Here is a 54473-nt window from a genome sequence, read left to right as displayed (position 1 = left end):
GTCTGCGGGAGCATCGTTCGGAGATCGTGCCTGTCTGGCGCTGGCCCAGGAGCGTGGCCTTCCGGTGCTCACGGCCGATCGCGCCTGGGCGGCTCTCGATCTCGGCATCGAGATACAGGTCATCCGCTAAGCCTCCGGCGTCCAACCGGACTGGCTCTGCATCTGTTCCCAGCCCTTGAGGCAGAACGCCGACCAGCTCTCCATCGCCGGCGCCCGTTCTCCGCGCAGTTCGGCCACGGGTGCAAACCGCCCGGCGGCGATCTTGCTCTCCCGCGCGCGCACTGCCGGTGCCGCGAGCTCGAGCAGATGCACCAGGCCGATGTGCACCCGCCCCACCTCGGTCGCGTCGTCATTGATCAGGCCCACCAGCCGCTCGCTCGCGACGGCTGCGCCCAACTCCACCTCTTCCCGCAATTCGCGCCGCAGCGCCTCCCGGTAGGCGGCCCAACCGGGCGCCGCGAACAGACTGTCATCGCTATGGCGGATATGCCCGCCCAGGCCAACCGAATGCAGCGCGCGCAGCCGCGCCTCGGTCGACCGCTGTCCTCGGCGGTAACAGAAGACCGCCTCGCCGCAGGAGAGGATGACGTAGGGGATTACCTGCTTCCAGCCGGGGTCGGATTCTGCCTGCGCGCGCGGCAGGAAGCGGCTGTGCCTGGGCTCAAAAACATATTCCAGCCATGCCTTGCCCCCCACCTGCAATCCCTGAAACCGGCCGCGCTCCCAGAGCCCCGCTGCGGGCACGGCCATTACCAGTTCATCCATCATCTACGGCCTACTACGCTACACTGACAACTGAAAACTGACAACTGAAGACTGCTTTATGATCCTCGGACTTACCGGTACCAACGGCAGCGGCAAAACCACACTGGCGGACTTGCTCAAATCCGCCGGCTTCTACTACCTTTCGCTGTCGGATGAAATCCGCGCCGAACTCGAACGCGCGAGCCTGCCTCCGACGCGCGAAAATCTGATTGCCTGCGGCAACCGCTTGCGCCGCGAGTTTGGCCGCGACGTGTTGGCGGTGCGCACCCGCGCCCGTGTGAGTCCGGAGCGCAACTATATTATTGACTCCATCCGCCACCCGGACGAAGTCCGCGCCCTGCGCGCCCTGCCCGACTTCCACCTCATCGCCGTCGAGGCGCCGCTGGAGCTGCGCTATCAGCGTGCCCGGGATCGCGGCGATGCGCGCGTGCCCGCCAGTTTCGAGCAGTTTGTCGCGCTGGAGCAGCAAGAGCTTGCCGGCGTCGACCCCGAGGCGCAAAATCTACGTGCCTGCGCCGCTCTCGCCGACGCGGTGATCGTCAATGACGGCTCGCTCGAAGCGTTCCGCCAGCGCGCCGAAGCCGTCATTCGCGGCTGGCTGGAGGCGCAGGCGGCGAGCGATCCCCGGCCCGGCTGGGACGAGTACTTCATGCGCATCGCCCGCATCGTGGCGCTGCGCAGTAACTGCGTGAAACGCAAGGTGGCCTCCATCATTGTGCGCGACCGCCGCATTATCTCCACCGGCTATAACGGCACCCCGCGCGGCGTGCGCAACTGCAATCAGGGCGGCTGCCCACGCTGCAACTCCCTGGCCCCGAGCGGCACCCGGCTGGATGAGTGCGTCTGCAGCCACGGCGAGGAAAACGCCATCGTCCAGGCCGCCTACCACGGCATCGCCATCAAGGATGCGGTGCTCTACACGACCCTGTCGCCCTGCCTGCAATGCACCAAAATGATCATCAACGCCGGCATCCGGGAGGTCGTCTACAACGCCCAGTATCCGCTCGGCGAAGCCGCCCGCCGCATCCTCGCCGAGGCCGGCGTCGTCTGCCGCCAGCTTGATCTTCCCTGATCCCTGACCGCTGACCTCTGGCCCCTTTTTTCGTGTAAGCTAAATTCGCGCCGGACTTTTTGCAGGCGGCGCAGGAGAAAACGTTTGAAAAGTATTTTTGTCGGCAATCTGCCGTTCAGTGCCACGGAAGATGAGCTGCGCGAGCTGTTCAGCCCTTATGGAGCCGTGGCACGCGTAAGTATCATGATGGACCGGGAAACCGGGCGCTCCCGCGGCTTTGCCTTTATTGAAATGACCAATGACGAAGAGGCTGAATCCGCCATCTCCGGCGTGAATGGCAGTTCGCTCGGCGGCCGCTCGCTCAACGTCAATGAAGCCCGCCCCCGCGGCGAGCGTCCTGCCGGCGGCTCCGGCCGCGGACCCAGCGGTCCGCGCTCCCCTCGCGGCGGAGGCGGCGGGACCGATGACTACCGCGGCCACGTGCGCCAGCCACGCGAGCCCCGCTGGTAACCCTCGCCCGGCACCTCAGGAGATACACGGGGATGCCCGAAGGCCACCAAAACTTTCTTGACTTGGCGGGCAAAAACTTTTAGTCTCGAATGTTGCTGGCAAGCACTGGATGAGTCTGAGGGGAACGGCGCCAAGCCATCATTCGCGGTTTCATTCGCTGGTGTAGTTTTTGGCTCTTCATTCCTAAATTCATTCCCATCCGCTCGCTCCGCTGCCTTGGCTCGCGGACGCCCCTCCACCCAATGCGCCAGCTCGGGTGCTCTTTATGCACCCTTGCGTTACGCGACTGGCTGTCGGCCAGCGGCTCGCCGCTGACTGCTGACCGCTGACCGCGCACAGCTTACTTTAGGCTCGCACCATGAGACAACATTGGCGGATCACGACCATTGTAGTCGTGTTGATCCTGTTCGGCTGCTGGAAGCTGCTGGACGTAGGCTACAACGTGGGCTATTCGCCCGAACAGCCTCTCCCTTTCAGCCATAAGCTCCACGCCGGCATCAACCATATTCCCTGCCAGTACTGCCACGCCGGCGTCGACCGTTCGCGGTTGTCGATCATGCCGCCGCTGAACGTCTGCATGGGTTGCCACGCGGTAGTGGCCTCCAATACCGCGCCCATCCAGAAGCTGAAGGCCGCCTACGAGGCCAACAAGCCGATCCAGTGGGTCCGCGTCTACAACTTGCCCGAATTTGTCTATTTCCAGCACCGCTGGCACATCGCCGCCGGCATTTCCTGCCAGACCTGCCATGGCCCGGTGCAGCAGATGGATCAGGTCAAGCAGGAGTATCAGTGGACGATGGGCGAGTGTCTGAACTGCCATCGCAACGACAACCTGCTGCATGAAGTGGGCGATTCCGGCTTCCACCGCGATCCGGCCACGTTCCATAACCGCAAGGCCAACGCACAACAAGACTGTGACGTGTGCCATAACTAGCCATGAGTAAACGCTACTGGACAACCTTGTGGGATTGGAAGGACGATCCCACCGTCGACAAGCGGCGGAACGAAGAGTTTGCCTCCAAGCCGCAGGAGTATTTTGAGGCGGAGGCCAAGGGCGGCCTCCAATTTGGCCGCCGCGACTTCATGAAGTGGTCGACGGGCGCGCTGGCGCTGGCCTCGACCGCCTGCAGCCGCAAACCCACGCAGCAAATCATTCCCTACGTCAACCAGCCGCCCGAGGTGATGCCGGGCAATCCCGACTATTACGCTACGACCTGCCGTGAGTGCTCGGCCGCTTGTGGTCTCGTGCTCACTACGCACGAAGGCCGGCCGACCAAGGTTGAGGGCAATCCGCTGCATCCATTGAACAAAGGCACCGCCTGCGCGCGCGGGCAGGCTTCGCTGTTCAATCTCTACGATCCCGACCGCCTGAAGTCCCCGGTCGCCCTGGAGCGTGTCCACAGCCTCAAGGGGCTGGTGGGCAGCGCACCGCAGGTCGATTACAACCTGGTGTTTCCGACCGCCCTCTGGCACGAGGGTTGGAACCTGCGCAAGAATATTCATCCCATCCAGCGCACGCTGAAGAAGGTCACCTGGGAACAGGCCAACCAGCAAGTGGGCCGGCTGTTGCAGCGGGCGGGCACGCGCGGCGTGCTGCTGACCGGCACCATCCACGGGCGGGCACGCACGGCGCTGCTGGCGGATTTTCTGACCGTCTTTCCGCTGCGCCATGTGGTGTATGACTCGCTCAACCCGGATGCCCTGGTGGGCGCCCAGCAGGCGGCGTATGGCAAGCCGGTGGTACCGCGCTATTTCTACGACAAGGCGGAGATGGTCGTCACCTTCGGCGATGACCCCATCGGTGCGGGCATCTCGCGCCAGGAATATTCCGTGGGCTTTGGCCGCCAGCGCAAAATCCGCGGCAGCAAGGGCCATTTCCAGATGTCGCGCGTGGTCTCGTTCGAGCCCGCGATGTCGCTGGTGGGCGTCAATGCCGACTCGCGCTATCTCGTGCCCCCCTCGCAGTTGCTGAGCGTGGCCATGGGGCTGGCGCATCAGTTGGTGGTGATCGACAAGCGTTCTTCGTTTGCCGGCAACGCGGCCGTAGCGGCTGCGCTCGCCGCCTACGAGCCGGGCGCGGTCGAGTCGGCCGCGGGCCTGCCCCAGGGCCTGCTCGGGCGTCTGGCCGCCGAGTTGTGGCGGCAGCGCGGCAAGAGCATCATCGTCGGCGGCGGAATCGCCGGTGGCACCGCCAACCAGCAGGATCTGGACGTGGCTGCGGCCTTCCTGAATTCCGTTCTGGGCAACGAAGGCGCCACGATTGATGGCACCCGCAGTCCCAGCCTGCAGGCGCAGGGCAGCAACGCCGCCATGCTGGCGCTGGTGGACGACATGAACGCCGGCAAGGTGGACACCCTGCTGGTGTGCGGCTCCAATCCTGCCTATACTCTGCCGGAAGCGGCGGGCTTCCTCGACGCCCTGGCGAAGGTGCCGCATGTGGTGGTCATCGCCGACCGGCTCGACGAGACCGCGCAGCTCGGCGATCTCGTGCTGCCGCTGTTGCACGGCATGGAGAGCTGGGGTGACGCCGAGCCGCAGGTTGGCCTGCTCAGCCTGCAGCAACCGACGATCAATCCTCTGCTCGACGGCCGCAGCCTGGAAGACGCCCTGATTGGCTTTGCCTATACCACGCCTGCGGGCCGCGCCAAGTTTACGGCGCCGCCGCCCCTGCCGGCGCCGATTCCACCGCCGGCGCCCGTCGCCGGGGGCGCGCCCACCGCCGCCGAAGGCACTGCGACCGCTGCCGGCGCCGCCGCCGCAGCTACTGCGGCGCCGAAAATGGCCGCGAAGCAGGCGCCTGCGGCTAAGGGTGCTGCGGCGCCCGCTGCGGCAGCAGCGCCGCCGCCTCCGCCGAAGACGGTGATCAGTTTCTATAAGTACCTGAAGCAGTACTGGCAGACGGCCGTCTACGCGAAGAGCAACCTGCCGGCCAGCTTCGACGATTTCTGGGTCGGCGCGCTGCGCGCCGGCGTGTTCGATCCCGATCCCGCCCGGTTGCAGCCCGGCCCGGCCCGCACCTTCAACCCTGCGGCGCTGGCTTTCGGCAAGCAGGCGGCGGCGCCAGGCGCTCCCGCGCTGGGCACGGATGAGCTCGAGCTGGCGCTTTCGGTCAACTGCATGATGGGGGATGGCTGGTGGGCCAACAACGCGCACCTGCAGGAGATCCCGGAGATCGTCAGCAAGAACTGCTGGGACAACTTCTTTACCGTCTCGCCGGCCACGGCCAAGCGCCTGGGCCTGGAACCCAACGACAAGCGGCAATACGTCATTGCCGAAGTCGATGTTGATGGCCACAAGCTGCAGGCGCCGGTTTTTGTGCAAGTGGGCGTGCACCCGAAGGTCACGACCATTGCCCTGGGCTATGGCCGCGCTTCCTGCGGCGAAATCGGCACCGACATCGGCCACAACGCCTACACCGTCGCGCAGATCGCCAAAAACAATGCCGGCTTGATCTATGCCGGCGCGCGGGTGAAGTTCCGCAAGGTCACCGGCCCCAGTTATCTGATCGCCAGCCCGCAGGACAATAACTACATCAATTTCACCGAAGACAAACAGACGCCGGAGGGCGAAGGCCGCGGCCCGATGATCGTCCGCGAAGCCACGCTGGTGCAGTTGCAAGCCAACCCGCGCGCCGGCAACCCGGAGCAGGAGAAGGCGCTGAGTCTGTGGGATAACGGCGGGCCCAGCGAGCACACGTTCCCCGACTATCACTGGGGCATGACCATCGACATGAACGCCTGCATCGGCTGCAGCGCCTGCATCGCCGCCTGCTACAACGAGAACAACGTGCCCGTGGTGGGCAAGGATCAGGTCTGGCGCGGCCGCGACATGGCCTGGCTGCGGATTGACCGCTACCTCAGCGGGGATTTCGAAAATCCCGATGTCACCCGCCAGCCCATGATGTGCCAGCAGTGCGAGAACGCCGGCTGCGAAAGCGTCTGCCCGGTCATCGCCACCATCACCGACGCCGAAGGCATCAACGTGCAGGTTTATAACCGCTGCGTCGGCACCCGGTTCTGCTCCAACAACTGCATCTACAAGGTGCGCAAGTTCAACTTCTTCAACTACGGCAAGGTACGCGCCTCTCCGCTGGAGCTGGCGCTCAACCCCATGGTCACCGTCCGCAGCAAGGGCGTCATGGAGAAGTGCAACTACTGCGTGCAGCGCATTCACGAGGGCCATTACCGCGCCAAAGAGCGGGGCGTGCCGGTGCGTGACGGCGACATTCAGACGGCTTGCCAGCAGACCTGCCCCAGCCAGGCGATCTACTTCGGCAACATGAACGATCCGCATTCCAAGATGATGCAAGCCCGCAATGAGCGCGGCTACAAGGTCCTGGAGGACATGAACTACAAACCCTCTACGGTCTACCTGACGAAAATCCGCAATCTCGGCGCCGAACCCGCCCTGGCGCAGTTACAGCCGGGCGGGGAATCGGCCGCCGAAAAGGATAGCCAGGCATGAGCGACACCATCGAGCTCGTACCGCACGTCGATAACCCGACGGCCTGGGTGGACGGGGTCCCGCTGTACCGCGCCGACCTCACCATCTCCCAGGTCAACCGGGATCTGACGGCGGCCATCTTCCGCAAGCCCAACAAGTTCTGGCTGCTGGGCATGGCGATTGCCCATCTCTGCCTGTTCGTGGGCATTTACGTGGTCTGGGTGCAGTTGCACGTCGGCATGGGCGTGCTCGGTCTGAAGCGGCCGGGCATGTGGGGCACCTACATCGTCGACTTCGTTTTCTGGGTTGGTATTGCCCACGCCGGCACGCTGATCTCCGCCATTCTGTATCTGTTCCGGCAGCGCTGGCGCACGGCCATCAACCGCTCCGCCGAAGCGATGACGATTTTTGCAGTCATGTGCGCCGGCCTGTTCCCGCTGCTGCATATTGGCCGCACGCTGATCGCCTACTGGCTGATACCGTACCCCAACCCGCGCCACTTGTGGGTGAACTTCCGCTCGCCGCTCGTCTGGGACGTGTTCGCGGTCTCGACCTACACCATCATCTCGATTCTGTTCTGGTATCAGGGCATGATCCCCGATCTGGCGACGGTGCGCGACATGCACCCCAACCAGTGGGGCCGCAAGTTCTACGGCGTCATTGCCCAGCGCTGGAAGGGCACGGCGAAGGACTGGCATCATTACGAATCCGCCTACGGCATGTTCGCGGCTATCGCCACGCCGCTGGTGCTGTCGGTGCACAGCGTGGTCTCCAGCGATTTCGCGGTGAGCTCGATTCCGGGCTGGCACGACACCATCTTCCCGCCCTACTTTGTGGCCGGCGCCATCTTCAGCGGCTTCGCCATGGTGATCACGGTGCTCACCGTGGTGCGCAAGGCCTTCAACCTGGAAGACTACATCACCATGGATCACATGGAGCTGATGGCCAAGATCATCGTGGCCACCTCCATGATCGTTTCCTACGGCTACATCGTGGAAGTCTTCATGGCCTGGTACGGCCAAGTGCCGCAGGAAAACCACATTTACATCTGGATCCGCTTCTTTGGCCCCTATGCCTGGGCGGGCTGGACCATTGTGTTCTGCAACTGTATTGCGCCGCTGATCTTCTGGTTCCGCAAGGCCCGACGAAGTCTGCTGCTGCTGTTTGTGGTGAGCATCATCATCAACATTGGCATGTGGTTCGAGCGCTACGTCATCATCATCACCTCGCTGTCCCAGGACTTCCTGCCCAGCAACTGGCGCTACTTCGCGCCCACCTGGATGGACATCGGCACCTTCGTCGGCTCGCTGGGCCTGTTCTTCATCAACTTCATGATGTTCGCCCGGGTCGTGCCGGTGATCTCGATTGCCGAGGTCAAGGGTGTGCTCCAAAATCAAGTTGGCGAACCGCGCGCACCGAAACCGCTGACGGGAGGAAAAAATGCCGAAGTCCGGGCGTAAGAAATACCGTCCACCGGCGGTGCTGGCGCTGTTTGCCGATCCGCATCAGCTCCTGCACGCCATCCAGGAATTCCGCGAAAAAGGCTACCGCGGCCTCGATACCTATACTCCGTATCCCGTGCATGGGCTTTCCGAGGCGATGGGCCTGAAGGAAAGCTGGATGCCGCGCGTCACCAAAGGCGGCTTTTTCACGGGCGCCTGTCTGGCCTTTATCTTCGAGGCGTGGACCATGGCCTGGGCGTGGCCGATCAATATCGCGGGCAAGCCCTTTGTGTCGGTACCGGCCTACATGCCGGTGACGTTTGAAGGCGGCATTCTGATTGCCGGCATCTCGACGTTCTGCGCGGTGCTGATCGCGGCGCGGCTCATTCCGGCGCCCAACTTCACCAGCCTGGACGCCAGCCTGACGAATGACCGCTTCGGTTTGTACATTCCGGTCCGCCCTTATGAATCCGCCAGCGTTCAGGAAATACTGCGGGAGCTGGGCGCCGAGGAGGTCAAGAACCTTGCGTAAGAGCCATCAGCCATCAGCCATCAGCCATCAGTGGCTCGCCGGCATCGTCCTGGTGACCGGCCTGGCGCTGGGCGTGACGGGGTGTCAGTTTCATCCGCCGGGCAGCAAGTCCGCGACCCAGCTCGAGTATCAGCCGGACATGTATGTCCAGCCTTACGAGCAGGCGTTCGGCACCGACCATGTGAACAGCCAGATCCCCAACATGCGTGTGCCGCCGGCCGGAACCGTGCCGGTGGACTGGGTGCCGTTCCCACAGAACTCCGACGTGACCGGCGAAGACAATCTCGCCAACCCGATTTCAGTGAACTGGCAGACGCTGTCCAAGGGCCGCCAGATTTTTGACACCTACTGCATTGTCTGCCATGGCGCGGAAGCCACCGGCCTGGGCTACATCGTGCCCTACATGACGCAGCCGCCGGCACTGATAGCCGGCGCGCCGCTGAAGTTCAGCGATGGCCGCATTTTCACCATCATCAGCGAAGGTCTGGGCAACATGCCCTCCTATCGCACCGAGCTGGATCCGGCCGAGCGCTGGACGGTGATTCATTACCTGCGCGTGCTGCAGCGCGCCGCCAACCCCACGGCTGCCGATACAGCTCTGGCCGAGAAGCAGGGCATGGACTTCTCCAAAGACCTGCCGCCGGCGCAGGGCGTGAAGGGGATCCTTCCCGGCTCCGAGGCGATTCCTCATAACCCGAAGCCACCACAACCATGAGCGCACAACCCCAACCTGTCATCATTCCGAATCCCGGGCCGGCGGTCTTCCCGCCGCGGATGCGGAATATTCTGCTGGCGTTTACCGCCATCGGCGTGATTGTGTTCCTGATCGCGCTGGCGGTGGATCCGCAACGCGCCTGGTACAGCTACCTGACCAACTATTTGTTCTTCATGGTGCTGGGCGTGGGCGGCGTGTTCCTGGTCGCCCTGGAGTACGTCACCAGCGCCACCTGGACGGTGGTTTTCCGCCGTCTGCCGGAAGCCGTCTCCACCTATCTGCCGGCCGCCCTGATCCTGGGCGTGATCATGCTGCTGGGCATTCCTCACATCTATCCCTGGGCCAAGGCCGGCTACGCCTGGGAGGCGCCCAGCAAGAAGTTCTGGTTCTCCGGCGGCTTCTATAGCCTGCGCACGGTGCTGGCGCTGGGCGGCTGGTGCATCTTCGGCTGGTGGTTCCTGAAGGATTCCACCAAGCAGGACAACAACCCGGGCGCGCTGTTGCCGCGCAAGACCTTCGGCAAGCCGCCCACCCGGCGGGGCCGCGTGGCCGCCGGCTTCATCGTCTTTTTTGCCTATAGCTTCACCTGGTGGTTCGTGGACTGGATCATGTCGCTCGAACCGCACTGGTACACGAACATGTGGGGGCCGTACGGCTTTGCCGGCATGTTCGAGACCAGCCTGGCGCTGACGCTGCTGCTGGCGGTTGTCTTCCGCCGCCACAACCTGTTCGATGGCGCCGTGCGCGACCAGCATTACATCGACCTGGCGCGCATGGTTCATGCCTTCTGTATCTTCATGGTCTACATCGGCTTTGCTCAGTACCTGCTGATCTGGTACGCCAACTTCCCCGATGAGACCACCTACTTTCATCAGCGTCTGGTGGGCGGCTGGGGCTGGGTGTTCCTGTTCCTGCTGTTCGCCAAGTGGGTGATTCCCTTCATTGTGCTGATGATCCAGAAAATCCGCACCAACGAGACGGTGCTGATCACCATGTCGGTGCTGATCATCGTGGCGGAATGGTTTGATTGCTACTGGATGGTCCAGCCGCCGATCCACACTCACTTCTACGTACCGAACTGGGTGGAGATTGGCGTGTTCCTGGGCTTCCTCGGCATCTTCGGATTGCTGGCCACGCGCTACTGGAGTAAACATGCGATGGCGCCAGTGGGCGATCCCAAATATCTCCATTCGGTGGCAGGGAAGTATCTATGAGCGACAATCACGCGCCCCAAAAACCGTCGCTGAAGTCGCTGCTCGGCTTCTTCGTGGTCGTTCTGGTGGCGCTGTATTTCATCTATTCGGCCTTCGGCGGCGAGTACCGCAAGTCGACCTTCGAGGCCCGGTTTGACTTCAACAAACCCGCGCCTCCGGGCGCGGCTCAGGTGGTCGATCTGCGGCCGCTGCTGCTGCCGACGCCCAAGCTGCTGGAAGAAGGCAAAGAGGTCTACGCGTCCAATTGCGTGCCCTGCCATGGCGAAGACGGCTACGGCAACGGGCCGCGCGCCGCGGGCCTCAATCCGCCGCCGCGCAACTACCACTCCGGCAAATTCCGTTACGGCACCTCGGTGCTGACGCTCTATCACACCGTGACCAATGGTTCGCCGGGCACGGCCATGCCGAGCTTTGTCGCGCTGTCGCCGGAGGAGCGCATGGCGGTGGTGCATTACGTCCGGACCGACTTCATTCCCAAGGCGGCGTACCAGAACAACACCCCGGCGCAGCTCGAGGCGCTGGCGACGCCGGCCGCCTCGGGTCCGACCCGGCTGCCTCCGCTCAACCCGGTGCCGCAGGGGCCGCGCATTCCGATTGATGTCGCCATGCAAATCCTCGCGAACCAGAAACCGGCGGCGCCGCCCCAACCGCTGGCCGCCAAGAAAACCGGTCCGCCGCCGGCGCCACAAACCGCCGATGTGGCCCTGGGCCGGGCGGTGTATCAGGCGCGCTGCCTGGCGTGTCATGGCGACCAGGGTCAAGGCGGTTTGCCTACCATGATGATCGGATCGGATCCTTACGTGGAAGTTACCGCACGCCCGTTTTCGCAGCCCGTCATGATGAGCAGCCCCAACGACCGCGCGGCCTTCAATCAGTACGTGCTGCATGGTCTGCCCGGCCGCATGATGCCCGGCGAGGGCACGCTCACGGCCACACAACTGAATTCGCTGTTCGCGTACGTGCAGCAACTGGTACGTGCGCAGCAGGGCGCTCCGGCGCCCACAGGGGGCAAAAAGTGAACACCCTCCTCCTTTTCCTCTGGCAGTCGCTCAAGTCGATCATGGACTCGCAGGCGCTCAAGGGCCTGGCAGCGCCGACGCGCGAGGCCTTCTCGCATCCCGGCAGCAATGTGGCGCGGGTTGCGGCGCAGAATAGTTGGTGGTCGTTCTGGCTGGTATTTCCCTTCATCCTGATCGCCTATCTTGGCCTGGTGTACGTGATGGTCCAGTTCCGCGACAAGAAGGATGGGCGCCCGCCAGCCGATTTCCACGAGCACAATTTCCTGGAGTTCTGCTGGACCATTATTCCGCTCGCCATCGTCGTCATCGTGGCGTTTCACTCCTACGGCCCGCTGCACTTCATGGAGTTCGGCGGCAACCAACCCGACGTCACCATCAACGTCGTCGGTCACCAGTTTTTCTGGGAGTACAAATACCCGCAGTACGGCATTGACATTCCCAACGGCACGCTGGTGCTGCCCGCCGATAAAGTGGTCGATCTCGACCTGACCAGCGTGGATGTGATTCACGGCTTTTTCGTACCTGGCCTGGGCATCCAGGAAGACGCTCTGCCCGGCCGCATCACCAATCTCTGGTTCAAGGCCCAGGCCGGCTATTACAAGGGCCAATGCGTTCAGCTCTGCGGCACCGGCCACTCCGACATGCTGATCGAGGTCCAGATTTTGCCGGAACAGCAATTCCAGCAATGGCTGCAGAGTCATCGCAACCAGGCTAGACCGGCCGCACCCAAACCGGCGGCCAAGGCCAAGAGCGCGGCTTCGATTAACCGCGCAGGCGCCCAGCGCCTGCGCTCCACCGGTCGCGGAGGCGCGGCGGCGGGTCCCTTGCCCGCCGCCGCTCCCGGACGCGACGGACTTGGGGGAGCAAAGTGAGCACTCAGGTTGCCACCCTCGGCGAGGTGCAACAGCCTCGCCAGTACCATGGCGTTCTCAGTTGGATCACCACCACCGATCATAAAAAGATCGGCATCATGTATCTCGTCTTCGCGCTCATCAACGCCTGGATCGGCGGATCGCTGGCGGGCATGGTGCGCCTCAATCTCTACAATCCCTCCTGGCAGATCGTCAGCCCGCACCTGTACAACGAGCTGATGACCATGCACGCCACCATCATGATTTTCCTGACGCTGATGGTGTCTCTCGCCGGCTTCGGCAATTATCTGGTGCCGTTGATGATCGGTGCGCGCGACATGGCCTTCCCGCGCCTGAACGCCTTCTCGTTCTGGTTGATGCTGCCGGCGGCGTTCATGCTCTACGGCAGCTTCTTTGTCGTCGGCGGCTCGGCGGCGGGCGGCTGGTGGAGTCTTCCCCCGCTGAGCACGCGCCAGTTCTCGGCCGGCTACGGTCAGGATCTTTGGTGCCTGGCGATCATCATTCTGGGTATCGCCTCGATCATGGGCGCCATCAATTTTCTGGTGACCATCATCGACATGCGCGCGCCCAGCATGAGTTGGGGCAAGGTGCCGCTGTTCGTCTGGAGCTGGGCGGTCACCGCCTGGATGCTGCTGCTGGCGCTGCCGGTACTGTCCGGCGCGATGATCATGCTGCTCAGCGACCGCTGGCTCAACACCGGCTTCTTCCGGCCCGCGCTCGGCGGCGACCCGCTGCTGTATCAGCACTTGTTCTGGTTCTTCGGGCACCCGGAAGTCTACATCATGATTCTGCCGGCTTTCGGCATGCTCAGCCACATCATCCCCTGCATGGCCCGCAAGAAGTTGTTCGGCTACAAGGGCATGGTGCTGGCGCTGTGGGCGATCGGCATTATCGGCTTCATGGTCTGGGCGCACCACATGTTCACCAGCGGCATCTCCTCCGGGGCGCGCATGTGGTTCTCCATGGCCAGCATGTGTATCTCGGTGCCCACCGGCGTCAAGATCTATTCCTGGCTGGCGTCGTGCTGGGGCGGCGTGATCCGCTTCTCGACCGCCATGAAGTTCTCGCTGGGCTTCATCTTCACCTTCGTGCTGGGCGGGCTGAGCGGCCTGATGCTGGCGGTCGTGCCCTTTGACATTCAGGTGCACAATACCTACTTCGTCGTCGCCCACATTCATTACGTGCTGGTCGGCGGCACGGTGATGGTGCTGTTCGCAGGCGCCTATTTCTGGTTCCCCAAAATGAGCGGCCGCATGCTCAGCGAGAAGGCCGGCAACTGGGTGTTCTGGCTGTTCTTCATCGGGATGAACTGGGTGTTCATGCCCATGCACCTCCTGGGTATTGAGGGCATGTCGCGCCGCGTCGCCAGCTACCGTCCCGAATTCAAGTCCCTCAACCAGTTCATCTCCATGGGCTTCCCGCTCATGGCGCTGGCCGGTCTGATCTTCACCATCGATATCGTCCGCAACCTGCGCGGTCCGCGCAATGCGCCCGATGATCCATGGAATTCGAACGTCATTGAGCAGCACCTGGAGTGGGAAACCTCCAGCCCGCCGCCCGCTTATAACTTCGCTGAATTCCCGGAGGTCCGTTAGCAGCACCCCCAGAAAGAAGAAGTTCCATGTCCGATCCTGTCGTTCCCAACCCGCAACCCGGCTCGCACCGCAAGAAGTGGATCATCCGTCTCGGCATCGTCGCGGTGGCCATGGTGGGTTTTGCCTTTCTGCAGGTCCCGCTGTTCCGCGTGTTTTGCACGCACCTGGGCATCTATGTGCCGGCGGACCAGAAGCTGGCCGCGAGCACCGGCCCGGCCAGCCCGCGCACCGTCACGGTGAGTTTCAGCGGGGTGCAGGCGGACGGCATGGGCATCATCTTTCATCCCGAATCCACCATGCAGACCGTGCATGTCGGCCAGCGCGCCGAGAACCATTTCGTTTTTGAGAACGACAGCGACAAGACAGTTTATTTCCGCGCCATCCACGACATCTACCCCTTCCAGGCAGCCACCCACCTGGCGCTGATCCAGTGCTTCTGCTTCACCAACCAGGCCATGGCGCCGCACACCAAAAAGACGCTGCCGGTGATCTACCAGGTCAATCGCGGCATGACCCAACTGATCTCGCGGGTGAGCATCATGTACACGCTGGAGCCGCTTGCGGCCAACGCGCCCGCGCAGGAGCCGAGCCCGATCAAGCAGCTTCTGTCGGGCGGCGCGCCCGGGGGGGAATAGTTTCATGCCGACTATTGCCGAACTGAAACGGTCGCCGCGCCACACCCGCCGCCGCAACGCCTGGCTGGGCTGGACGATCGCCGCCGCCGTCATCGCGATCATGGTGCTGACGTTCATTCCGGTCCATCACGGCTGGATTTACCCGGCCGATACGACGTACGCATTTCCCAAATGGATGAAGAAGTAGATGGCTAGCCAACCCACAATCACTCCCTCGTCTCCGGTTCTGGTCCGCACCGAGCCGCCGCCGCTGACGGCCGAACTGGCGCATCATCTGCCGCAGCCCAGCTTCTGGCCCATCCTGCTGGCGGCCGGCATGGGCGGGGTTTTCTTCTGCGTCTTCCTGGTCTACGCCGGCATGCCGCTGGCCACGCTGCTGGTGGCGCTGGCCGGCCTGTATACCGTCTACTGCGCGGGCGGCTGGGCCGTCACCATCGCCACCGAGCGCCGCAAGCACAACCCCATCGCCACCAACAAAGACCTGATCCGCGGCTTCTTCTTCTTTCTCGCCTCTGAGGCGATGATCTTCGAGTCCTACTTCGAGTACTACTACTTCACCCGCTTCAAGGGCCACGTCTGGCCGCCGGCGGGCATGCCGCGCCTGGAGACGACGCTGCCGGCTATCGCCACCCTGATTCTGGTCGGCTCCAGCTTCACCCTGAACTGGAGCATCAGCTCCTTCATGAAGGGCAAGAAAAGCGCCGCCAAGAACTGGCTGCTGCTCACCATTGGCATGGGCATTTTCTTCCTGGGCATGCAGGGCTTCGAGTGGGGCTACCTGAACGGCGTGATGGGCTTCCATTACCAGACCGGCGCCTACACTTCGGTCTACTACCTCATGACCGGCTTTCACGGCTGCCACGTCACCGTCGGCCTGATCCTGCTGGCGCTGGTCTATTGGCGGCTGGAGCGCAACGAGTATAACCAGGACTACCATTACTCGCTCAAAGCCGCCGAGTACTACTGGCACTTCGTCGACGTCATCTGGGTGCTTCTCTTCTTCACCCTGTATCTTTTCTAGATCGCGGGTACCCAGCCGGGCTACGCCCGGCGGCCCGCTCTCTAAGGCCGTGAGACCGCTGCGCCGGGGGCCCCTACGCCCCGGCTTCGCTACCGGACGAGCATACGAAAGCGCCGTACAGGGGGGCTGGTTTTGTTCTAGACTGGCGGCATGCCGCGCGTGCACCGCTATGCCGTGATAGTGCGCTGGACTGGCAATAGCGGTTCGGGCACCTCGAGCTACGGCGGCTATCGCCGCGACCACGAAATTCTCGCGGAGGGCAAGCCCGCCATTCCCGGCTCCTCGGATCCGGCCTTTCGCGGGGACGCGGCGCGCTGGAACCCGGAAGAGCTTTTCGTGGCTTCTCTGGCGGCTTGTCACAAGCTCTGGTATCTGCACCTCTGCGCCGATGAAGGCATTGTCGTCGTCGCCTACGAAGACCAGGCGGAAGGGGAAATGGAGGAGACGGCAGACGGTGGCGGCCGCTTCTTGAGCGTGACCTTGCATCCCCAGGTGACGGTGGCCGCCGGCACCGACCTCGCCCAGGCACGCGCGCTGCACGATATGGCGCGGCTCAAGTGCTTCCTCGCTCATTCCGTTAACTGCGCCCTCCGGCACGAGGCCGAGGTGCATGCACTGTCTCGTTAGCTGTTCCATTTTTTCTGCAAAGTGTGCCACTTTGCGGTGCAAAGTGGCGTGTTTGCTGGGGTTTTTTGCGATTTGGAGTGGCACAGTGAGACAGCGAATGGGACAGGCGCGCGCGTGGCGCGCGCGGTGGCGGGTGGCGAGTAATGGGTGGTGAGGAGAGACACGGGGGCGAGGCGAACGGGGGGTAGGGGTCGGGCGTTGGATCGGCGATGCGCACCCGCGGTATCCGGCGGGCTGCCCGGTGCTGCTGAGGATGGTTACGATTAGTTAGACGAGGCGAGGGGCTGGTTGGGTTGGCTGGAAGGAGCCACAGTGAATCCCGAAATGGCTCGCGGCAACCTGAGCTGGCGTACCGGGCTGTGCTACCGCGTGATGTTCGAGTGGTTACCGTCAAGGACGGCGCTGTTTCTTCAACATGCGTCCGGCGATGATTGCACCGATGACATGGCCCGCGGTCAGCGCCACGAGCGGCAGCAGCCACCAGCGGTGATGATGTCGTTCCAGCCGTTGCGACCAGAGTGCCATAGCGGCGGTGAGGGATAAATCAATCGTCCAGGCGCGCAGGGCGCTTCCCCGCAGCAGCGGGTTGGCTTCCTTGCAGCCCGGCACGGTTCTCAAGCAATGTCGTGAAAGCGCCATGTCCGCAATCGTCGCTTCGCTGGCCGCGGTCAGCCATAGTACCCAGGCATTCTGATGTTTGGCGACCATGGCCCGTGCCGCGGCCGCCGGCTTCGGCGCGGTTAGCCGCGGAGGTGCGGTTTTTTCGACTGTCGGCCCCTGCCCCCAGGCTGACCCCAGCGCCAGTATCAGTCCGACCAGCACACACCAAGCCCGCATTTCCGTGGAGATGCGGCAGTCCCGAATCGAACCATGCTCTCAAAGGATACGAACCACTTCGGTCCCTGCCGGAAATCAGCCTCAGTGCTGGGCCCGTGCAGGCTCCGCTACGCCATTATTTCAGCGAGGCATAACTGCAGGCACCCAGGCCGGGATAGGTCATATGGAGAATTATTTTTTTGCCCGAGCCATGCCGGTTCACGAGCAAGGGGATATTGGCGGTGCACAGGCCGGGATAGAGGGCGATCAGGTGATATTTGCCGGGGGCGACCTTCTTTCCGAAGTCGAACTTGCCGTTTTCATCGGTCGAGCCCACGGCGAGCAGTTTGTGGGGCGCGGCGCCGGTATAAAGGCCCAGCTCGACCAGCGGAATCCCCATGTGGATGGGGTCAACCGCTTCACCGCGAATTTGCCTGACTGCAAGTTGCGGGTTGGGAGGGTTTTCGACCGCGTAACTCATCCCCGGCCGTTGCGCCGTCTGGGCCAGGCAGGCAGCGGCGGCGAGAATGATGAGGAGAAGACGGCAGCGCATCAGACCAGAATGGCGGCACCCCAGAAGACCAGCAGCAGAATGCCGATGTAGCCGTTGACGGTGAAAAACGCAGCGTTCATGCGCGACAGATCATCGGGCGCCAGCAGCGAATGCTCCCACAGCAGCAGCGCGGTTACGACCACGAGACCCAGCCAGGCCAGCCCGCCCAAGCCGCTCGAAATCAGCAGCCAGACCAGCAACGCCAGCATCAGGAGGTGACATAGCTGCGCCAGGCGCAGGCTCGCGGCCACGCCGACCGATTTGGGCACAGAGCGCAGGCCCGGCTGCTGGCGGTCAAACTCCACGTCCTGGCAGGCGTAGAGCAAATCGAAGCCGGCGACCCAGAGCGCGACGGCGCCGCTGAGCAGCAGGATGCGCGGCGCCAGCGAGCCGCGCACTGCGATCCAGGCGGCGGCGGGCGCAATGCCCAGCCCCAGCCCCAGCACCCAATGCGACAGCCAGGTGAAGCGCTTGGTGTAGGAGTAAAACAGCACCCAACCCAGCGCCAACGGCGACAGCTTGAGGCAGAGCGGATTCAACTGCCAGGCGGCCAGCTCGAATACGGCCACACTGACGATCAGGAAGCTCCAGGCGAAACCGAGCGAGAGCGTGCCTGCGGCGAGCGCGCGGTTGCGGGTGCGCGGGTTGGCGGCGTCCATATGGCGATCGACAATCCGGTTGAAGGTCATGGCCGCGCTGCGCGCCGCGACCATGGCCACCACGATCCAGCCGAGCACGCTCCAGGGCGGCCAGCCGCGCGCGGCCAGTAGGGCGCCCAGCAGGGCAAAGGGCAGCGCGAAGATGGAATGCTCGAACTTGATCATCTCCAGCGTGCGCCGGGTGCTGGTCAGTACGGGCATGAGATGAGTATAGCGGGAGGAGCGGGCAGCGAATCAGCGGATCAGCGGGGCGGGGCGCCTTCGGGTTCCGCACCGGCTTACAATATGAACGTGGCGGCAGCGACAATTCTGGGCATTGAGACCTCGTGCGATGAAACCGCGGCCGCGGTGGTCGTCGAAGGGCGCGAGATCCTGTCGAATGTGGTGTTGTCGCAAGTGCCGGTGCATCAGCTTTACGGCGGCGTGGTTCCGGAACTGGCCAGCCGGGAGCATTTGCGGGGTATCGTGCCGGTGGTGCGCCAGGCGCTGGAGCAGGCCGGCGGCCTGGCCCTGGCGGACGTGGATGCCATTGCGGTGACGCAGGGTCCGGGGCTGGCCGGGGCGTTGCTGGTGGGCCTGAGCTACGCCAAAACGCTAGCCTGGGCGCTAGGCAAACCGCTGATTGGCGTCAATCATCTGGAAGGCCATTTGCAGGCGGTCTTTCTTGAGGAGCGGCGGAACGGGCGGCCGGATCCGACGCTGCCGGCGATGGCGCTGGTGGTGTCGGGCGGGCATACGCAACTCTATCTGGTGGAGGCGGCGAGCGCGGGTCCGGGCTACCGTTATCGCACGCTGGGGCGCACGCGCGACGATGCGGCGGGCGAAGCTTACGACAAAGTCGCCAAGCTATTGGGGCTGGGTTATCCGGGCGGGCCGTTGATCGACCGGCTTTCGGAATTCGGCGATGCGCACGCGGTCGCCTTCGGCCGCATCCGGCTGAAGGGCAATGCGCTCGATTTCTCATTTTCGGGGATCAAGACGGCGGTGCTGCGGCGGGTGCAGACCACGCCGGAGCTGGCCGCGGGCATCCAGGCCCGCCAGCCGGCGCTGGCGGCGCTGGGCCGCAAGCCGACGCTCGAGGACTGGCGCGCGGTGTGTGACCGGGCGACGCTGGATCTTATCGCCAGTTTCCAAGCTGCGGTGGTTGGTGATCTGGTCCGGCGGACGCTGGCCGCGGTGGAACAAATGGCCGCGGCGGACACGCCAGTGGCCAGCGTGTTTCTGACCGGCGGGGTTGCGGCCAATCGCGCGCTGCGGCGCGAGATGCAGACCGCGGCGGGGCAGATGGGCCTGAGCGTCTATGCCCCGGCGATGGCGTTGTGCACTGACAACGCCGCCATGATTGCCGCGGCTGCCTGGCCCCACTTTCAATCGGCGCAGTGGGCGGCCGCCGATCTGGCGCCGGCGCCGCAACTTCCGCTCGCTTCCTGAACGCTCATGGCCATTACTCTCAAACTGCGCAATCTCTTGTACGTGATCCACACCACGCGGCCGGAGCGGCTGGCTGCGGTGCTGCCGGCCGGCGTCGAGCCCGACGTGCGCGAAACGCCGGAGGGGCCACGCGCCTTTCTGGCCACCGTGACGCTGGAGGCGGGCGCGGCTTTTCCGTATCTGCTGAGCGGTTTCCGCCAGGTCAACTATCGCGTGTATGTGCGCCACAACGCCGAACCGGGGGTGCTGTTTGTGCGCTCCTGGGTGTCGGCGCGTGCGGCCGCGGCGGTGCTGAATCTGGCGATTCCCACCGAGTACGCGGCGGTCGAGACGGAGATTGATGACGTCAGCGCACCCTATGCGAAATACACCGTCGCGGCGCGATCGGGCGATCATGAACTCAAGCTGGAAGCGCACGCCGATCCCCACCCGCAATTTCCGCTGTTTGCGTCGCGGGAAGAGGCGGTGCATTTTCTGACGCATCGCCTGAATGGCTTTGCCGCGGGCGCGCATCCCAAGTCGGGACTGTCCGTGATTCGGGTTTTGCATCCGGAGATGGATCCGCTGCCCGCGCGCGTGTCCGTAACGGCGGCCGATCAATGGACGGAGACGGGAATTCTAACGAAGGAAGAAGCGGCCCGGCCGCTGCTGGCGCTGATTCAGCCGGAGACGCAGTTTGACATGAACCTACCAGAGCGGTTGGCCGCGAGTAGTTAAACCGTGGCGGACAGTCTGCTCGAGACGCAGCTTCCGTGGGGCGCACTGCGCTATCGCTGCTGGGGCGCGGCTCCCGCCGCCTTTCACCGGGGCGTCGCCCCGGTGAACGACGCACGTGCGTCGTTCACCCCGATGGTCGGCTCGCCCTCGTCTCCGGCGCCAAGCGGAGGGGCGAGCAGTAGAATTTGCGATGTCGTCATGCTGCACGGCCTGCTGGGGACGAGTTCACAGTGGGCCGCATGCGCCTCGCTGCTAGCGCCGGAATACCGCTGTTGGGCGCTGGAGCTGCCGGGCATAGGCGCGTCGGCGCGGCCCCGCGATCTGTCGCTGCAGGGGTTGACCGCATGGCTGGAAGCCGCCTGCGGCGCGCTGCCGCTGGGTGAGCGGTTTACGCTCATGGGCTCGTCCTGGGGCGGGGCGGTGGCGCTGGATTTTGCCGCGCGCTCGCCACTGGCGGCGCGCGTGGAGCGACTGGTGCTGGCAGCGCCGGCGCATCCGCTTTGGAATCCGAGCCGCGCCCAGCGCTTCATGCTGCGCCCCGTGCAGGCGCGCGTGGGGGCGTGGCTGGGCGCCCGCTGCTCGCCGCAGATCCACCGGGCGCTGCTGGAGCGCATCTACGGTGATCCGGCGCGCCTGCCGCTGGAGAGCATCGCCGAATATGGCGCCACCTTGCGGCAGCCGCATCTGGGAGCGGCGATTGCCGGGCTGGCGCGCCACTTTCGCGCCCAGCGGCTGGCGCTCGAGGCCGCGCTGCCGCAGATGCAGACCCCGGCGCTGCTGGTCTGGGGCGACCGCGATCCGGTGGTGCCGGTGGCCACGGCGGCGGCGCTGGCGGCGGCCATGCCCCACGTGGAGCTGGAAGTTCTGGCCGGAGTTGGCCACCTGCCGTTTGTCGAAGAGCCGGAAACGTTTGTGCGGGTGGCTCGCCACTTTTTGTCCGGGTCGCTCCCGTTGGTCGCTTGGAGTGCGGGCTTCGATTCCCGGCAGGGTCCGCCCGCCGGCGCTCCGGGCTCCTCCGAGCTGCCGCCACTGGGGCGTATCCGGATGGGATAGCGATGCACACCGCCTTCGTCTATTTCCGCGAATTCTTCCAGCATTACGGGCTACTGGCGGTGTTTCTGCTGCTGTTGCTGGAGAACTTCGGCCTGCCGCTGCCGGGCGAACTCTCGCTGCTCTACGCCGGCTTTCATCTGCGCGTCTACGGCGGCTTCAGCCTGCTCGCGCTGATTGCCGTAGGCGTCGCGGGCAGCTCGCTCGGCCAGGTGACCGGCTACTTCGTTGGCCGCTACGCCCACAACTGGGTGCTGCGCACGTTTCCGATCAAATCCCACCACTACCAGCGCTACTCGATCTACTTTCAGCATCACGGCGCCACCACCATCCTGTTTGCCCGCTTCGTCACCGGTCTGCGCATCTTTGCCGGAATTTTGGCGGGTCTCGGCCACATGCACTGGCAGAGGTTTGTTTTTTTTGATTTTTGCGGCGCTATCCTCTGGGTATCCGCGATTGCGAGTCTAGGAGCGCTGCTGGGCAGTCAGTGGCGGCGGCTGCTCCATGTTCTGGGCCGCGTGGATTTGGTTATTCTGGTGGTCGCCATCGTGCTGATCTGGGTGGCGTGGCATCGGTTGCGGGGGGAACATGAGGGAAGAGGGAAAAGGGAAGAGGGAAAAGGGAAGAGGGAAAAGGGAAGAGGGAAAAGGGAAGAGGGAAAAGGGAAGAGGGAAATGGGGAACGGTGAGTGGACGGGGCCGTTTGTCAGAAAGCTTGGGGATACGGAGCTGTCGGTCATTACCGACCGGAGCTACCTGCTCGATGGCGGGGCGATGTTTGGCGTGGTGCCGAAGACGTTATGGAGCCGCACGACGCCGAGCGATGAGCGGAATTATGTGCGCTGCGGGTTGAACTCGCTGGTCTTCCGCCATCGTGGCGAGCTGGTGCTGGTTGAGACGGGGTGCGGGAATAAGCTCAACGATAAGCAGATGCGCTACAACGGGGTTGATCCGCGGCGGGACTATTTGGAGCGACTGGCCGCGGCGGGATTTCCAGCGGAAGAGTTCACGCTGGTCGTCAACTCGCATCTGCACTACGATCATTGCGGTTGGAACACTGTACGCCGTCCGGATGGAAGCATCGTGCCTGTATTTCCGAATGCTCACTACTATGTGCAGCGGAAGGAGTGGGAGCATGCGCGCGAGCAGCATGAGCGCGACCGCGTCAGCTACCTGACGGAGAACTACGATCCGCTGGTCACCTCCGGACAAATGCAGTTGCTCGAGGGCGAGCGGGAGCTGCTGCCGGGGCTGTCGGTGATGCCGCTTCCCGGCCATACGCGGGGCATGCAAGCCATTCTGCTGCGCTCGGGAAACGAGGTGGCCTGCTACATCTCCGATCTGATGCCGACGCATTGGCACCTGAAGCCGAGTTGGGTGATGGCCTTTGATTTGTTTCCGCTGGAGACCATTGACAATAAACATCGCATTCTGGACCAGGCCGAACGCGAGCATTGGCTGCTGGTGTTCACGCACGATCCGGAGCAGGCCTGGGGCTATGTGGAGCGCCAAAATGCGGAGTACGTTTTTGTTCCCGCCGAAGGCTCCCGCCCAAAGTAAAAATTAGCTCCCGGCGGCAACCCACCTTCCCGCCCGCCATCGCATCGCACGCGATAGAGCCAACCGTGGCTGGAGAGGGAGGGTGTGAATGAGTACGTTACGTAGCATCGAACGCAGGCTTTACGTTCGCCGTCAAGTGGACCGCGACATGGCGTCCCAGGCGGTGGTAGCGACCGGGGGAGTTCCGCGCCATATGGAATGGAACGGCATCTGGACCGGTTATATGACGTTTGCAGGGGTGGCGATCATCCTGCTGTCATTTGTGCTGGCCGTGGGCTTTCAATCGCTGGATCCGTTCAGCAGCGCCTCCTGGCGCTCGGTGGGCGGCGGAGTGCTGGGTTGGAGCCTGGTGGTCGTGCTGATTGCCACATTCCTGGGGGCCTGGGTTGCCGCGCGCACGCCGCGTACCACCAGACAGCACGGCATGATGCGGGCCGTTACGCTCTGGGGCATGATTCTCGTCACGGCGCTGTTGCTTACGGGTTGGGTGGCGGGCACGACGATTGGTGCTGCCTCGCAAGTGGCTACCACGGCGGCCACGGCGACCGGCCGGGGCGCCGCTGCACCCAATGCCAATGCCAATGCCGCGCCGGCTCCGCGCCAGTCCGCGCAAGGCGCGCTCACGGCCACGGCGCCGGAGGCGGCAGCCACGACGGTTAATTTGGGGCGCAATATGATGTGGAGTTTCTTCCTGCTGGCCCTGATTGGGCTGGGCTGTGCGCTGCTGGGCGGTGCGATGGGGGGTGGGGGCATCAATCTCCGCCGGCCAATGCGGGCGAGCAATCCGCCGGCGGCCTAGGGGCGCGGCCACCTCTTGCTGGAGCCGTCCTCCGCTGCCGCCCCAAGCCGTGTGCGGCTGGAGGACTCCGGTGTGGCGCATACCGCTGTGGGCGCGTTGATGCTAGCCTTGAGAGGATGACGTGCTGGAAGTGCGGCCGGACGATCCAGTTGCGGACCGCGCAAAAGGTGAATACGCGCGACGAGTGCGAGTGCGGCGCCGATCTGCATGTCTGCCGCAATTGCCGGCACTTCGAGCCCACCGCCCATAACGAGTGCCGCGAGGTGATGGCGGAATGGGTGCGCTTCAAAGAGCGCGCCAACTACTGCGATTACTTCTCGCCCGCCACGGTCGTCAATGCCACTGGTCCGCGCGCGCAGGGCAAAACCACTTCCGATGACGCGCGCGCGAAGTTTGATCAGCTCTTCAAGCAATGACGCCCTCGGATCGCATCATCCTGGCTCTGGATGTTGCCGGCGAGGCGGCGGCGCTGGCCTGGGTGGAGCGCGTGGGCAGGCGCGTGGGCCTGGTCAAGGTCGGCCTGGAGCTGTTCGTGGCGGCCGGACCGGCACTGGTGCGCAAGCTGCGGCAACGCGGCATAGGCGTATTTCTCGATCTCAAGCTGCACGACATCCCGAACACGGTGGCGGGCGCGGTGCGCGCCGCCGCACGCTGCGATGTCCAAATGCTGACGGTGCATGCCGCCGGCGGAGCGGCGATGCTGGCCGCGGCGGCCGCGGCGGCGCCACCGGGGCTGACGCTGCTGGGCGTCACCGTGCTGACCAGTCTTGATGCGGCGGCGCTGCAGGAATTGAATCTGCCGAGCACGGCGGCGGAGCGGGTGGTGGCGTGGGCGCGGTTGTGCCAGCGCCAGGGCCTGGGCGGCATCGTCTGTTCGGCGCAGGAAGCGGCGGTGGTGCGGCAGGCTAGCGGCGGTGGAGTAAAACTAATAGTTCCCGGCATTCGACCGGCGGGCTCGACGACCGGTGATCAGGCGCGGGTGGCGACGCCTGCCGACGCCATCCGCGCGGGCGCGGATTATCTGGTGCTGGGACGTGCGGTCACCGCGGCCGCGGATCCGGAAGCCGCGCTGGAGGCGGTGACGCAGGAAATCGCCAGCGTGGCCGGCGGGCGATGATCGTCGGCACCGCCGGACATATCGACCATGGCAAAAGCGCACTGGTCGAGGCGCTGACGGGCGTGCATCCCGACCGGCTGGCGGAAGAACGCCGGCGGGGCATGACGCTCGACCTGGGTTTCGGCCATTGGTCGCAGAACGGGCAGACCATCGGCGTGGTCGATGTTCCCGGCCACGAGCGTTTCATTCATTCCATGCTGGCCGGCGCCGGCGGCATCGACGTCATGCTGCTGGTGGTGGCAGCCGATGCCGGCGTGCAGCCGCAGACGGTCGAGCACTTCGCCATTTGCCGGCTGCTGGGCATTCCCCAGGGCGTGGTCGCGCTCACGAAAACCGATCTTGCGGATGGAGCGCAGATGGCGCGCGTGCGCAGCCAGATTGCGGCGCTGCTGGAGGGCACGGCCTTCGCCGGTGCGCCGGTGATACCGGTGAGCGCGGTAACCGGCGCGGGGATCGAGGAGCTGCGTCAGGCGCTGCTCACGGGGGGCGGGCGCGCGCCGGGCAGGGATGCGGCGGCGCCGTTCCGGCTGCCGGTGGATCGCGCCTTCAGCATGAAGGGCTTTGGCGCCGTCATTACCGGAACACTGGCGCAAGGAACGTTGCACACCGGCGAGGAGGCGGAGCTTTTGCCGGGCCGCCGGCGCGTGCGGGTGCGCGGATTGCAGGTACACGGCCAGGCAGTAACGGAGGCTGTGGCCGGGAATAGGGTGGCGGCGAATCTGGCGGGCGTGGAAACGCGCGAGCTGCATCGCGGTCTGGAGCTGATGGCGGCGGACACCTTCGCCGTGACGCAAGTGCTCGATATCGAGCTGAGCTGGGTGGTGGATGCTCCAGTGTTGCCGCATCGCGCGGACTGCCGCGTGCATTTGCACACCGCCGAAGCGGTGGCAACGCTTATCTGGCTGGAGGCGCCGCGCTACGCGCAGCTCCGGTTGGTCGAGCCGGTGGTAGCGGCGCCCGGCGATCGCTTGATTCTGCGGCAGCTCTCGCCCGCGGCGACACTTGCCGGGGGTGTCGTGCTCGACCCGGCGCCGCCGCGGTATCGCCGCGCGGATTACGCCGGCGCGGCACGGCATCTGGCGGAGCTGGCGGCCGCGCCGGATTTGAGTGCGCGTCTGCGTCTCTGGCTGGAAGGCGCCGGAAGGAGCGGTTGCGATTTGGCGGAGCTGGCTCGCCGATCGGGGCGTCGCGTGGATCAGGTTCGGGCGGCGCTCGCCGCGACGGACTGCGTGCTTAGCGAGAACCCACCGGCAGCGCTGGCGACGAGCGCGCTGCCGGTCATCGAGCGCGAGCTGCTGGCGGCTCTCGATACATTTCACCGCCGTGAGCCGATGAGCGCGGGCGCGGCGCTGGATGCACTTTCGCTGGCCGATGCACCCCATTGGCTAGCGGCGGCGGCAGGGCGGCTGGTTCAGGGCGGCAAGCTCGAGATCGCCGGCGGCAGCCGCTATCGCTTGCAGAGCGCGGCGCCCGCCCGCGGTGCCGAGCAGTTGCGGCTCCGGGCGGCGATTGAGGAGCACTTCCGCGGACTGGGCTGGTCGGCGCCGCCGCTGGCGGAGACCCTGCGGAAATTTCCGCAGCCCGGCGCACGCGCCCTGGTCGCGGATTTGGCGCGGGAGCATGTGCTGACCGAGTGTCAGCCGGGATGGTTTTTGCACGCCGCGGCGCTGGATCGCCTGCGCGCACTGCTGGGCGAGCACAAGACGGGCAAAGCCGAGTTTTCCGTGGGCGACTTCAAGCAATGGACCGGCCTGAGCCGCAAACTGGCGATTCCGCTGCTGGAGTATTGCGACCGGGTGCGGCTGACGCGCCGCGCCGGCGAGGCGCGGATCATCCTCTAGCTTGCCTTCGGCATTTCCCAGACGCGGGCTTGCGGTTGGGCGCCGGCGAGGGCGCGGCGGATGGGGGCGCTGAGGCTGAGGACGGCGCCGAAGAGGATGTGCAGGACAATCCAGGGGCCGACCATGAAGGCCATGTAGGTGGACATGACGTGGTTGCCCCAGGGCAGGAGCCAGGCGGTCATGATGATCCAGACGCCAATGCCGTACAGAATGCCCCAGATGACCGCGGTACGCCACTTGCGGACGTTCCAGCCGATCGCGGTGTAGATCAGCCCCAGCACGGCAGCGACGGCCAGAAACATCAGCCAGCCCTGCCAGAGCGTCGCGGTGCCGCCGAGCAGCGCCATGGGACCGCTGATGGCCGCGGCGGTCGCGCGCGGCACGATGCCGGCGCCCAGGCCGATGGCGGCTGTCCAGCTCCGGGCGGCCAGCAACATCACCGCACCGGAAATCACACCGGCAATGGCGCCGCCACCGGCGACGGCGCCGAAGCCCTGGGGGCGCGTGCTCATACCGGCGCTCCTGGTTTGAGCAGCTCCTGCGCGAGCGTCAAGTGAATCCGGACGAGGGCGACGAGATTGTGCGTCAGCAGTTGCAGCGAGCGGGTGGCGGGCTGGCGGGCGCTTTGGTTCAGCTCCGGAATGAAGGCTTGATCTTTCGCCGCCATGGTCTGCAGGAAGAGGTGATCGAACTCCGTTGGCGCAGCGGACTCTAATTGTCGCAACTCCGGTTGCGGGGCAGATCGCAAGTTGATGCCCAGTCTCTCTGCTTCCTCCTGCAGCATGGCTTTCACCTTGCGATGATCGAGCGTGACGCGCCGGGCGTAGCGGCGCACGACGGTGGTGGCGCCCCGTTTTTCGCCGATTTGCGCCACTTGCAACAAGGCCTCGTTGCTGGCGTTCATGCGCAGCAAACGGGAGGAGACCGTAGGTGTGGGCACGGGCGGCTGTGGCACGGCCCCCTCTTGTTGGAGCCGCCCTCCCGTTGGTCGGGCTGTGGTCGAGCGTCGCTCCCCGGCAACGGATGCCCGCTGACGCTCAGGGCGTCTCCAAGTTGCCGCGTTCTGCGCCCACACGGCGACCCCGCATACAGCAAGGATGAGGAGGACACCCAACCTCATGCAAATTTGGACGTTCAAGCTTTGACGTGGGGTTGTTAGACTGGGAGGGGAGAGATGCAATGAGTGGTTCGATTCTTTCGGTTCAATGCCCGGAGTGCGAGCGCATTTATACCATTTACCCCGGGCCGGACGAGTACATGCGCTGTCTGATCACGCGCAAGTACGAGATGGAGTGCGATTACTGCGAAAAGGAGCTGGTGTTCAAGGTGGTGGGCGGCGCCAAGGCGCCGTACAGCACTGGGGGCACGTGAGGGGTCAGGGGCCAGGGGTCAGGGGCCTGGGGCCAGGAGCCAGGGGCCAGCGCGCGTTCGCCGTTCTCCTAGTGCTGTTGCTGCTGGCGCCGGCAGCTCGCGCCAGCACGCCGTGGGGCATTATCGGCGGGACAGTTGCGAGGCTTTGGCATGGCACCACGCAGTTCCCGGGGGCGGCGGTGCGGAATTGGCGTGTCACCGTGCCGGTGGTAGCTGTGGCGGGAGCGCTGATTCTGTTTGGCGACACGCGGATATCTGATCAGATTCAATCGCCGGGGCTGGAGAGGGCAAGCCGGAACTGGTCGAACCGGGGCTTGCTGGTGATCGAGCCTGCGTTTGCGCTGACCACGGCGGCGATCGAGGATCATTGCCTGTTTTGCCCATCTACCGGCAAGTTTGCGCTTACGGCGATCACCACCGAAGGCTACGCGACCGCGGTGGTGCAGGTACTCAAATACAGCGCGGGACGCGAGCGGCCGTTTACGGCAGGAGACGGCGATGGCGGCTTCAATGAGGGGGGCACGTCGTTTCCCTCCGGCCATGCGATCGGTGCGTTTTCGCTCGCCGCGTTACTGGCGCAGCATGATCCCCAGGCCACTTGGGCTAATCGATTCGGTTATTTGCTCGCGGGCAGCATTGGCGTCGCGCGCGTAACGGGCAAGGAGCACTTTCCGTCGGATGTTCTGGTCGGCGGCACACTGGGCGTACTGCTCGGCCGCTGCGCGCTTGCGTGTCCTAAAAACTGAAGTTGCGCGAGACGAGCAGCTTGAGGGTCATTTTGTCAGAGGCTGAGGTCACGCCAATGCCCACGCCGGCCTCGATGTCGACCGCTGCGCCGTAGTGATCCACCACGGCCCAGACCTGCTGGAATTGCTGGTTGACGGGTAACAGGCGGGCGAGCGTGCCGCGCTGGGCGTACTCCTCGCCGGCGATCGCCCAGTGGGGGTTGAGGTTGTAGGCGATGCGGGCGCAGGGGTTGAACTGCAGGGTGGAAAACCCCGTCCAGTTGTTGTCGAGCACGGGGTTGAAGATGATATCCCAGGGATGCAGGTGCAGGCCGATGATGGGCCGGATCTCCTGCGTATAGCGGCGTGGGTCCCAGTGGCGGGCGTTGTAGCTGAACTCGAAGTTCATGCCGTAGAAGAACGTGTGGTCCTCGGCGTGGGGGCGGACGAAGAGGAGGCGCAGCTTGGCGCCGTCGATCGAGGGGCCGCGGCCGCCGCCAAAGCTGTAGAGCGGCATGTAGAGGCCCAGCTCCATCCAGGGCTCGGCGCCGTAGGCCCATTCCAGCGAGCCGTTGGTGGAATGGTTGGAGAGTATCACGCCGGGCGCAAACGGAGTGGTGGCGCCATCGGGGGTGAAGTTGGTGTGGGTGGTGAGGTTGAACTGATGCAGCGGGGCAATGCCGGCATCGTAGACCTGAATCTCATCGGTTTGCGCGCGCGCCGCGAGCGGCGCCAGCACGAACCCAGCAAGACACAGACCCAGCAGAGTCCATCGCATCATTGTCAGACAATTGTAGCCGGAACTAATTGAGGTAATTGAGCAGGCTGAGCTTGTTGATTTGGGCGCCGGCGGCCATGATCGCTTGCCGGGCGGTTTCGGCTGACGAAAGCTGGGTGATGGCGCCGGCGAGGTCGGCGCCGACAAGCTGGGTTTGTTCCTTGGTGAGATCGGACTGCTCGTTTTTCAGAAAATTGTTGGTGGTGTTCAGCCGGTTGATGGTGGAACCGTAAAACACCCGCTGCTCGCCGAGTGCGGTCAGGCTGGTATTCAATTTCGTGACCGCGGTGCCGGCGGCGGCGGAGTTATTGCTGGTGAGCGCGTTTTGCAGATCCTGCAGCGCCTGAAAAACGCTGCCGCCGGCATTCTGGAAGACCTGGCTGCCGGGAATATTGACGGCCACGCTAGCGCCGGCGGCGATCTGCACCTGATTGACGCTGGTGTTGCCGTTGTAGCGGACGCCATCGGGCTGGGTGCCATCGGCGGTGAAGGCGGGGCTGCCGTTGGCCGTGCCGGCAAAGATGTAGACGCCGTTGAAGTTGGTGTTGCCGATATCGATCATCTGCTGCTGCAGTTGGGTGATTTCCTGGCTGATGTTGGCGCGCTGGGTGTTGGAGAGGGCGCCGTTGGCGCCTTCGGTGCCGAGGGAGACGGCGCGGTTGAGCAGGGTGACGGCGGAGGAGAGGGCGGAATCGCCCACCTGCATTGCGCCGCTGACGCTATTGATGTTCTGCAGGAACTGGGTGACCTGCGCCGCCTGGGACTGGTTGGAGGCCGACAGCGACGCGGCCACGGGATCGTCGGAGGGCTGATTGACGCGGCGGCCGGTTTCGACGGCGGTGAGGGCGTTGTTCTGGCTCTGCTGCGTCTGGTCGAGCGCCTGCAGCAGGTTATCGGTGAGCAGTGAGTTGGTGATGCGGGTGAACATGGATTAGTCCTGTCCCAGATTGATGGCCAGGGTGGTGAGCTTGTCGATGACGGTCACCACGCGCGCGGCGGCCTGATAGGCCTGCTGGAATTGCTGCAGGTTGATGCTTTCCTCGTCCATGGAAACGCCGGAAACCGAGGCGCGCTGGTTCTGCAACTGCGTCAGCACGGCCTGCGAGGCCTGCTGCTGGGTGTTGGCGCCCTGCACCAGACTGCCGATGGTGGAGACCATGGCCGCGTAGGCGGCGTCGGGGGTCAGGCCCGAGGCGTTCGGCGTCTGCTGCAGGTTGATCATGGCGAGCAGGTTGGAGTTGTCGCCGGAGTTGGTGCTGCTGCTGCTGGCGGCGATCCTGGCGGGGTCGGTGGTCGCCAGCACCATGTTCGCGGCGGCGTTGGTGGCCGTGGGCGGGACAAAGAGATTGCCGCCGGGGTTACTGTTGAGGTCAAAGCCGAGGGCGTTCTGGGTATTGACGCCCTGCGCCAGCGTGGTGGCGAGGGAGTTGAGCTGACTGGCGAGGTTGGGCAGGGCGGTATCGCGGACGGTGATGAGGCCGGCGAGGCTGCCGCCGGCAATGGTGGAGGTGATATTGGTGGCGCCGCTGTAGATATCCTGCACGCTACCGTTGGGCTGCAGCGTCAGCGGGATGGCTTGCATGCCGGAGACCAGTTCCTGGCCGCCGCTGGTGGTGAGCGTGACCTGGTTGTTGCCCCCGTCGCTAATATTGAAGTCCATGAGCTGCGACAATTTTCGGACCAGACCGGTGCGCTGATCGACGAGGGCGGCGGTGTTGCCGGACACATCTTGCAGGCTGGCGATCTGACCGTTGAGCTTGGCGATTTGCGTGGTGAGGTTGTTGACCTGGCTGAGGTCCTGCACGATGTACTGGTTGGCACCCTGAATTTGCTGGCTGATGCCGTTGGCGACCTGATTGAAGGTCTGCGCCATGGTCTGCGCTGCGGTGATCACGCTCTGGCGCTGGGCGCCGTTGGTGGGATTGGTCGAGAGCTGTTGCAGCGCGCTGAAGAAATTATCGACGGCGGTGGAGAGGCCGGCGCCGGTTTGGGCACTGAAGAGCGACTCGACCGGGCCAAGCTGCTGCTGCAGCGAAGTCAGGCGATTCTGGTTCGAGGTTTCCTGATTCAGACGAATCTCGAGCACGTTGTCGCGGATGGCCTGCACCTGCTGCAGAGTGACGCCGCCGCCGCCAGCCGCGCCGATGTTGGCGGAAAACGGCGCCTGCTCGGCCAGATCGGCCACGCGCCGGGTGTAGCCGGCGGTGTTGACGTTGGCGATGTTGTTGGCGGTGACCTGCAGGCCCTCCTGCTGCGCCGCCAGCGACTGCTCCGCAATTGACATGATGCCGAATAGGCCCATAGGGCTAGCGTCCTTTCTCCACCGGCGACGTGTAGCTGGCGGCGCCCAAGGCCCAGACGCGCTGAAAGCAGCGGGCGGAGCGGCTGCCGAGATCGATCAGGGCGGCGTGAATATCGGCCAGGTGGCGCAGCGAGGTATTCATGGCACGGACGGCGTCAGCGAGCCGGCGTTTGTCTTCCACGGCGGCAGGCAGCTCCGGCATCTGGGCATCGTGAGCCGCGAGGCGCGCGGCGAGCACTTCCTGGCGCTCGATGCAGTCGAGGTAGTTGCGGGCGTGGAATTCCGCCACGGCCTGAAAGCCGGCGCGCAGCTCGTCGGACAGACGCAACACGATGGCCTGACGTTCGCTCAGCCAGAGATTGAGAGCAAGTTGGGTTGCGGGATTATCCATTGCCTCGCGGCCCCATGCCGGTCTGCGGGTCGCTCATCATCGCGTCGGCCACCTGGGTGGGATCCACCGTGTAGGAGCCGTTGGCGATTTGCGACCGCAGTTGCTGTACCAAATCCGAGCGAACAGGAGGCTGCGCCAGCACCTGCGCGGTCAAACCGACCGTGGAGGAGCCAAGCGTGGCCTGGTCGCCTGGGGTGACAGCGGCGCCGGAGCCGGAGGCAAGATGGGACGAGTTGGCCTTGGTGATCCGCCCGGCGCTATCGGGCCGGTTTTGCGCGGCCAAGGAAGCGTCGAGATTTTGATTTTGGATTCTCACCGTGGTGTCTCCATCTTGAGAGCGAAGCTGGGCTTCGCTACAACCAGTTTATCGGCAGCCGCCGCGTTTGACTTTAGAGAGGACAACTCCTTTTGTGACAGCAGTTTGAGGGGTGACGGAGGTTCGAGCTGATGCTCGATCAGCTTGGCCAGGCCCATGCCTCCGCGTTCGGCCAGGGCGCCCGACATTGCCTGCAGCCCTAAGCCTTTCAGGTTATCGGCGCCGGGGTCGGAAAACTCGCCCGGCTGGGGCGCCAGCGGGTCGTTCTGAAACTCGCTCCACATGGTATCGATCAAGATACCGGCAAATTCCTTGCATGACTTGTCCAGTTTGTCATGACGTGCCGCGGCGGTGGGGGTGGTAATGGCCGTGGCGATAGGGTTTGCGAGCGCGCCCAGGTTCATCAGATGACCTCCAGTTTGGCTTCAAGCGCGCCGGCGGCCTCGATGGCACGCAGGATGCCGACGATGTCGCGGGCGCTGGCGCCGATGGACTGCAGGCCGTTGACCAGGTCCTGCACGGTGGCGCCGGGCTGCAGGACGAGCTTGGCCGCGGGCGACTCTTTGGCGGTGACGGTAGTGTTGGGCACGAGGACGGTCTGGCCGCCCTGGGTGAAGGGATTGGGCTGACTGGCGGTGAGCGTGGTGGTGACCTGGATGGCAAGATTGCCGTGCAGGATCGAAACCGGGCCGAGCTGCACGTCACCGCCGATGACGATGGTGCCAGTGCGCTCGTCCACGACGACGCGCGCCGGGGTGGTCACGTCCACATGCAGGGCTTCAACTTGCGCCATGAAGGCGGGAATGCTGTCCGCGTTCTTGGGCCAGGCGATGTCGACGCGCCGGCTATCGATGGCGTGCGCGAGGGGCGCCTTGCCGCCGCCGACGGATTGATTGATGGCGGTGGCGATGGCGTGGGCGGTGACGAAGCTGGGCTGGCGCAGCAGCAGCGTGAGCTGCTTCATGCCGGCGAGGGTGACGGCGGTGTCACGCTCGACGATGCCGCCGCTGGGGATGATGCCGACGTTGGTCTGATTCACCCGGATGTGGCTCTGGCCGTTGCCGGCGCTGTAGCCGCCGACGGTGAGGGCGCCCTGGGCCTCGGCGTAGATGGCGCCGTCGGGGCCGTGCAGGGCGGTGAGCAGCAGCAGGCCGCCCTGCAGGCTGCGGGCATCGCCGGTCGAAGAGACGGTCACGTCAATGTGCATGCCGGGCCGCGCGAAGGGCGGCAGCGTCGCGGTGACGAAGACGGCAGCGACGTTGTGGACCATCATCATCTGCTGCTGCTGGGGCGAGGTTTGGACGCCCATGCGCTGCAGGATGTTGCTCAGGGTCTGGATAGTGAAGAGCGTCTGGCGCTGATCGCCGGTGCCGTTGAGGCCGACGACGAGGCCATAGCCGACCAGCATGTTGTCGCGCACGCCCTCGACGGTGGTGATATCGCTAATTGGGACGCTGAGCTGGCTGCTGGCAGTGGGGATGGCGGCCGCAGCGGCGAGGCCGGAGAGGCTGAGCAACAGCGGAATCAGAAATTGGCGGAAGCGGAACATGGGGGCTAGAAGGTCAAGAATTTAAGCAGCATGCGCAACCAGCCGGTCACGGGCCGGGTGGTGTCGCTGATGACGCCCTTGCCCAGCAGGTCGACTTCCAACTCACCGACCTGGGTGGAGAGGACGGAGTTGTCGGGGGCGATGTCGGCGGGGCGTACGACGCCATGCACGATCACCGTCTGCTGCTGGTTGTTCATGGAAATGGTACGCACGGCTTCGACTACGAGAAAGCCGTTGGGCAGCACGTCGACCACGCGGCCAGTGAGGCTGGTGGAGAGGGCGCTGGAGCTGGCGGTGGCAGCCTGGCCCTCAAGATCGGTGGTTGAGGTGGGCGCCAGCAGCGTGGTCAGGCGGCTGGAGGTGCTGCCGAAGATGCTGATGCCGGAGTTGCCGGTGAAGGCGCGCTTGGATTGCACCGTGCCGGTGCCGGCGGCCTGGGTGGCCTCGACGATATGGATGGTCAGCAGGTCGTTGACGCGCTGCGCTTTGAAGTCGCTGGAGAGATTGGTGAAGCGGCCCTCGGGCGTCCAGAGGCTGCCGGTGGTGGCCGAGGTTGCGCCCTCGACCTGGCGGACGCGGGCGAGATAGGTTTGGAGCGCCTGCTCGGCAGGGGTCAGGGCCTGGCCGCGGTTCTTCTGGGCGCAGAGCGCCAGAGGGAGTAGGGCGAGGGCGAGGAGCAGGCGCGGGGTCCAGCGGCCAGGGGCCAGGGGCCAGGGGCTAGTGCCAGGCATGGAGATCTCCTTGCGTCAGCGAACTCACCTGATCGCGTCCGGTGACCCGCACTTGCAGGATTGCCTTGGTGGCCAGGCTGCGGACGCGGATGTGGTCGCCTTGGCGGCCGGGCTGTAAGGGCTGCACCCGCGTCGTGAGCGCGAAGCCCGGTGCGGCAATGGTGAGTTGTGCGGTGCGGCCCGGCCTTACCAGGATGGGTTTGGCGGGCGGGGCGTGCAGCGGCCAGACGGATTGTGCGTGCTGGGCGCGCTCGGCCGCGGACATGCGGACGGAAACCAGAAAGGGCAGCAGGAGGGGATCATGCTCGGCGCGGCAGAACACCTCGATGCGCCCATGCAGGCGGTCGGGTACGGCCCGCAGGACGTGGACGGCGGGGGCGGTGGCGGTGGTCAGCGGCGCGGTAAAGTTGATGTCGGCTTCCAGGAGCGGGCGATGCAGCGCTACGCCGACCGCCTCCAGCACGAGCGCGACTGGAATGGGCTGGGAGGCGCGCTGCACTTCAATCTGTAAGGGAATCTCGAACTGGCTGGTCGCGATGCCGGCGCTGCGCAAGCGCGCGGAAAACTGCGCGCGGCTCCAGCGCAAAGCGATGCCCGGCTGCGGCGCTGCGGCGAGAGTGTATGCGGCGAGCGGCGCCGGCATGGCGCTGGATGGCGCGACCAGCTCGCCCAGCCGCACCACGGGGGTGCGGACGGTGACGTGGGCGCGCACGCGCCACGGTTGGCTGGCCGGCGCCGCGTACGCGCTTGCGGAGACGAGCAGCAGCGCACTGAAAACTGACAACTGATACCTGAGAGCCTTTTTCATCACTGTAAATTGTTGAGTTGCCGCTGCATCTGATCGGCGGCCTGCACGACGCGCGAATTGGCTTCGTAGGAGCGCTGCGCTTCGATCATCTGCACGAACTGATCCACCACGTTGACGTTGGATTCTTCGAGCTCACCCTGCTGAATCGTGCCCAGGCCCTGGTTGCCGCCGGGTGTGCCCACGATGGGATCGCCCGAGGCAGTGGTGGGCGCGAACAGGTTGGCGCCTTTGCTTTCGAGGCCGCCGACGTTGGCGAAGGTGGCGAGCGTAATGGTGCCCACCTGCTGCGCCTGCGCCGAGCCGGGGACGGTGGCGGTGACGGTGCCATCCTTGCCGATGCTGAGGGCAGTCGCGTTCAGCGGCACCGCGACGGGCGGCTGCAGCGGGTAGCCGTCGGCGGTCACCATGCTGCCGTTGGCGTCGAGGTGAAACGAACCCGAGCGCGTATAGGCGGTGGTGCCGTCGGGCATTTGAATCTGGAAGAAGCCGGCGCCTTCAATCGCGAGATCGAGGGGATTGTTGGTGGTATCGAGCGAGCCTTGCGAGGAGACCATCTCGGTGGACGACGGCCGCGTGCCCATGCCGACTTCCAGGCCGCTGGAGACGGTGGTTTGCTGCGTTGAGGCCGAGCCGGAGGCCACCAGATTCTGGTAGAGCAGATCCTCGAACTGCAGGCGGCGGCGGCGGAAGCCGGCGGTGGAGGCGTTGGCGAGGTTGTTGGCGATGTTGTCCAGATCCATCTGCTGGGCCAACATGCCGCTGGCGGCGGTGTGAAGCGCTTGAAACATGGGGAGTCTCCTGAGAAGTTAGAGGCCGGTCACTAAGGGCAGCTCGGTGGTGGCGGGCTGGTTGAAGTCGGTATTGAAAATCTGCAGGGCGCGTTCGAGCAGGTCGAAGTGGCGCTGCAGGCCGATGAGGTCGGTCTCGGCGGCAATGGGGTTCACATTAGAGTTTTCTAATTGTCCGGCGCTGAGGGTGGACTGGGCCGCGGTGTGCACATTGGCGGCCGGGGTGGTGAAATAGGCGTTGCCCAGGGGCTTGACCTGGGCGCCGGAGGCGAACTCGACCAGATGGATTTTGGCGACCAGGGCGCCATCGACGGAGATGGTGCCGTTGCCGCTGATGGCCACCTTGCCGTTGGGCAGAAAAATGGGCGCCAGTTTACCCTTGGGCTGCTCGCCCATAATGGGGTCGCCCTGGGCGCTGAGGAGCTCGCCCCTGGCGCCCACGCGGAGATCGCCGGCGCGCGTATATGCAAGACCTGCCTTGGTTTGCACGGTCAGAAAGCCCGGCCCCTCGATGGCCACATCGAGCGGGTTGCCGGTGGACTGATAAGCGCCGGGGGCGAAATTCAACTGCTGGCCGCTGAGCACGCCGAAGTCGTTGACGGCGCTGTTGAGTGGGCCCAGGGGTTGATTGCCGCTGGCCGTGGTCAGGGCTTTATAGAACTGGTTTTCCTGCAGGTAGCCGGTGGTGTTGGCATTGGCCAGATTGTTGGCCAGAATGTCCAACTGATGCATGCGCGAAATCAGCGCCGAACAGGCCGCGTAAATACCGCTCTCCATGGCTCCTCCGAGCGTGTATTAGCACGCCGGGGGCCAAACGCGGCTACGCGAACAGGGGAGTGATGTATTCCTTGATCTGGTCGGGGGTGAAGGGCTTGCGGATGTAGCCCTGGGCGCCGAGTTCGAGGGCTTCGTGGACCTGGGCTTCGCTGGCGTGGCTGGTGATGAACACCAGGGGGACGGTGCGGGTGGCTTCGGTCTCGCGCAGGTGCTTGAGCAGCGCCAGGCCGTCGACGTTGTCGAGCATAATATCGCAGAGGACCAGGTCGGGGCGGGTCTGCTCGATGACGTGCTGCGCCTCGACGCCGTCGGAGGCTTCGAGGATCTGTTGCGGTTCGAGGCCGGCGATATGGAGCGAGCGTTCGATGACGCGGCGCATGGTCGAGGAACCGTCGACGATGAGGACGACCTTGCTCATGGCCGGCTCATTTGTGAGCCGCGGCGGCCGCGTGCGGCGGGACGCGCGCGGGCGGCCGTGCCTGCTGGCGGGCCCATTCGCGCTTGGCGCGGATGCTTTCGCGCTGGCGCAGGAGGTGTTCGGTGGTTTCCAGCAGGGAGCGCTGGAGGTCGCGGAGCACGGGCGCGAGGCGGCGCAGATGGGCGGCGTAGAGGCTGCGGGCGTCGGCGTCGCGCTGGGGCTCGCTCTGCTGGCGCCATTGCTGACTGCGGTCGAGCAGGCGCTGCAGCACGCTGGCGTGGGCGGGGGTGAACCAGATGGCGTAGTCGTGCGTGTGGCGTTCGAGCGCGGCCCAGAATTCGGCCCACTCGCGGTCGAGGTCGGCCCAGCCGGCTTCGGCGGCCGATGGCGGGTTTGCGGCTACGCCGTCCATGCCGCCGCTCCCGCGGAAGGGGCCGGCGGGCGTGTTTCCACGCTCCGCCAGGCCTGCAAGATTTTCTCCAACTGGGGCAGCAGGTCGCGCAGGGGCTGGGCATCGTTGTTCGCCACCGCCTGCATGATGGCGCTCTGCGCGAGCCGGTAAAAATGGTCAAAATTGCGGGCGATGTCGCCGCCGCGCTGGAAATCGAGCACGCGCTGCAGCTCGCCGATGATGGCCAGCACGCGGTTGAGGGCGCTGGTGCGGATTTCAATATCCCGGACGGTTTGCGGTTGGGTCTCCATAGCGGCGATGGCACGCCGCAGTTGCACCACCGCGCCCTGATAGAGGAGCACGACCAGACCCACGGGAGTGGCGCCTTCAATGGCGCGGCGTTGATAGGCGGAGGCGGCGTTCATAGTTTCTCCGGTTACGGCAGTTTCGCCAGCTCGCTCTGTGTCTGGCTGAGCAGACCGGGCAGACTGCCAATGGTGACGGCGACCTGGCTGTAGACCTGCATCAACTCCTGCTCCTGGGCGTTGAGATTGGCCTGGAAATCCGCAATCTGCTGGTTCAGATCATTGGTCTGCTGGGAGATGCCCTGTTGGTCTTCGGCCACCGGTCCGGTCGTGGAGGTCAGGTTGGTCAGGTCGTTGGTGAAGTTCTGGGCAAAACCGGTGGGCGAAACCTGCTGAAACAGGTTCTGCACGGCGGAATAGTTGGCCGCCATGGCGGCGCTGAGCTGGCCGCTATCGACCGCCAGGGTGCCGTCCGCATTCATGTTGATGCCGATGGAGGCGAGGTTGGTGTAGCCGCTATTGCCGCTGATGGAATAGGAAGCGTCGCCGAGCACGCTCTGCTGCAACTGCATGACGATCTGATCGGTCCCCAGCGGTCCGGTGCTCTGGGTGGTGGGGTCGTAGGTGAACTGCTGGTTCAGGCTCTGGATGACGGTGTTATAGGCGCTGACGAAATTCTGGATGGCGGTGGTGGCCTGGCTGGTGTCGGGCGCGACGGTGATGGTTACGGGCGAAGCCGTGGTGCCGGCCAGGTTGAGGGTGACGCCGGCGAGGGCGCCGGTGATGCTGTTGCTGGTGCTGTTGAGGGCGATGCCATCGAGGGTGTAGCTGGCGTTGGTGCCGGTCACGGCCTTGGTGAAGGTCAAGCCGGTGGTGTTGCTGCTGATGGTCAAATCGCCGGGGGCGCCGGTGGTGTTGCTGACCAGGCTGAGGCGGGCGCCGCTGGAGTCGGTGATGACGCTGGCGGTGACGCCCGCGCCGGCGCTGTTAATGGAAGCGGCCAGGCCATTGAGGGTATTGTTCGAGGACGTGACGCTGATGACCGTGGGCGCGTTGGAGCCGACCGCGACGCTGAAGCTGCCGGTGGTGAAGGTGGTGGTGCCGCTGGCCAGGGTGTTGGTGTATTCCGAGCTGGTGGTGGCGAGGGTGGAGACGGTGAGGGAATGGGTGCCGGAGGTAGCACCCGCACCGGCGGTTACAGTGGCGACGCCGGTGTTGGAGCTGGTGGCCTTTTGGGCGGCGAGGGCGCCCTGAAAATCGTTGAGGGCCAGCACCGCAGTTTGCAGGGCGCTGAGCTGGCTGCTGATGGTGCTGAGGGCACTGGCCTGGCTGCTCAGAACCGAGACCTGCTGCTGCATCAACTGCTCCGGTCCCGACTCCGCCTGAATGATGGCCTGGACGTAGGCCTGGGCGTTGAAGTTGCCGGTGCTGGTCGCCCCACTGATGCCGCCCAGCGGTGAACTGGATGTGCTCATGCCCCCTCCTTATCTCCAACTGCGGATGGCCGGCCGCCCTTCTCATCGGGTGAGACGAGCCGCCGGCCTCCGTGCTTGCTGCGGCCAGTTTCGACCGCAAGCCTATGGCGCCGATCCCGTTACGGAATCAGCTTCAGGACCAAGCTCTGCATCGAGTTGGCCTGCGCCAGCGATGCCACGCCGGTCTGCGCCAGAATGCTCTGCTGCGACATCTGGCCGACCACCTGGGGAATATTGGCATCCATGATGCCGCTTTCCGCCGACGTGAGGTTCTGGATCTGCGTGCTGATCACGTTGGTGGCCGCCTGCAGTTGGTTGACGGTGGCGCCCACCTCGCCGCGCTTGCTGGCGACGTTGGTGATGGCCTTATTGATGTCGGTCAGCGCGGTGGTGGCGCCGGCGGAAGTGGTCAGGTTGTCGGTCGACAGGTTCACCGCCGTCAGACCGGAGGTCGAACCGCCCTGAATGTTGCTGGAGCTGAGCGTGCCCACGGTCATCCCGATGGTGTAGTTGCTGCTGGCATCGCTGAGGAAGATCGACGTGGTGCTGGACACGAACACGTTCGAGCCGTTGAAGTTGGTATTGGCGCCGATATTGGTGATCTCATTTTTGATGCTGGTGAATTCGGCGTCCAGGGCGCTGCGCTGGGTGGAAGTCTCAGTGCCGTTGCTGGCTTCGGTCGCCAGCGTGACGGCGCGGTTGAGCAGGTTCGTGACCTGGCCGAGAGAGCCATCCACCACCTGCAGTTGGCCGATACCGTCGTTGACGTTCTGCGAACTCTGGTTCAGCGCGGTGATGTTGGCCTGCAGACCATTGGCAATGGCCAGGCCGGCGGCATCGTCCGCGCCGCTGTTGATACGCTTGCCGGTCGAAAGCTGGAACAGCGTGCTCTGCAAATTGGCCTGATTCACGCTGAGGGCGTTCTGCGCGGCTAAAGCGGGGATGTTGTTCAAAATGCTCATCGACATAAAAAACGCTCCTTTGTGAGCGGATTCACTCCCGGCTTTAGCCGCGAAACCGGCTCCGGAAGTTTTCCGCTTACAGGCAGGTTATCGGCCCCGGCGGGAAGGGGCTTTAATACCCCCGCGAGCGTGTGCTGCAATTCACGCCAGGCCTGGCGCAATTGCGGGTCCTCGGGAGTGGTGCGCAGGCCGCGCCGCAACCAGAGCTGCGCTTCGTCGAGGCCGCCGCGCCGCACCAGCAAGGCGGCGAGGCGCAGGTAGCCTTGGGGCGCGGCGGGGAAGCACTCGATGCGGGCGCGCAGGGCTTCGGCGGCGCCGGGCCAGTCTTCCATCCAGGCGAGGGCGGTGGCGAGGCGGTCGTGGTTTTCTTCCAGCTCGGGAGCAGCGGCGACGGCGGCGCGCAGATGCTTCAGCCCGGTGGCGCGGCGGCCGGCACGCAATTCGGCGAGGCCCAGTTTGCCGGTGAGTGCCGGCGTCAGCGCGGGCGCGGCGCCGCGATAGCCCTCGGCGGCGGCCGCGAACTGGCCGAGGTTATAACGCGCGTCGGCGACAAATTCGGGCAATTGCGGCGCCCGGCAACCGCGCGCCGCGGCCTGTTCGAAAAAGCCCAGCGCTTCCTGGGCGTGGCCCAGCCGCGCCAGGCAGGCGCCGGCGAAAAACCAGGCTTCCGCGAAACCGGGCTGCAGGCGCAAGGCGCGCTCGAAGCAGCGCAGGGCTTCGGCATCATTATGAAAGTTGTCGCGCTCGACCAGGCCGAGCTCGAAGTGCGCCTGCGGATCGGAGGGCTGCTCGGACACCTTGCGCCGGCCCAGATCGCGATACAGGATGTTCTTGGCCGCGATCTTCGCGGGCGTGCAAACCATGCCGAAGTGATGAATGCGGCCCGCAGCCTCGCCCAGCTTCAACCCGGCCGGCGCCACGCGCGGGCCCACGCTTTCATGCACGCGGCCGACAAAGTAAAGATCGGGATGGCGGCGGAAGAGGCGGACGTTCTGGTGCTCGATGAAGCCGGGGTAGGAAGCTGCCTCTTCCCAGGCGCCGTCGTTGCGCTGCGCCGGACGGTCCCAGATACGGGCCTGCAGCGAGGACACATAGTTGCGGATGGTGACCTGAAAGGCGTCGGCGCCGCGGGTGAACTGCGCCTGCCAGCGCGGCTTGGGGCCGGGTTCGAGGCGCTCATCGGCATCGAGCACCAGAATCCAGTCGGTGGTCATGGCGGCGAGGGCCCGATTGCGGGCGCGGGCGAAATCGGCTTCCCAGGGGATTTCGAGTACCTGGGCACCCAGCGCCTGGGCGCACTCGCGGCTGCCGTCACGCGAGCCGGTATCGGCCACCACGATTTCATCGACCCAGCCCCGCACGCTGGCGAGGCAGGCGGGCAGGTCGGCCTCGGCGTCGCGCACGATCATGGAAAGCCCTAGCGTCATCGCAGGTTACTAAGCATCTGGAGGACCAATTCAGGGGTCAGGGGCCAGGGGGCAGGGGCCAGAGGAGATTAGGAAGTTCTAAGAACTGGCTCAAGTCGGGGGCGGGGCTGCCGATAAGGGAGACGAAGGCTACCATGATCTCTCTCACGCGCCTGAACCAGCAGGAGTTGATCCTGAATGCCGACCTCATCAAGACCATTGAGCAACTGCATGACACGGTCATTACCCTGATCACGGACGAAAAACTGACGGTCATCGAGCCGCCGGCGGAGATTCTGCGGCGCATCAGCGCCTATCGGCACGCCGAAGGGCAGACGCGCGGTTCCATCGTGATTGTGCCGCCGCCGGAGGGGGAGGAAAGCCATGGACCGCAGTAGCTTTCTGGGCATATTCATTGCCGTGGCCGGCATCCTGATCGGCCTCACCCTGGATGGCGGCAATATCTTTCAAATTCTGCAGCCCACGGCGGCCATGATCGTCTTTGGCGGCACGCTGGGTGCGGTGATGCTGCAGTTCCCGCTGGAGGAAGTGATGCGCGGCGCGCGCGAGGCGAAAAAGGCCTTCTTCTATGCCGATGCCGACCTGCGCGCCCTCATCGACCGCATCGTGGGCTACGCGCAGAAGGCCCGCAAGGACGGCATCGTCTCTTTGGATAAGGACCTGGACTCCATTCCGGAGCCCTTCCTGCGCAAGACACTGATGCTGGCCGTCGATGGCACGCAGGCGGCGGAGCTACGGGGAAATATGGAGCGGGAGATGAGCAATCACTCCGAAGTGGCCGGCCGCTCCGCCGAGATCTTCGATGCCGCGGGAGGATTTTCGCCCACCATTGGCATTATTGGCGCCATCCTCGGCCTGATTCAGGTGATGCAGCACCTGAACGACATCAATGAAGTCGGACGCGGCATTGCGGTGGCCTTCGTGGCAACCGTCTACGGCGTCGCCAGCGCCAATCTATTCTTCCTGCCTATCGCGGGCAAGCTGCGGGTGCGCAAGCGGCAGAAAGAGCTGATGCACGAAATCATGCTGGACGGCGTCATCGGCATCCTGGAGGGTATGAATCCACGCATGCTGCAGACGAAACTGCAAGGCTATCTGGCGGAAAAGCCGGATCCGAAAAAGGCAGCCGCGGAGGAGCAGCCGCAGGCCGCGGGCGCGCCCGCCAGCGCAGAAGCGGCACGGACGTGAACCGCCGCCGCCGCCGGGTTACAGATCATGGTGGACCCAGCCATGAACGCTGGCTGATCTCCTACGGCGATTTCATCACGTTGTTGTTCGCCTTTTTTGTGGTGATGTACGCCTCCTCGCGCGCCGACCAAAGCAAGGAAGTAGCCATGGCGCAGGCGATTCAGTCGGCGTTTACACAGATGGGCGTGTTCACGCCCGCCAGCACGAAGCTGAACCTTACGCCGTCGCCAGCCGCTTCGGCTTCGGCGCATGCGACGCTGCAACCGCTCGAGGCCCTGCAGCGGCAATTGCAGACGGAGCTGAAGCCCGAGATTAAGCACGGGACGGTGTCCTTGCACCTGACGCGGCAGGGCCTGGTGATCCGGCTGGAAGAGCTGGGCTTTTTTGACAGTGGGTCGGCGCAGATCCGGGCCAATGCCCTGCCCGTACTGGCGAAGATTGCCACTATGGTTGCGCGGCTGCCCAACAACCTGCGGATCGAGGGCTATACCGATAACGTTCCCATTCACAACGCCCAGTTTGCCTCCAACTGGCAGCTTTCGACGGGGCGGGCGACGGAGCTGGTCCGGCTGTTCATCATGCAATACCACATCGATCCGGCACGGCTATCGGCCTCGGGCTACGCGCAGTATCATCCGATTGCCAGCAACGCCACCACGGCCGGGCGGCAGCAAAACCGGCGGGTGGATCTGGTCGTGGTGGGGGAGCCGAGAGGCCCTGGGCCTCCGCCGGTATCCGGGAAGTGACTTCCGTCGCTTGCGCAATGCCGAATTCATGCGCTACGCTGTGGAACAGTTGGCGCGAGGGACACCCATGTCTCACGCGCCAGTTAGCGCCATGCGGATTCTCGTTGCTGAAGACGACGTGTCACTCGCCAAGTTCCTGCGCAAGGGACTGGAGACGCAAGGCTATGCCGTGGAGTGGACGGGTGACGGCGAGGAAGCCGAGGCGCTGGCGGAGCGCTACGATTTCGATGCCGTACTGTTGGACGTGAGCCTGCCGACGCGCGATGGCTTTGCGGTGCTGCGCCATCTGCGCCAGCGCAAGGCCAGCCTGCCAGTGCTGCTGCTGACCGCGCATGGCAAGGTGGAAGAACGGGTGCAGGGGCTGGATTTGGGCGCGGACGACTACATCGTCAAGCCTTTTTCTTTTTCTGAGTTGTGTGCGCGCATCCGGGCGCTGATGCGCCGCGGCCAGGCCACCAGCGGCAATCGGCTGAAGGTTGGGCCGCTGGAGCTGGACCGGATCGAGCGCAGCGTGCAGCGTGCGGGCAAGGCGATTGAGCTGACGCCGAAAGAGTTCGCGCTGCTGGAATACCTGATGCTGAATCACACCCGGCGGGTGACGCGGGCGATGATCATCGAGCACGTCTGGAATCTGGGCTTTGACAGCTCGACCAACGTCGTGGATGTCTACATCAACTACCTGCGGACCAAGATTGATGGCGGCTTTGACAGCAAGCTCATCCGCACGATTCGCGGCGTCGGCTATCAATTGGGTGAACCGGCGCCGATGGCTGCCGAACAATGAGCGAACCCAGTTTGCGGCAATTTTGTCACGACCTCAGCCAGCCGCTGATGGCGGCGCGCGGCAGCCTGGAATTGGTGCAGCAATTACCCGCCGATGACCCCGCGCGGGCGGGCTTTCTGGCCGATGCGATTGAAGCGCTGGACCGCCTGAGCGCGGCGATTGAGCGCGCCCGCAGCGCGGTTTAACCCGCCTTCGTCCCCATCGCGTACACGCTCCAGCCCACCAGCTCCCAGAGCGCCATACACACCCAGCGGCGGCGGCGGGCGACCAGCCCGGCGACGAGCAGTGCGGGGGCGGCCAGCGTCTTCTGCAGGTGGCGGACCGGGCCGGAGGCATCACAAATACATCCGGCCATTTGCAGGAACATTTGGAGGCCACGGCGCGAGAGGGGCCGCACGTGGGTGAAGTTGTCAAAAAAATTCAGGTCATCCCCGATGGCGTTGCCCCGCTGGCGCGAGGGGAGGCTGGGCATGGAGGGCAGAAAGAGGCTGCGTACGCTGGGTCCCTCGAGGTAGATGCGGCCACCCGGCCGCAGCACGCGGGCGAATTCTCGCAGGATGAGCATGCGATCGGCAACGTGCTCGAGTACGTGGCAACAGAAGATGGCATCGAAACTCGCGTCGGGCCAAGGCAAAGGCTGGTGCTCGAAATTCAGGCAGGCGAAGCCCACGGCCGGCGGACACTGCCGCGAATAATCCGTGACATCGGCGCCCGTGAAACGCAGGTCAGGCCGCTCCGCCTGCAGGCGCAACAGGGTCTTGAAGGTGCCGCAGCCGGCGTCAAGCACCTGGGCGCCGGGCGGCAGGCTGCGGATAAACCGCAGGCGGAAGCCATGGCGCTCACGCGGATAGGGTGCGGGGATTGGAGCAACTGCAGCGGCCAGGGACATAGGGTATTCTCCGGCTTTCCATGAGCACGCCGGGGGCCACCCTGGGCTGCGTGGCAGTTTGGCCCGCTTCCTGCAAGGAGAAGGGCGGAGCGCCGTGCGCAGATTAGGATGCGCTAAGAAAGCCGGCGCCGTACGTGGAGACTCCTGTGCTAATCCGAGCGAAAGCGCCGTTGCGATTGGGTTTTGCCGGAGGTGGTACCGATGTGCCGCCGTTTCCGGAATTTGAGGGTGGATGCGTTCTGAGCGCTACCATCAATATGTTTTCCTTTGGCACGCTGTCGCCGCGCAGCGACGACGAGGTGCATCTGCGCTCCGCCGATCTCGGGATCGCGCTGGATTACGCGCCGGGCGCGCCCTTGACCTATGACGGGCAACTCGATCTGGCCAAGGCTGCGATCCGCAAGCTGGGTGGGGAGGGCTGCGGGGGATTCGATATCTACCTGCATACCGATGCCAAGCCGGGTTCGGGGCTGGGATCTTCTTCGAGCCTGATGGTGGCGGTGATGGGGTTGATGCGCGAATTCCGCCGCCTCAGCCTGGACGAAGCCACCGTGGCGGCGCTGGCGTGGCAACTGGAGCGTCAGGAGCTGGGCATTCCCGGCGGCATTCAGGATCAGTATGCCGCGGCTTATGGGGGCTGGAATTTCATGGAGTTCGACGGCCGCGAGGTGCTGGTCAACCCGCTGCGGCTGCCGATTGGCGTCCGCAACGAGCTGGAGCACAATCTGGTGCTCTGCTTTACCGGCGACACGCGCGTGGCCGACGGCATCCTCGCCGACCAGACCGAGCGCTACCGCCGTGGCGAGCACCGCAGCCTCGACAGCTTGCGGCGGCAGAAGCAGTTGGCGGTGGAGATGAAGAATCTGCTGTTGAGCCGGCGGCTCAACGACTTCGGTAAGCTGCTGCACGAGTGCTGGGAATGCAAGAAGCGCATGTCGCCGCAGATTTCGAATGGGCGCATCGACGGGCTGTACGCAGCGGCGCGCCGCGCGGGCGCGCTGGGCGGCAAGCTGAACGGCGCCGGAGGCGGCGGCTATATGACGTTCTATTGTGACTTCGAGCGGCGGCTGGAAGTCGAAGCGGCGCTGCGCGAGCATGGCTGCGTCATCCGTGAGTTCACATTTGAAGACAGCGGCCTGCAGACCTGGATCGCGGGCGAAGCGGCTTGCGCCCTCACGGCGCCTTCGGCTGGCGCGGGGCCGGGCGTGGCTGCGTCACGCGGCCCGCTTGACGCTCGGCCGGGCTGGGGGCCCCAGGAGCCCCCGCCCGGCCCGCGCTTGGCGGCCAGCGCGCGCGCATGAGCCGTGGCATTGTCTTCCGGGCTGCGATTTACGGAGGCAGCGGGTATGCCGACGGCAACCAGGACGTGCTGGCCGGACTGGAACAGCAGGCGCTGCCCTTGCAGGTGGTGCCCATCGGCTTGCAGGAAGATCGCGAGGGCCTGCTGCCGCCGCAGCGGCGGCGGGAGCTGGCCCGCTTGCAGCGCCGGAACCTGGCGCTGACGGAGAGCGTGTTGTACCAGTGCGCGCCGCCGGGGGATTTCCTGCTGGACTTGGAAGCGCGGGTGCGCATTGGCCGCACTGCGTTTGAGACTGACGCCTTGCCGCCGGGCTGGGCAGAGCGCTGCAACGCGCTCGATGAGATTTGGGTGCCGTCGACCTTCAACCGTGATTCGTTTGCCCGCGGTGGCGTGGCGGAGCGCCGGCTGCGCGTGATGCCCGAGGGGCTTGATACGCGGCGCTACCGCCCCGGGCTGGCGCCGCTGCCGATTCCCGAGCGGCGAGGTTTCAACTTTCTGTCTGTTTTCGACTGGCTCGACCGCAAGGGGCCGGACGTGCTGCTGCGGGCCTATTGCCAGGCGTTCCGCCCGGATGAGGATGTGGCGCTGATTCTCAAGGTGCATAGGTTCGACGATCCGGGATGCGATCTGGAAGAGCACCTGGTATGGGTGCTGGAGGAGCAGATGGGCCTGCGGCTGCAGGACATTCCGCCGATTCTGTTGCTCTGCGGCCTGCTGCCTGCCAAGGACATGCCCCGCTTGTATGCGTCGGCCGATGCCTTCGTGTTGCCCAGCCGAGGCGAAGGCTGGGGACGGCCGTACATGGAAGCTGCCGCTGCGCAATTGCCAGTGCTGGCGACGCGGTGGAGCGGGCAGACGGATTTTCTCAACGACCAGAACAGTTACCTGATCGATATCGAAAGGGTCGTCGAGGTGCCGCTCACCTCCGACCGTGAAATCTATCTCGAGCAGCGCTGGGCCGAACCCAGCGCCGAGCATCTGGCGCAACTCATGCGGCAGGTGTTCGATCACCGCGACGAAGCCCGGGCGCGCGCACGGCAAGCCCGGCACGACATGGTGACGCTTTGGGACCGGCAGGTGCTGGCGCCGCGCTGGGGCGACGCCTTCCGTGCGCTGCTGCATTAGAGCAGTTTTAGCGTGGATGTGTCCCGCTCTGGTCGAGTGCGTGCGGCTTTTCTTGGTGAAAAGCCGCATGCGGTACGCCCGGTGCGGGCTACAGCGATGCTAAAACTGCTCTAGCCTTACGGGAGGCGCAACCGCCAGAGCGTGTCGCCCCGCCAGCGCGCCACCGGCACGCCCAGCGCTTGCGCCTGCCGCTGGAGGGTTGGCGGAGGGTTGAGGGTCACCAGGTAGTCGAAATTCCTCAGACAACCGGGATCCGTACCCGGCCAGCAGTTGCGGAAGCGGGTGCGTTTGATCAGGGGCTGTTGTCCCGCCTGGGCAAATACATTCGATTCGTAGGCGCCGCGGCTCACGCTCCAGTAATCGAGAATTTTGGGCACTTCGAAATCCCACTTGTTGGCGAGCGGGCCGGTGAAGACGACGTCTTCCAGTACATCGACGCGCGCGCCCGGTGGCAGCTTTTCTCCCAGCGCCAGCACGTCCCGGGCGCGCGCGTTGAAGCCACGCCAGGTGTGTGCAATCAGCCCGATGTGCAGGCCCAGGAGCGCGAGAGCGAGGCACAGCGCGGCTGCCTGCAGGCGTCCCCAGCGCGGCCGTACCGCCAAGATGAGCAGCACAAAGGCCGGAACGGAAAGCCGGATATCGGCGTTCTGGGAAGTCAGGATCCGGTTTGGCATCGCCAGGCAGCAGCCCAGCAGCACCAGTCCTGCCACGACCAGCTCCCGGCGCCAACGGCAATGCCACAGCAGTACCACGGCGCAGGCGGCCAGGCCGAGGGTGATGGCGGCGTCGGAACGTACGTTGTAACTGCGTACCAGCGTGAACAGGGCCGCAATTTTGTGCCACAGGGTGTAGCCGCCGATGCGTCCGGTCCGGCCGTTACGTTGCAAGTAGCCAAACAGCAGCAGCAGCCCCGGAGCACCAAGCCAGCCGGTTTGCCACAGCAAAGATTGCCACGCCGGACCGCGGCCGCGCTGCGGCCACCAGTCCATCAGGGCTACGGTGACGCACGCCACGCCCAGGACGGCTACGGCGGCAAGATGCGCCAGATACACCAGCGTTCCCAAGCCGCACAGCAGCGCGAACCGGCATTGACTGGCGCGGGGCCTGGCGTGGCTGCGCCACGCCACCCGCTTGACGCTCGGCCGGGCCAGGGGCCCCGGGAGCCCCAGCCCGGCCCCCGCGTCTGGAGTCATCTGCCGCCGGAGCCGGAGCCAGACCGCGAAGACCAGAAAGAACAGCCCCAGCCCGAACAGATAGTTCACAAACCCCCAGAGCAGCGTGGCGTTGTACAGCGTCAGGCCCGCCACCAGCGCCAGCCATTGCGGCCGTCCCCAGGCGGCGCGTGCCAGCTCGCTGCAGCCCAGGACGTAGACCAGCGCGAGCAGGGTGAGGAAGATCTGGCCGCTAACCACAATCGGCAGCCAGTGCGCCAGCGGCGTGACGATAACGTCCATGGCCAGGTTCGGGATCGGTCCGAACTCGACGCGGTAGAAGTGCGGCCAGAAGGGGTTTGAGCCGAAGTGAGCGAGGATGTAGCAGCGGACCAGGTGCGAAGGGTAGTCAATCATCCCAGGGAAGGAGACCATCCACAGGGGAGCAATCGCCGCGGCCAGGACCAGCCCTAGTGCCGCGTAGTACGCGAGCAGATTGCTTCTTTCGGGAGACCCTGATTGCACCCTTGCGGCAGATGCGGCGACTTCTGTGGGGGTGGAACTCCGGCCGGGATCCCGCCTTTTGGCTAAGCCTTCAGCCTTTTTGGGCTGGTGGCTGCCAGTCGGCGAGGAAGCGGATCAGGTCTTGCGGCCCGAGGCCGCGCGTGGCCTGGAGCGAGCCGTTCGAGCTGCTGGCCAGCACCTTGCCGCCGGCACTGAGGATCGCCAGCATGGGCACGCCTTGCATGATCGAAAGGCCGTACTGCTTGACGATGTCAAGATTGTAGTTGAACTCCTCCACATCCACATTGACCAGAATGTAGTCGGAGGTCAGCAGCGGCGCGAGATCGGAACGCTGAAACGCCAAGTCGAGGACGTGGCAGTCGTAGCACCAGTTGCCGCCGAAATCGAGCAGCACCAGTTTGTGCTGGGTGCGGGCTTGCGCCAGGGCGGTGGCGATTTGCTGGTGCGCATCCGCGGATTTGGAGTAGATCGGCCCGGTGAGCGAGGTCGGCTGGCGGAGCCGCGCCAGGTCGGTGCGGCCGCCGCTGATGATGCGCCAGCCCGCGGCCTGCTTCTGCCAGGTCTGCTGGACGAATAGATAAAAGCTGTGCGGACCGGAGCGGCTGGTGAAGTAAATGCCGGCTTCAAAGCCGACGGCATGCAGGTCCGGGCCCAGCGCGCGACTCACGATCGGGGTGATGGCCAGGCGGGTGAGGCCCTGTTTCTCCCAGGTGGCCCAGAAAGTGGCCTCGCGCGGCACGTCACTGATGACGCCGGTGGAGACAATGAGTTCAGGCAGCGGCGCCGCCGAGTACATCGCCGTTACGGCGGCTGGGTTGCCGGCGCGCACTGCCGTTTCCCATTGTGTCAGCGGCGCGAACGGCTGCGGGGTCTGTGCCCAGGCGGCAAGCGCAATCACAAACCAGAAGAGAGGCAGGCGGCGCCACATACCGCCATCATACGACAGGCGCGTGGCCGCGCGTGGCTGCGCCACGCGACCCGCTTACGCCCGGCCAGGCTGGGGCCCCGGTAGCCCCAGCCTGGCCGGGCGCGCCGTCAGACCTGGAGCGCGTCGCCTTTGCGGGCCGCGAGCTTGTAGAGGATGGGGTTGATGCACAGCCCCAGCACGAGGGTGGAGATCATGCCGGAGACGATCACCAGCGCGAAAGGCCGCTGGGTATCGCTGCCAATGCCGTGGGACAACGCCGCCGGCAGCAGGCCCAGGCAGGCGACCAGGGCGGTGATCAGGATGGGCCGCAGCCGCAAAACCGCCGCGCTCACCGAGGCGGGCGTAATCTCCTCGCCCTGCAAGCGCAGCTTGTTGATGTACGAAACCAGGATGACGGTTTCTTCCGCGGCCACGCCGGTGACGGCCAGCAGGCCCAGGGCGGAGGAAACGCTGAAGGCAGTGCCCGTCGCCCAGAGTGCGAACAGCGCTCCTTCGGGCAGGGTGAGGAGCACGGAAATCATGATGATGATGGGGAACTTGAAGTTGCCGTAGAGGGCAAACAGAATGAGCAGGATGAGCAACAGCACCAGCGGAGCGACGACGGAGATCTGCTGGCGCGCGGCTACATACTCACTGTATTCGCCGCCCCAGACCAAGCGGTAGCCCTGGGGCAGGTGCAGGTTTTGCGCGAGTGCGGCCTTGCCGGCATCCACGGCATGCTCCAGGTCGCGTCCCTGGATGCTGTACTGCACGCCAATGTAACGCTCGTTGTTTTCGCGGTAGACGAACGAAGGGCTGTCCTGTTCGCTGATGGCGGCCAGCTCGCGGAGGGGGATCTCCTGGCCGCCGGGGCCGGCTACCAGCAGGCTGCCGATGGCCTGCGGACTGCTGCGGTACTGCGGCTCCATGCGCACCACCATATCGAACAGCTCTTCGCCATGCACGACCTGGGAGACCGCATTGCCACCCACGCCGGCCTCGACGACGGCTTCCACGTCGTTGACGTTGATGCCGTAGCGAGCGATGGCGGCGCGGTTGATCTGCACCGCGATGCTGGGTTGGCCCAGCTCTTTCACCACGGTCAAGTCGGTATAACCGGGGATGGTGGACAGGGTTTTGCGCACCTGGATGGCGAGATCCTGCAAGGTGTGCAGGTCGGGGCCGAAGACCTTGACGGCGAGTGCGCTCTTGAGGCCGGTGAGGGCTTCATCGACGGCATCCTCGGCGGGCTGGGTGTAGTTGAAGATGATGCCGGGGAAGGCGGCAAAGCGTTTTTCCAGGTTGTCGATCAGTTCCTGCTTGGTGTGCGCGGAGCTTTTTTGCCAGCTCGGATCGTTGTAGGGTTTCAGACCAACGTAGAATTCGTCATTGAAAAAGCCGGTAGAATCGGTGCCGTCGTCGGGCCGCCCCAGCTCGCTGCCCACGTCGGTGACCTGGGGATAGGACAACAGGATGTGGCGGATCTGCGGCGAGATGCGGCTGGCTTCTTCAAAGGAGATGGAGTAGGGCATGGTGGCGCGCACCCAGAGCGCGCCCTCGTCCATGTGGGGCATGAACTCGCCGCCGATGTGCGGCACCAGCAGCAGCGAGCCGATAAACAGCAGGACCACGATTGCCAGCACCGGCGTGGGGTGCTCGACCGACCAGGCGATCTGCTGGCGGTAACCCCGCTTGATCCATTCCAGCGGCCGGTTGACGGTGGCTTTGATGCCGCCCTTGAACCAGTAGGAGCACAGCACCGGCACCAGGGTGAGGGTGATGATGAGCGAGCCCACCAGCGCCATGGCCATGGTGTCGGCCATGGGGCGGAAGAGCTTGCCGCTTTCACCGGTGAGGGCGTAGATGGGCAGGTAGGCGGCGATCATGACCGCGACGGAGAAGAAGATCGGCCGGTCCACGTCCTTGGCGGCGGTAAGGATGAGTTCGGTGAGCTTGTAGTCCTGGCCGTGGTGCTCTTCGAGCTCGCGATAGATGTTCTCCATCATGATCACGGTGCCGTCGATGATGATGCCGAAGTCGATGGCGCCGATGGAGAGCAGGTTCGCGGAGATGCCCCAGGCGTGCAGGAAAATGAAAGAGAACAGCAGCGCCAGCGGGATGGTGAGGGCGGTGATGATCGCGGCGCGCACGCTCACCAGCAGCAGGATGAGGATGATCAGCACCAGAATGATGCCGTGCAGCAGGTTGTCCTCGACGGTGTTGATGGTGAGGTTCACCAGGCCGGTGCGGTCGTAGAAGGCGTGGACCTTGACGTCCGGAGGCAGCTCGCGGTTGAGCGCGGCGGTTTTCGCCTCGACCGTCTTGAGCACATCCTGCGTGTGCGCGCCGGTGCGCAGCATGATGACACCTTCGACGGCGTCATCGGTGTGATTGAAGCCGAACTCGCCCAGGCGCGGCGCATGCCCAATGTCCACGTGCGCGACGTCGTGAATGTAGACGGGCGCGCCGTTGTTGCTGGCCACCACAATATCGCCGATGTCCTGGGTGCTGGTCACCAGCCCCAGCGCACGGACGTAGTAGAACTGCCCGCCCTGGGAGTAAAAGCCGCCGCCGGTATTGGCGTTATTGGCGGCGAGCGACGCCATCACCTGCGGCACGGTGACATGGTAGTTGGCCAGGCGCACCGGATCGAGCAGCACCTGATACTGCATGGTGGTGCCGCCGAAGCTGCTGTCATCGGCGACGCCGGGGATGGATTTGTAGGCGCGCGCCAGCGTCCAGTTTTCGATGGTGTGCAGATCCTGCGCGCTGCGGTCGGGGCTTTCGAGCACGTAGCGGTAAATGATGCCGCTGGGCGGCGACAGGGGCGACATGGTGGGCGTCACGCCGGTGGGCAGGGTGGCGTCGGCGAAGCGCTGGAAGATGAGCTGGCGCGCGAAGTAGGGATCGGTCGCATCCTCAAAGGTGAGCGTAATGTCGCTCAGGCCGTAGAGCGAGATCGAGCGCATGTAGACCAGGCCGGGCGTGCCGTTCATCGCCAGCTCGAGCGGCCGGGTGATCAGGCGTTCGATTTCCAGCGTACTGTGGCCCGGCCACTGGGTGATGATCTCCACCATCGGCGGCGAGAGGTTGGGGTACGCCTCGACGGGCATGTTGTTGAACGACACCACGCCACCGATCACCAGCAGCACCATCAGCAACAGCACCAGGAAGCGGTTGCGCAGCGCCAGTTGTACGATCTTGTTAATCATTGATTAATCGCGGGCGCCCAGCGCGGCTCCGCCGCGCGGCCCGCTCTCCCAGGACCTCGGAATCGCTGCGCCGGGGGCCCCTGCGCCCCGGCTGCGCTGACGAGGTGGCGCGGAGAGTGCGCGGGCGCCCAGCGCGGCTCCGCCGCGCGGCCCGCTCTCCGTGGACCTGTGAACCGCTACGCCGGGGG

The 54473-nt window shown here is 64.9% G+C and carries 59 protein-coding genes and 2 pseudogenes (1 of these 61 running past the window's edge); 34 read left to right on the top strand and 27 right to left on the bottom strand.

Annotated elements, in window-relative coordinates:
* On the top strand, positions 1–130 hold the end of the coding sequence (locus EPN33_05585) for a PIN domain-containing protein (GenBank protein TAN22969.1). Its footprint begins 254 nt before the window's first position; the window shows 130 of its 384 coding nt (coding positions 255–384); its start codon lies off the left edge, out of view; the stop codon is at positions 128–130.
* On the opposite strand, the gene EPN33_05580 is transcribed toward EPN33_05585, so the two are convergent.
* Complete coding sequence (locus EPN33_05580) at positions 127–768, bottom strand: phosphoesterase (GenBank protein ID TAN22968.1); 642 nt, start codon at positions 766–768, stop codon at positions 127–129. The genes EPN33_05585 and EPN33_05580 overlap by 4 nt on opposite strands.
* A 55-nt stretch (positions 769–823) precedes the next feature.
* On the opposite strand from EPN33_05580, the gene EPN33_05575 reads away from it, so the two are divergent.
* From EPN33_05575 to EPN33_05505, 15 genes are all read left to right on the top strand, one after another.
* Positions 824–1837, top strand: coding sequence for a hypothetical protein (locus EPN33_05575; protein ID TAN22967.1), 1014 nt, complete (start codon positions 824–826; stop codon positions 1835–1837).
* An 84-nt stretch (positions 1838–1921) separates the two neighbouring features.
* Positions 1922–2287, top strand: coding sequence for an RNA-binding protein (locus EPN33_05570; protein ID TAN22966.1), 366 nt, complete (start codon positions 1922–1924; stop codon positions 2285–2287).
* Between the two features lie 358 nt (positions 2288–2645).
* A complete protein-coding gene (locus EPN33_05565; protein TAN22965.1) occupies positions 2646–3221 on the top strand; it encodes a cytochrome C in 576 nt (191 codons plus the stop codon).
* Positions 3222–3223: 2 nt separating this feature from the next.
* Positions 3224–6751 (top strand): 4Fe-4S dicluster domain-containing protein, encoded by a 3528-nt coding sequence (locus EPN33_05560; GenBank protein ID TAN22964.1) that lies wholly within the window; start codon positions 3224–3226, stop codon positions 6749–6751.
* On the top strand, positions 6748–8190 hold the full coding sequence (locus EPN33_05555; protein ID TAN22963.1) for a hydrogenase: 1443 nt from the start codon (positions 6748–6750) through the stop codon (positions 8188–8190). The genes EPN33_05560 and EPN33_05555 overlap by 4 nt, the downstream gene beginning before the upstream one ends.
* On the top strand, positions 8171–8704 hold the full coding sequence (locus EPN33_05550; GenBank protein ID TAN22962.1) for a DUF3341 domain-containing protein: 534 nt from the start codon (positions 8171–8173) through the stop codon (positions 8702–8704). Before EPN33_05555 ends, EPN33_05550 begins: the two co-directional genes overlap by 20 nt.
* A complete protein-coding gene (locus tag EPN33_05545) occupies positions 8601–9419 on the top strand; it encodes a cytochrome c (GenBank protein ID TAN22961.1) in 819 nt (272 codons plus the stop codon). The genes EPN33_05550 and EPN33_05545 overlap by 104 nt, the downstream gene beginning before the upstream one ends.
* On the top strand, positions 9416–10633 hold the full coding sequence (locus EPN33_05540; GenBank protein TAN22960.1) for a hypothetical protein: 1218 nt from the start codon (positions 9416–9418) through the stop codon (positions 10631–10633). The genes EPN33_05545 and EPN33_05540 overlap by 4 nt, the downstream gene beginning before the upstream one ends.
* Positions 10630–11652, top strand: a complete 1023-nt coding sequence (locus EPN33_05535; protein ID TAN22959.1) for a c-type cytochrome — start codon at positions 10630–10632, stop codon at positions 11650–11652. Before EPN33_05540 ends, EPN33_05535 begins: the two co-directional genes overlap by 4 nt.
* Positions 11649–12524: a cytochrome c oxidase subunit II gene (gene coxB, locus EPN33_05530; protein ID TAN22958.1), complete on the top strand. Its 876-nt coding sequence runs from the start codon at positions 11649–11651 to the stop codon at positions 12522–12524. Before EPN33_05535 ends, coxB begins: the two co-directional genes overlap by 4 nt.
* 98 nt (positions 12525–12622) lie before the next feature.
* On the top strand, positions 12623–14119 hold the full coding sequence (locus EPN33_05525) for a cytochrome c oxidase subunit I (GenBank protein TAN23144.1): 1497 nt from the start codon (positions 12623–12625) through the stop codon (positions 14117–14119).
* A gap of 26 nt (positions 14120–14145) precedes the next feature.
* Positions 14146–14754 (top strand): hypothetical protein, encoded by a 609-nt coding sequence (locus tag EPN33_05520; protein ID TAN22957.1) that lies wholly within the window; start codon positions 14146–14148, stop codon positions 14752–14754.
* A 4-nt stretch (positions 14755–14758) separates the two neighbouring features.
* Positions 14759–14941: a hypothetical protein gene (locus EPN33_05515; protein ID TAN22956.1), complete on the top strand. Its 183-nt coding sequence runs from the start codon at positions 14759–14761 to the stop codon at positions 14939–14941.
* Positions 14942–15775, top strand: coding sequence for a heme-copper oxidase subunit III (locus EPN33_05510; GenBank protein ID TAN22955.1), 834 nt, complete (start codon positions 14942–14944; stop codon positions 15773–15775).
* A 150-nt stretch (positions 15776–15925) separates the two neighbouring features.
* Entirely contained in the window at positions 15926–16402 is a 477-nt protein-coding gene (locus EPN33_05505) for an OsmC family peroxiredoxin (protein ID TAN22954.1), read from the top strand.
* Positions 16403–16792: 390 nt separating this feature from the next.
* On the opposite strand, the gene EPN33_05500 is transcribed toward EPN33_05505, so the two are convergent.
* From EPN33_05500 to EPN33_05490, 3 genes are all read right to left on the bottom strand, one after another.
* Complete coding sequence (locus tag EPN33_05500) at positions 16793–17239, bottom strand: hypothetical protein (protein ID TAN22953.1); 447 nt, start codon at positions 17237–17239, stop codon at positions 16793–16795.
* A gap of 115 nt (positions 17240–17354) precedes the next feature.
* Entirely contained in the window at positions 17355–17771 is a 417-nt protein-coding gene (locus EPN33_05495; GenBank protein TAN22952.1) for a hypothetical protein, read from the bottom strand.
* Entirely contained in the window at positions 17771–18631 is an 861-nt protein-coding gene (locus EPN33_05490) for a 4-hydroxybenzoate octaprenyltransferase (protein TAN22951.1), read from the bottom strand. The genes EPN33_05495 and EPN33_05490 overlap by 1 nt, the downstream gene beginning before the upstream one ends.
* Positions 18632–18715: 84 nt before the next feature.
* Between EPN33_05490 and tsaD the strand changes: the two genes are divergently transcribed.
* From tsaD to selB, 10 genes and pseudogenes are all read left to right on the top strand, one after another.
* A complete protein-coding gene (gene tsaD / locus EPN33_05485; protein TAN22950.1) occupies positions 18716–19861 on the top strand; it encodes a tRNA (adenosine(37)-N6)-threonylcarbamoyltransferase complex transferase subunit TsaD in 1146 nt (381 codons plus the stop codon).
* A gap of 6 nt (positions 19862–19867) precedes the next feature.
* Complete coding sequence (locus EPN33_05480) at positions 19868–20578, top strand: hypothetical protein (GenBank protein ID TAN22949.1); 711 nt, start codon at positions 19868–19870, stop codon at positions 20576–20578.
* A 3-nt stretch (positions 20579–20581) separates the two neighbouring features.
* On the top strand, positions 20582–21631 hold the full coding sequence (locus EPN33_05475; GenBank protein ID TAN22948.1) for an alpha/beta hydrolase: 1050 nt from the start codon (positions 20582–20584) through the stop codon (positions 21629–21631).
* 2 nt (positions 21632–21633) lie between these two features.
* Positions 21634–22101: pseudogene (locus EPN33_05470) on the top strand (DedA family protein).
* 125 nt (positions 22102–22226) lie between these two features.
* A pseudogene (locus EPN33_05465) lies at positions 22227–22313 on the top strand (LysR family transcriptional regulator).
* A complete protein-coding gene (locus EPN33_05460) occupies positions 22303–23187 on the top strand; it encodes an MBL fold metallo-hydrolase (GenBank protein TAN23143.1) in 885 nt (294 codons plus the stop codon). Before EPN33_05465 ends, EPN33_05460 begins: the two are co-directional and overlap by 11 nt.
* An 88-nt stretch (positions 23188–23275) precedes the next feature.
* Positions 23276–23986 (top strand): hypothetical protein, encoded by a 711-nt coding sequence (locus EPN33_05455; GenBank protein ID TAN22947.1) that lies wholly within the window; start codon positions 23276–23278, stop codon positions 23984–23986.
* A 116-nt stretch (positions 23987–24102) separates the two neighbouring features.
* Positions 24103–24402, top strand: a complete 300-nt coding sequence (locus tag EPN33_05450; protein TAN22946.1) for a hypothetical protein — start codon at positions 24103–24105, stop codon at positions 24400–24402.
* Positions 24399–25103 carry an orotidine-5'-phosphate decarboxylase gene (locus EPN33_05445; protein ID TAN22945.1) on the top strand — a complete coding sequence of 235 codons (705 nt, stop codon included), beginning with the start codon at positions 24399–24401 and terminating at the stop codon, positions 25101–25103. Before EPN33_05450 ends, EPN33_05445 begins: the two co-directional genes overlap by 4 nt.
* Positions 25100–26944, top strand: coding sequence for a selenocysteine-specific translation elongation factor (gene selB, locus EPN33_05440; GenBank protein ID TAN22944.1), 1845 nt, complete (start codon positions 25100–25102; stop codon positions 26942–26944). Before EPN33_05445 ends, selB begins: the two co-directional genes overlap by 4 nt.
* Here selB and EPN33_05435 read toward each other — a convergent pair.
* Together EPN33_05435 and EPN33_05430 are read right to left on the bottom strand one after the other, a co-directional pair.
* Positions 26941–27456 carry a hypothetical protein gene (locus EPN33_05435; GenBank protein TAN22943.1) on the bottom strand — a complete coding sequence of 172 codons (516 nt, stop codon included), beginning with the start codon at positions 27454–27456 and terminating at the stop codon, positions 26941–26943. The two genes, selB and EPN33_05435, sit on opposite strands and share 4 nt — an antisense overlap.
* The gene (locus EPN33_05430) at positions 27453–28064 is read right to left on the bottom strand and encodes a DUF4142 domain-containing protein (GenBank protein TAN22942.1); all 612 of its coding nucleotides are present in this window, start codon (positions 28062–28064) and stop codon (positions 27453–27455) included. The genes EPN33_05435 and EPN33_05430 overlap by 4 nt, the downstream gene beginning before the upstream one ends.
* An 85-nt stretch (positions 28065–28149) precedes the next feature.
* Here EPN33_05430 and EPN33_05425 point away from each other — a divergent pair, with 85 nt between their 5' ends.
* On the top strand, positions 28150–29061 hold the full coding sequence (locus EPN33_05425; protein TAN22941.1) for a phosphatase PAP2 family protein: 912 nt from the start codon (positions 28150–28152) through the stop codon (positions 29059–29061).
* On the opposite strand, the gene EPN33_05420 is transcribed toward EPN33_05425, so the two are convergent.
* The 17 genes from EPN33_05420 to EPN33_05340 form a co-directional block, all read right to left on the bottom strand.
* Positions 29051–29821, bottom strand: a complete 771-nt coding sequence (locus EPN33_05420) for a hypothetical protein (GenBank protein TAN22940.1) — start codon at positions 29819–29821, stop codon at positions 29051–29053. The genes EPN33_05425 and EPN33_05420 overlap by 11 nt on opposite strands.
* Positions 29822–29843: 22 nt before the next feature.
* The gene (flgL, locus tag EPN33_05415; GenBank protein TAN22939.1) at positions 29844–30746 is read right to left on the bottom strand and encodes a flagellar hook-associated protein 3; all 903 of its coding nucleotides are present in this window, start codon (positions 30744–30746) and stop codon (positions 29844–29846) included.
* A 3-nt stretch (positions 30747–30749) separates the two neighbouring features.
* The gene (flgK, locus tag EPN33_05410; GenBank protein ID TAN22938.1) at positions 30750–32120 is read right to left on the bottom strand and encodes a flagellar hook-associated protein FlgK; all 1371 of its coding nucleotides are present in this window, start codon (positions 32118–32120) and stop codon (positions 30750–30752) included.
* 4 nt (positions 32121–32124) lie between these two features.
* A complete protein-coding gene (locus EPN33_05405; protein TAN22937.1) occupies positions 32125–32511 on the bottom strand; it encodes a hypothetical protein in 387 nt (128 codons plus the stop codon).
* On the bottom strand, positions 32504–32827 hold the full coding sequence (gene flgM / locus EPN33_05400) for a flagellar biosynthesis anti-sigma factor FlgM (GenBank protein ID TAN22936.1): 324 nt from the start codon (positions 32825–32827) through the stop codon (positions 32504–32506). The genes EPN33_05405 and flgM overlap by 8 nt, the downstream gene beginning before the upstream one ends.
* Positions 32824–33231, bottom strand: a complete 408-nt coding sequence (locus EPN33_05395) for a hypothetical protein (GenBank protein ID TAN22935.1) — start codon at positions 33229–33231, stop codon at positions 32824–32826. Before EPN33_05395 ends, flgM begins: the two co-directional genes overlap by 4 nt.
* Positions 33231–34376, bottom strand: coding sequence for a flagellar basal body P-ring protein FlgI (locus EPN33_05390; GenBank protein TAN22934.1), 1146 nt, complete (start codon positions 34374–34376; stop codon positions 33231–33233). Before EPN33_05390 ends, EPN33_05395 begins: the two co-directional genes overlap by 1 nt.
* Positions 34377–34381: 5 nt before the next feature.
* Positions 34382–35107, bottom strand: coding sequence for a flagellar basal body L-ring protein FlgH (locus tag EPN33_05385; protein ID TAN22933.1), 726 nt, complete (start codon positions 35105–35107; stop codon positions 34382–34384).
* Positions 35094–35915, bottom strand: coding sequence for a hypothetical protein (locus tag EPN33_05380; protein ID TAN22932.1), 822 nt, complete (start codon positions 35913–35915; stop codon positions 35094–35096). Before EPN33_05380 ends, EPN33_05385 begins: the two co-directional genes overlap by 14 nt.
* Entirely contained in the window at positions 35915–36703 is a 789-nt protein-coding gene (gene flgG / locus EPN33_05375) for a flagellar basal-body rod protein FlgG (protein TAN22931.1), read from the bottom strand. The genes EPN33_05380 and flgG overlap by 1 nt, the downstream gene beginning before the upstream one ends.
* An 18-nt stretch (positions 36704–36721) precedes the next feature.
* Complete coding sequence (locus EPN33_05370) at positions 36722–37480, bottom strand: flagellar hook basal-body protein (GenBank protein ID TAN22930.1); 759 nt, start codon at positions 37478–37480, stop codon at positions 36722–36724.
* Positions 37481–37523: 43 nt separating this feature from the next.
* Positions 37524–37898, bottom strand: coding sequence for a response regulator (locus tag EPN33_05365; protein TAN22929.1), 375 nt, complete (start codon positions 37896–37898; stop codon positions 37524–37526).
* Between the two features lie 7 nt (positions 37899–37905).
* Positions 37906–38310, bottom strand: coding sequence for a hypothetical protein (locus EPN33_05360; GenBank protein ID TAN22928.1), 405 nt, complete (start codon positions 38308–38310; stop codon positions 37906–37908).
* Positions 38298–38714, bottom strand: coding sequence for a flagellar export chaperone FliS (fliS, locus tag EPN33_05355; GenBank protein TAN22927.1), 417 nt, complete (start codon positions 38712–38714; stop codon positions 38298–38300). Before fliS ends, EPN33_05360 begins: the two co-directional genes overlap by 13 nt.
* 11 nt (positions 38715–38725) lie before the next feature.
* Positions 38726–40069 carry a flagellar hook-associated 2 domain-containing protein gene (locus EPN33_05350; protein ID TAN22926.1) on the bottom strand — a complete coding sequence of 448 codons (1344 nt, stop codon included), beginning with the start codon at positions 40067–40069 and terminating at the stop codon, positions 38726–38728.
* A gap of 119 nt (positions 40070–40188) precedes the next feature.
* On the bottom strand, positions 40189–41037 hold the full coding sequence (locus EPN33_05345) for a flagellin (GenBank protein ID TAN22925.1): 849 nt from the start codon (positions 41035–41037) through the stop codon (positions 40189–40191).
* Complete coding sequence (locus tag EPN33_05340) at positions 41028–42458, bottom strand: glycosyltransferase (protein ID TAN22924.1); 1431 nt, start codon at positions 42456–42458, stop codon at positions 41028–41030. The genes EPN33_05345 and EPN33_05340 overlap by 10 nt, the downstream gene beginning before the upstream one ends.
* A 134-nt stretch (positions 42459–42592) precedes the next feature.
* Here EPN33_05340 and EPN33_05335 point away from each other — a divergent pair, with 134 nt between their 5' ends.
* The 5 genes from EPN33_05335 (at position 42593) to EPN33_05315 (ending at position 45361) form a co-directional block, all read left to right on the top strand.
* A complete protein-coding gene (locus EPN33_05335; GenBank protein TAN22923.1) occupies positions 42593–42835 on the top strand; it encodes a flagellar protein in 243 nt (80 codons plus the stop codon).
* Positions 42822–43646, top strand: coding sequence for a flagellar motor protein (locus EPN33_05330; GenBank protein ID TAN22922.1), 825 nt, complete (start codon positions 42822–42824; stop codon positions 43644–43646). The genes EPN33_05335 and EPN33_05330 overlap by 14 nt, the downstream gene beginning before the upstream one ends.
* Positions 43643–44392, top strand: a complete 750-nt coding sequence (locus EPN33_05325; GenBank protein TAN22921.1) for a flagellar motor protein — start codon at positions 43643–43645, stop codon at positions 44390–44392. The genes EPN33_05330 and EPN33_05325 overlap by 4 nt, the downstream gene beginning before the upstream one ends.
* 91 nt (positions 44393–44483) lie before the next feature.
* Positions 44484–45176, top strand: coding sequence for a response regulator transcription factor (locus EPN33_05320; GenBank protein ID TAN22920.1), 693 nt, complete (start codon positions 44484–44486; stop codon positions 45174–45176).
* Positions 45173–45361: a hypothetical protein gene (locus tag EPN33_05315; GenBank protein TAN22919.1), complete on the top strand. Its 189-nt coding sequence runs from the start codon at positions 45173–45175 to the stop codon at positions 45359–45361. Before EPN33_05320 ends, EPN33_05315 begins: the two co-directional genes overlap by 4 nt.
* Here the strand turns inward: EPN33_05315 and EPN33_05310 are convergent.
* Positions 45358–46065 (bottom strand): class I SAM-dependent methyltransferase, encoded by a 708-nt coding sequence (locus tag EPN33_05310; protein TAN22918.1) that lies wholly within the window; start codon positions 46063–46065, stop codon positions 45358–45360. The genes EPN33_05315 and EPN33_05310 overlap by 4 nt on opposite strands.
* A 146-nt stretch (positions 46066–46211) precedes the next feature.
* On the opposite strand from EPN33_05310, the gene EPN33_05305 reads away from it, so the two are divergent.
* Both EPN33_05305 and EPN33_05300 read left to right on the top strand, forming a co-directional pair.
* Positions 46212–47366 carry a GHMP kinase gene (locus tag EPN33_05305; protein TAN22917.1) on the top strand — a complete coding sequence of 385 codons (1155 nt, stop codon included), beginning with the start codon at positions 46212–46214 and terminating at the stop codon, positions 47364–47366.
* Complete coding sequence (locus tag EPN33_05300) at positions 47363–48490, top strand: glycosyltransferase (protein TAN22916.1); 1128 nt, start codon at positions 47363–47365, stop codon at positions 48488–48490. The genes EPN33_05305 and EPN33_05300 overlap by 4 nt, the downstream gene beginning before the upstream one ends.
* Before the next feature lie 116 nt (positions 48491–48606).
* On the opposite strand, the gene EPN33_05295 is transcribed toward EPN33_05300, so the two are convergent.
* From EPN33_05295 to EPN33_05285, 3 genes are all read right to left on the bottom strand, one after another.
* On the bottom strand, positions 48607–50058 hold the full coding sequence (locus EPN33_05295; GenBank protein ID TAN22915.1) for a hypothetical protein: 1452 nt from the start codon (positions 50056–50058) through the stop codon (positions 48607–48609).
* A gap of 178 nt (positions 50059–50236) precedes the next feature.
* A complete protein-coding gene (locus EPN33_05290) occupies positions 50237–51139 on the bottom strand; it encodes a thioredoxin family protein (GenBank protein TAN22914.1) in 903 nt (300 codons plus the stop codon).
* Positions 51140–51201: 62 nt separating this feature from the next.
* Positions 51202–54285: an efflux RND transporter permease subunit gene (locus tag EPN33_05285; protein TAN22913.1), complete on the bottom strand. Its 3084-nt coding sequence runs from the start codon at positions 54283–54285 to the stop codon at positions 51202–51204.
* Positions 54286–54473 lie beyond the last annotated feature (188 nt).

The organism is Acidobacteriota bacterium, assembly GCA_004299485.1.
Lineage (GTDB): Bacteria > Acidobacteriota > Terriglobia > Terriglobales > SCQP01 > SCQP01.
This window is presented reverse-complemented; position numbering and strand designations above follow the sequence as displayed.

Excerpts from the sequence above, each read along its gene's own strand:
- EPN33_05460 (TAN23143.1), top strand. The coding sequence starts at position 22,303 with ATGGGGAACGGTGAGTGGACGGGGCCGTTTGTCAGAAAGCTTGGGGAT.
- EPN33_05505 (TAN22954.1), top strand. The coding sequence starts at position 15,926 with ATGCCGCGCGTGCACCGCTATGCCGTGATAGTGCGCTGGACTGGCAAT.
- EPN33_05580 (TAN22968.1), bottom strand. The coding sequence starts at position 768 with ATGATGGATGAACTGGTAATGGCCGTGCCCGCAGCGGGGCTCTGGGAG.
- EPN33_05335 (TAN22923.1), top strand. The coding sequence starts at position 42,593 with ATGATCTCTCTCACGCGCCTGAACCAGCAGGAGTTGATCCTGAATGCC.
- EPN33_05300 (TAN22916.1), top strand. The coding sequence starts at position 47,363 with ATGAGCCGTGGCATTGTCTTCCGGGCTGCGATTTACGGAGGCAGCGGG.
- EPN33_05310 (TAN22918.1), bottom strand. The coding sequence starts at position 46,065 with ATGTCCCTGGCCGCTGCAGTTGCTCCAATCCCCGCACCCTATCCGCGT.
- EPN33_05480 (TAN22949.1), top strand. The coding sequence starts at position 19,868 with ATGGCCATTACTCTCAAACTGCGCAATCTCTTGTACGTGATCCACACC.
- EPN33_05565 (TAN22965.1), top strand. The coding sequence starts at position 2,646 with ATGAGACAACATTGGCGGATCACGACCATTGTAGTCGTGTTGATCCTG.
- EPN33_05545 (TAN22961.1), top strand. The coding sequence starts at position 8,601 with ATGACCGCTTCGGTTTGTACATTCCGGTCCGCCCTTATGAATCCGCCA.
- EPN33_05365 (TAN22929.1), bottom strand. The coding sequence starts at position 37,898 with ATGAGCAAGGTCGTCCTCATCGTCGACGGTTCCTCGACCATGCGCCGC.
- EPN33_05370 (TAN22930.1), bottom strand. The coding sequence starts at position 37,480 with ATGGAGAGCGGTATTTACGCGGCCTGTTCGGCGCTGATTTCGCGCATG.
- EPN33_05450 (TAN22946.1), top strand. The coding sequence starts at position 24,103 with ATGACGTGCTGGAAGTGCGGCCGGACGATCCAGTTGCGGACCGCGCAA.
- EPN33_05390 (TAN22934.1), bottom strand. The coding sequence starts at position 34,376 with ATGTTCCGCTTCCGCCAATTTCTGATTCCGCTGTTGCTCAGCCTCTCC.
- EPN33_05555 (TAN22963.1), top strand. The coding sequence starts at position 6,748 with ATGAGCGACACCATCGAGCTCGTACCGCACGTCGATAACCCGACGGCC.
- EPN33_05575 (TAN22967.1), top strand. The coding sequence starts at position 824 with ATGATCCTCGGACTTACCGGTACCAACGGCAGCGGCAAAACCACACTG.
- EPN33_05515 (TAN22956.1), top strand. The coding sequence starts at position 14,759 with ATGCCGACTATTGCCGAACTGAAACGGTCGCCGCGCCACACCCGCCGC.
- fliS (TAN22927.1), bottom strand. The coding sequence starts at position 38,714 with ATGAACGCCGCCTCCGCCTATCAACGCCGCGCCATTGAAGGCGCCACT.
- EPN33_05535 (TAN22959.1), top strand. The coding sequence starts at position 10,630 with ATGAGCGACAATCACGCGCCCCAAAAACCGTCGCTGAAGTCGCTGCTC.
- EPN33_05405 (TAN22937.1), bottom strand. The coding sequence starts at position 32,511 with ATGGATAATCCCGCAACCCAACTTGCTCTCAATCTCTGGCTGAGCGAA.
- EPN33_05550 (TAN22962.1), top strand. The coding sequence starts at position 8,171 with ATGCCGAAGTCCGGGCGTAAGAAATACCGTCCACCGGCGGTGCTGGCG.
- EPN33_05525 (TAN23144.1), top strand. The coding sequence starts at position 12,623 with ATGTATCTCGTCTTCGCGCTCATCAACGCCTGGATCGGCGGATCGCTG.
- EPN33_05350 (TAN22926.1), bottom strand. The coding sequence starts at position 40,069 with ATGAGCACATCCAGTTCACCGCTGGGCGGCATCAGTGGGGCGACCAGC.
- flgL (TAN22939.1), bottom strand. The coding sequence starts at position 30,746 with ATGTTCACCCGCATCACCAACTCACTGCTCACCGATAACCTGCTGCAG.
- EPN33_05345 (TAN22925.1), bottom strand. The coding sequence starts at position 41,037 with ATGTCGATGAGCATTTTGAACAACATCCCCGCTTTAGCCGCGCAGAAC.
- EPN33_05330 (TAN22922.1), top strand. The coding sequence starts at position 42,822 with ATGGACCGCAGTAGCTTTCTGGGCATATTCATTGCCGTGGCCGGCATC.
- EPN33_05510 (TAN22955.1), top strand. The coding sequence starts at position 14,942 with ATGGCTAGCCAACCCACAATCACTCCCTCGTCTCCGGTTCTGGTCCGC.
- EPN33_05340 (TAN22924.1), bottom strand. The coding sequence starts at position 42,458 with ATGACGCTAGGGCTTTCCATGATCGTGCGCGACGCCGAGGCCGACCTG.
- EPN33_05445 (TAN22945.1), top strand. The coding sequence starts at position 24,399 with ATGACGCCCTCGGATCGCATCATCCTGGCTCTGGATGTTGCCGGCGAG.
- EPN33_05320 (TAN22920.1), top strand. The coding sequence starts at position 44,484 with ATGCGGATTCTCGTTGCTGAAGACGACGTGTCACTCGCCAAGTTCCTG.
- EPN33_05500 (TAN22953.1), bottom strand. The coding sequence starts at position 17,239 with ATGCGGGCTTGGTGTGTGCTGGTCGGACTGATACTGGCGCTGGGGTCA.
- EPN33_05490 (TAN22951.1), bottom strand. The coding sequence starts at position 18,631 with ATGCCCGTACTGACCAGCACCCGGCGCACGCTGGAGATGATCAAGTTC.
- EPN33_05425 (TAN22941.1), top strand. The coding sequence starts at position 28,150 with ATGCCCGGAGTGCGAGCGCATTTATACCATTTACCCCGGGCCGGACGA.
- EPN33_05430 (TAN22942.1), bottom strand. The coding sequence starts at position 28,064 with ATGAGGTTGGGTGTCCTCCTCATCCTTGCTGTATGCGGGGTCGCCGTG.
- EPN33_05295 (TAN22915.1), bottom strand. The coding sequence starts at position 50,058 with ATGATTGACTACCCTTCGCACCTGGTCCGCTGCTACATCCTCGCTCAC.
- EPN33_05540 (TAN22960.1), top strand. The coding sequence starts at position 9,416 with ATGAGCGCACAACCCCAACCTGTCATCATTCCGAATCCCGGGCCGGCG.
- EPN33_05435 (TAN22943.1), bottom strand. The coding sequence starts at position 27,456 with ATGAGCACGCGCCCCCAGGGCTTCGGCGCCGTCGCCGGTGGCGGCGCC.
- EPN33_05420 (TAN22940.1), bottom strand. The coding sequence starts at position 29,821 with ATGATGCGATGGACTCTGCTGGGTCTGTGTCTTGCTGGGTTCGTGCTG.
- EPN33_05380 (TAN22932.1), bottom strand. The coding sequence starts at position 35,915 with ATGAAAAAGGCTCTCAGGTATCAGTTGTCAGTTTTCAGTGCGCTGCTG.
- EPN33_05495 (TAN22952.1), bottom strand. The coding sequence starts at position 17,771 with ATGCGCTGCCGTCTTCTCCTCATCATTCTCGCCGCCGCTGCCTGCCTG.
- EPN33_05385 (TAN22933.1), bottom strand. The coding sequence starts at position 35,107 with ATGCCTGGCACTAGCCCCTGGCCCCTGGCCCCTGGCCGCTGGACCCCG.
- EPN33_05395 (TAN22935.1), bottom strand. The coding sequence starts at position 33,231 with ATGAACCTGGGCGCGCTCGCAAACCCTATCGCCACGGCCATTACCACC.
- EPN33_05315 (TAN22919.1), top strand. The coding sequence starts at position 45,173 with ATGAGCGAACCCAGTTTGCGGCAATTTTGTCACGACCTCAGCCAGCCG.
- flgK (TAN22938.1), bottom strand. The coding sequence starts at position 32,120 with ATGGGCCTATTCGGCATCATGTCAATTGCGGAGCAGTCGCTGGCGGCG.
- EPN33_05360 (TAN22928.1), bottom strand. The coding sequence starts at position 38,310 with ATGGACGGCGTAGCCGCAAACCCGCCATCGGCCGCCGAAGCCGGCTGG.
- EPN33_05455 (TAN22947.1), top strand. The coding sequence starts at position 23,276 with ATGAGTACGTTACGTAGCATCGAACGCAGGCTTTACGTTCGCCGTCAA.
- EPN33_05285 (TAN22913.1), bottom strand. The coding sequence starts at position 54,285 with ATGATTAACAAGATCGTACAACTGGCGCTGCGCAACCGCTTCCTGGTG.
- EPN33_05520 (TAN22957.1), top strand. The coding sequence starts at position 14,146 with ATGTCCGATCCTGTCGTTCCCAACCCGCAACCCGGCTCGCACCGCAAG.
- flgG (TAN22931.1), bottom strand. The coding sequence starts at position 36,703 with ATGTTTCAAGCGCTTCACACCGCCGCCAGCGGCATGTTGGCCCAGCAG.
- selB (TAN22944.1), top strand. The coding sequence starts at position 25,100 with ATGATCGTCGGCACCGCCGGACATATCGACCATGGCAAAAGCGCACTG.
- tsaD (TAN22950.1), top strand. The coding sequence starts at position 18,716 with ATGAACGTGGCGGCAGCGACAATTCTGGGCATTGAGACCTCGTGCGAT.
- EPN33_05560 (TAN22964.1), top strand. The coding sequence starts at position 3,224 with ATGAGTAAACGCTACTGGACAACCTTGTGGGATTGGAAGGACGATCCC.